Annotated in this window: 52 protein-coding genes, 4 tRNA genes and 1 other RNA gene (1 of these 57 only partly in view); 36 read left to right on the forward strand and 21 right to left on the reverse strand. The window is 62.2% G+C overall.

Annotated elements, in window-relative coordinates:
• The first annotated feature begins 441 nt into the window (after positions 1-441).
• The gene (locus RQP55_RS11140) at positions 442-1,017 is read left to right on the forward strand and encodes a DUF4402 domain-containing protein (RefSeq protein WP_315610273.1); all 576 of its coding nucleotides are present in this window, start codon (positions 442-444) and stop codon (positions 1,015-1,017) included.
• 57 nt (positions 1,018-1,074) lie between these two features.
• Here RQP55_RS11140 and RQP55_RS11145 read toward each other — a convergent pair.
• A tRNA-Pro gene (locus RQP55_RS11145) sits at positions 1,075-1,151 on the reverse strand.
• A gap of 287 nt (positions 1,152-1,438) precedes the next feature.
• Between RQP55_RS11145 and yajC the strand changes: the two genes are divergently transcribed.
• From yajC to secF, 3 genes are read left to right on the forward strand one after another with little or no spacing between them, the layout of a single operon-like run.
• Positions 1,439-1,774, forward strand: coding sequence for a preprotein translocase subunit YajC (yajC, locus tag RQP55_RS11150; protein ID WP_315610274.1), 336 nt, complete (start codon positions 1,439-1,441; stop codon positions 1,772-1,774).
• Between the two features lie 31 nt (positions 1,775-1,805).
• Positions 1,806-3,416 carry a protein translocase subunit SecD gene (gene secD, locus RQP55_RS11155; protein ID WP_315610275.1) on the forward strand — a complete coding sequence of 537 codons (1,611 nt, stop codon included), beginning with the start codon at positions 1,806-1,808 and terminating at the stop codon, positions 3,414-3,416.
• A gap of 12 nt (positions 3,417-3,428) precedes the next feature.
• Positions 3,429-4,406, forward strand: a complete 978-nt coding sequence (gene secF / locus RQP55_RS11160; RefSeq protein ID WP_315610276.1) for a protein translocase subunit SecF — start codon at positions 3,429-3,431, stop codon at positions 4,404-4,406.
• On the opposite strand, the gene RQP55_RS11165 is transcribed toward secF, so the two are convergent.
• Together RQP55_RS11165 and RQP55_RS11170 are read right to left on the reverse strand one after the other, a co-directional pair.
• Positions 4,403-5,584, reverse strand: a complete 1,182-nt coding sequence (locus RQP55_RS11165) for a glycosyltransferase (RefSeq protein WP_315610277.1) — start codon at positions 5,582-5,584, stop codon at positions 4,403-4,405. The two genes, secF and RQP55_RS11165, sit on opposite strands and share 4 nt — an antisense overlap.
• Entirely contained in the window at positions 5,581-6,153 is a 573-nt protein-coding gene (locus RQP55_RS11170) for a helix-turn-helix transcriptional regulator (RefSeq protein WP_315610278.1), read from the reverse strand. Before RQP55_RS11170 ends, RQP55_RS11165 begins: the two co-directional genes overlap by 4 nt.
• Positions 6,154-6,246: 93 nt before the next feature.
• Between RQP55_RS11170 and RQP55_RS11175 the strand changes: the two genes are divergently transcribed.
• Positions 6,247-6,720, forward strand: coding sequence for a DUF6456 domain-containing protein (locus tag RQP55_RS11175; protein WP_315610279.1), 474 nt, complete (start codon positions 6,247-6,249; stop codon positions 6,718-6,720).
• On the opposite strand, the gene RQP55_RS11180 is transcribed toward RQP55_RS11175, so the two are convergent.
• Positions 6,717-8,507, reverse strand: coding sequence for an ABC-F family ATP-binding cassette domain-containing protein (locus tag RQP55_RS11180; RefSeq protein ID WP_315610280.1), 1,791 nt, complete (start codon positions 8,505-8,507; stop codon positions 6,717-6,719). The two genes, RQP55_RS11175 and RQP55_RS11180, sit on opposite strands and share 4 nt — an antisense overlap.
• Before the next feature lie 66 nt (positions 8,508-8,573).
• Between RQP55_RS11180 and RQP55_RS11185 the strand changes: the two genes are divergently transcribed.
• The 4 genes from RQP55_RS11185 (at position 8,574) to RQP55_RS11200 (ending at position 11,878) form a co-directional block, all read left to right on the forward strand.
• Positions 8,574-9,416, forward strand: coding sequence for an aminotransferase class IV (locus RQP55_RS11185; protein ID WP_315610281.1), 843 nt, complete (start codon positions 8,574-8,576; stop codon positions 9,414-9,416).
• A 74-nt stretch (positions 9,417-9,490) separates the two neighbouring features.
• On the forward strand, positions 9,491-9,754 hold the full coding sequence (locus tag RQP55_RS11190) for a PepSY domain-containing protein (protein WP_315610282.1): 264 nt from the start codon (positions 9,491-9,493) through the stop codon (positions 9,752-9,754).
• 57 nt (positions 9,755-9,811) lie between these two features.
• Positions 9,812-10,489, forward strand: a complete 678-nt coding sequence (locus RQP55_RS11195; protein WP_147090937.1) for a response regulator transcription factor — start codon at positions 9,812-9,814, stop codon at positions 10,487-10,489.
• A 3-nt stretch (positions 10,490-10,492) separates the two neighbouring features.
• Positions 10,493-11,878: a HAMP domain-containing sensor histidine kinase gene (locus RQP55_RS11200; RefSeq protein ID WP_315610283.1), complete on the forward strand. Its 1,386-nt coding sequence runs from the start codon at positions 10,493-10,495 to the stop codon at positions 11,876-11,878.
• Position 11,879: 1 nt separating this feature from the next.
• Here the strand turns inward: RQP55_RS11200 and RQP55_RS11205 are convergent, their stop codons facing one another.
• The gene (locus RQP55_RS11205) at positions 11,880-12,167 is read right to left on the reverse strand and encodes a chorismate mutase (protein WP_315610284.1); all 288 of its coding nucleotides are present in this window, start codon (positions 12,165-12,167) and stop codon (positions 11,880-11,882) included.
• An 89-nt stretch (positions 12,168-12,256) separates the two neighbouring features.
• On the opposite strand from RQP55_RS11205, the gene RQP55_RS11210 reads away from it, so the two are divergent.
• The 6 genes from RQP55_RS11210 (at position 12,257) to RQP55_RS11235 (ending at position 18,354) form a co-directional block, all read left to right on the forward strand.
• A complete protein-coding gene (locus tag RQP55_RS11210; RefSeq protein ID WP_315610285.1) occupies positions 12,257-13,285 on the forward strand; it encodes a polyprenyl synthetase family protein in 1,029 nt (342 codons plus the stop codon).
• A 6-nt stretch (positions 13,286-13,291) separates the two neighbouring features.
• Positions 13,292-15,742, forward strand: coding sequence for an ATP-dependent helicase HrpB (hrpB, locus tag RQP55_RS11215; RefSeq protein ID WP_315610286.1), 2,451 nt, complete (start codon positions 13,292-13,294; stop codon positions 15,740-15,742).
• Positions 15,743-15,773: 31 nt separating this feature from the next.
• Positions 15,774-16,052 (forward strand): ETC complex I subunit, encoded by a 279-nt coding sequence (locus tag RQP55_RS11220; RefSeq protein WP_315610287.1) that lies wholly within the window; start codon positions 15,774-15,776, stop codon positions 16,050-16,052.
• Between the two features lie 68 nt (positions 16,053-16,120).
• Positions 16,121-16,215, forward strand: an RNA gene (gene ffs / locus RQP55_RS11225) — signal recognition particle sRNA small type.
• Positions 16,216-16,256: 41 nt separating this feature from the next.
• Positions 16,257-18,014, forward strand: a complete 1,758-nt coding sequence (locus tag RQP55_RS11230; RefSeq protein ID WP_315610288.1) for a DNA polymerase III subunit gamma/tau — start codon at positions 16,257-16,259, stop codon at positions 18,012-18,014.
• A 1-nt stretch (position 18,015) separates the two neighbouring features.
• Positions 18,016-18,354: a YbaB/EbfC family nucleoid-associated protein gene (locus RQP55_RS11235; RefSeq protein WP_315610289.1), complete on the forward strand. Its 339-nt coding sequence runs from the start codon at positions 18,016-18,018 to the stop codon at positions 18,352-18,354.
• Positions 18,355-18,372: 18 nt separating this feature from the next.
• On the opposite strand, the gene RQP55_RS11240 is transcribed toward RQP55_RS11235, so the two are convergent.
• Positions 18,373-19,665: a metal-dependent hydrolase family protein gene (locus RQP55_RS11240; RefSeq protein WP_315610290.1), complete on the reverse strand. Its 1,293-nt coding sequence runs from the start codon at positions 19,663-19,665 to the stop codon at positions 18,373-18,375.
• A 184-nt stretch (positions 19,666-19,849) separates the two neighbouring features.
• Here RQP55_RS11240 and lon point away from each other — a divergent pair, with 184 nt between their 5' ends.
• The 5 genes from lon to RQP55_RS11265 all read left to right on the forward strand — a co-directional run bounded on the left by lon (position 19,850) and on the right by RQP55_RS11265 (position 26,729).
• On the forward strand, positions 19,850-22,258 hold the full coding sequence (gene lon, locus RQP55_RS11245) for an endopeptidase La (protein ID WP_315610291.1): 2,409 nt from the start codon (positions 19,850-19,852) through the stop codon (positions 22,256-22,258).
• 222 nt (positions 22,259-22,480) lie between these two features.
• On the forward strand, positions 22,481-22,753 hold the full coding sequence (locus RQP55_RS11250) for an HU family DNA-binding protein (protein WP_315610292.1): 273 nt from the start codon (positions 22,481-22,483) through the stop codon (positions 22,751-22,753).
• Between the two features lie 147 nt (positions 22,754-22,900).
• Complete coding sequence (locus RQP55_RS11255) at positions 22,901-23,179, forward strand: hypothetical protein (RefSeq protein ID WP_315610293.1); 279 nt, start codon at positions 22,901-22,903, stop codon at positions 23,177-23,179.
• 88 nt (positions 23,180-23,267) lie between these two features.
• Entirely contained in the window at positions 23,268-25,973 is a 2,706-nt protein-coding gene (gene secA / locus RQP55_RS11260; protein ID WP_315610294.1) for a preprotein translocase subunit SecA, read from the forward strand.
• Between the two features lie 24 nt (positions 25,974-25,997).
• Complete coding sequence (locus RQP55_RS11265) at positions 25,998-26,729, forward strand: sulfite exporter TauE/SafE family protein (RefSeq protein ID WP_315610332.1); 732 nt, start codon at positions 25,998-26,000, stop codon at positions 26,727-26,729.
• Positions 26,730-26,772: 43 nt separating this feature from the next.
• On the opposite strand, the gene RQP55_RS11270 is transcribed toward RQP55_RS11265, so the two are convergent.
• Both RQP55_RS11270 and RQP55_RS11275 read right to left on the reverse strand, forming a co-directional pair.
• Positions 26,773-26,847 (reverse strand) — tRNA-Asn (locus RQP55_RS11270).
• 68 nt (positions 26,848-26,915) lie between these two features.
• Positions 26,916-27,695 carry an NAD kinase gene (locus RQP55_RS11275; RefSeq protein ID WP_315610295.1) on the reverse strand — a complete coding sequence of 260 codons (780 nt, stop codon included), beginning with the start codon at positions 27,693-27,695 and terminating at the stop codon, positions 26,916-26,918.
• An 88-nt stretch (positions 27,696-27,783) separates the two neighbouring features.
• Between RQP55_RS11275 and RQP55_RS11280 the strand changes: the two genes are divergently transcribed.
• Positions 27,784-29,103, forward strand: coding sequence for a GGDEF domain-containing phosphodiesterase (locus RQP55_RS11280; protein ID WP_315610296.1), 1,320 nt, complete (start codon positions 27,784-27,786; stop codon positions 29,101-29,103).
• Here the strand turns inward: RQP55_RS11280 and mfd are convergent.
• From mfd to RQP55_RS11295, 3 genes are all read right to left on the reverse strand, one after another.
• Complete coding sequence (mfd, locus tag RQP55_RS11285; protein ID WP_315610297.1) at positions 29,075-32,548, reverse strand: transcription-repair coupling factor; 3,474 nt, start codon at positions 32,546-32,548, stop codon at positions 29,075-29,077. The genes RQP55_RS11280 and mfd overlap by 29 nt on opposite strands.
• Before the next feature lie 91 nt (positions 32,549-32,639).
• Entirely contained in the window at positions 32,640-32,906 is a 267-nt protein-coding gene (locus tag RQP55_RS11290; protein WP_315610298.1) for a succinate dehydrogenase assembly factor 2, read from the reverse strand.
• Between the two features lie 39 nt (positions 32,907-32,945).
• The gene (locus RQP55_RS11295; protein WP_315610299.1) at positions 32,946-33,350 is read right to left on the reverse strand and encodes a host attachment protein; all 405 of its coding nucleotides are present in this window, start codon (positions 33,348-33,350) and stop codon (positions 32,946-32,948) included.
• A 124-nt stretch (positions 33,351-33,474) separates the two neighbouring features.
• Here RQP55_RS11295 and recG point away from each other — a divergent pair, with 124 nt between their 5' ends.
• Together recG and RQP55_RS11305 are read left to right on the forward strand one after the other, a co-directional pair.
• A complete protein-coding gene (gene recG, locus RQP55_RS11300; protein ID WP_315610300.1) occupies positions 33,475-35,532 on the forward strand; it encodes an ATP-dependent DNA helicase RecG in 2,058 nt (685 codons plus the stop codon).
• 76 nt (positions 35,533-35,608) lie between these two features.
• A complete protein-coding gene (locus RQP55_RS11305) occupies positions 35,609-36,052 on the forward strand; it encodes a DUF3429 domain-containing protein (protein ID WP_315610301.1) in 444 nt (147 codons plus the stop codon).
• Positions 36,053-36,073: 21 nt separating this feature from the next.
• Here RQP55_RS11305 and RQP55_RS11310 read toward each other — a convergent pair whose 3' ends face one another.
• Positions 36,074-37,579, reverse strand: coding sequence for a hypothetical protein (locus RQP55_RS11310; protein WP_315610302.1), 1,506 nt, complete (start codon positions 37,577-37,579; stop codon positions 36,074-36,076).
• A 315-nt stretch (positions 37,580-37,894) separates the two neighbouring features.
• On the opposite strand from RQP55_RS11310, the gene RQP55_RS11315 reads away from it, so the two are divergent.
• The gene (locus tag RQP55_RS11315) at positions 37,895-38,512 is read left to right on the forward strand and encodes a hypothetical protein (protein ID WP_315610303.1); all 618 of its coding nucleotides are present in this window, start codon (positions 37,895-37,897) and stop codon (positions 38,510-38,512) included.
• Between the two features lie 84 nt (positions 38,513-38,596).
• Here RQP55_RS11315 and RQP55_RS11320 read toward each other — a convergent pair whose 3' ends face one another.
• On the reverse strand, positions 38,597-39,769 hold the full coding sequence (locus tag RQP55_RS11320) for a hypothetical protein (protein WP_315610304.1): 1,173 nt from the start codon (positions 39,767-39,769) through the stop codon (positions 38,597-38,599).
• An 87-nt stretch (positions 39,770-39,856) separates the two neighbouring features.
• Positions 39,857-39,933, reverse strand: a tRNA-Pro gene (locus RQP55_RS11325).
• A 100-nt stretch (positions 39,934-40,033) separates the two neighbouring features.
• Here RQP55_RS11325 and thyA point away from each other — a divergent pair.
• From thyA to RQP55_RS11345, 4 genes are all read left to right on the forward strand, one after another.
• A complete protein-coding gene (gene thyA / locus RQP55_RS11330) occupies positions 40,034-40,990 on the forward strand; it encodes a thymidylate synthase (RefSeq protein ID WP_315610305.1) in 957 nt (318 codons plus the stop codon).
• A 92-nt stretch (positions 40,991-41,082) separates the two neighbouring features.
• Positions 41,083-42,384, forward strand: coding sequence for a 3-methyl-2-oxobutanoate dehydrogenase (2-methylpropanoyl-transferring) subunit alpha (locus RQP55_RS11335; protein ID WP_315610306.1), 1,302 nt, complete (start codon positions 41,083-41,085; stop codon positions 42,382-42,384).
• The gene (locus tag RQP55_RS11340; protein ID WP_315610307.1) at positions 42,381-43,415 is read left to right on the forward strand and encodes an alpha-ketoacid dehydrogenase subunit beta; all 1,035 of its coding nucleotides are present in this window, start codon (positions 42,381-42,383) and stop codon (positions 43,413-43,415) included. Before RQP55_RS11335 ends, RQP55_RS11340 begins: the two co-directional genes overlap by 4 nt.
• 3 nt (positions 43,416-43,418) lie before the next feature.
• Complete coding sequence (locus tag RQP55_RS11345) at positions 43,419-44,735, forward strand: dihydrolipoamide acetyltransferase family protein (RefSeq protein WP_315610308.1); 1,317 nt, start codon at positions 43,419-43,421, stop codon at positions 44,733-44,735.
• Between the two features lie 3 nt (positions 44,736-44,738).
• Here RQP55_RS11345 and RQP55_RS11350 read toward each other — a convergent pair whose 3' ends face one another.
• Positions 44,739-45,179 (reverse strand): hypothetical protein, encoded by a 441-nt coding sequence (locus RQP55_RS11350; protein WP_315610309.1) that lies wholly within the window; start codon positions 45,177-45,179, stop codon positions 44,739-44,741.
• Positions 45,180-45,370: 191 nt separating this feature from the next.
• Here RQP55_RS11350 and RQP55_RS11355 point away from each other — a divergent pair.
• A tRNA-Asp gene (locus tag RQP55_RS11355) sits at positions 45,371-45,447 on the forward strand.
• A 15-nt stretch (positions 45,448-45,462) separates the two neighbouring features.
• Here the strand turns inward: RQP55_RS11355 and RQP55_RS11360 are convergent.
• Positions 45,463-46,545: an MBL fold metallo-hydrolase gene (locus RQP55_RS11360; RefSeq protein WP_315610310.1), complete on the reverse strand. Its 1,083-nt coding sequence runs from the start codon at positions 46,543-46,545 to the stop codon at positions 45,463-45,465.
• 66 nt (positions 46,546-46,611) lie between these two features.
• Here RQP55_RS11360 and RQP55_RS11365 point away from each other — a divergent pair, with 66 nt between their 5' ends.
• A complete protein-coding gene (locus tag RQP55_RS11365) occupies positions 46,612-47,100 on the forward strand; it encodes a nucleotidyltransferase domain-containing protein (protein ID WP_315610311.1) in 489 nt (162 codons plus the stop codon).
• Here RQP55_RS11365 and RQP55_RS11370 read toward each other — a convergent pair.
• The 4 genes from RQP55_RS11370 to RQP55_RS11385 all read right to left on the reverse strand — a co-directional run bounded on the left by RQP55_RS11370 (position 47,057) and on the right by RQP55_RS11385 (position 48,555).
• Positions 47,057-47,272: a DUF2842 domain-containing protein gene (locus tag RQP55_RS11370; RefSeq protein WP_315610312.1), complete on the reverse strand. Its 216-nt coding sequence runs from the start codon at positions 47,270-47,272 to the stop codon at positions 47,057-47,059. The genes RQP55_RS11365 and RQP55_RS11370 overlap by 44 nt on opposite strands.
• Positions 47,272-47,844: a 5-formyltetrahydrofolate cyclo-ligase gene (locus RQP55_RS11375; RefSeq protein WP_315610313.1), complete on the reverse strand. Its 573-nt coding sequence runs from the start codon at positions 47,842-47,844 to the stop codon at positions 47,272-47,274. Before RQP55_RS11375 ends, RQP55_RS11370 begins: the two co-directional genes overlap by 1 nt.
• A 205-nt stretch (positions 47,845-48,049) precedes the next feature.
• A complete protein-coding gene (locus RQP55_RS11380; protein WP_315610314.1) occupies positions 48,050-48,355 on the reverse strand; it encodes a cell division protein ZapA in 306 nt (101 codons plus the stop codon).
• Entirely contained in the window at positions 48,352-48,555 is a 204-nt protein-coding gene (locus tag RQP55_RS11385) for a hypothetical protein (RefSeq protein WP_315610315.1), read from the reverse strand. Before RQP55_RS11385 ends, RQP55_RS11380 begins: the two co-directional genes overlap by 4 nt.
• A 170-nt stretch (positions 48,556-48,725) precedes the next feature.
• Between RQP55_RS11385 and tkt the strand changes: the two genes are divergently transcribed.
• The 6 genes from tkt to RQP55_RS11415 all read left to right on the forward strand — a co-directional run bounded on the left by tkt (position 48,726) and on the right by RQP55_RS11415 (position 56,314).
• The gene (gene tkt, locus RQP55_RS11390; protein ID WP_315610316.1) at positions 48,726-50,696 is read left to right on the forward strand and encodes a transketolase; all 1,971 of its coding nucleotides are present in this window, start codon (positions 48,726-48,728) and stop codon (positions 50,694-50,696) included.
• 14 nt (positions 50,697-50,710) lie between these two features.
• Complete coding sequence (gene gap, locus RQP55_RS11395) at positions 50,711-51,718, forward strand: type I glyceraldehyde-3-phosphate dehydrogenase (RefSeq protein ID WP_315610317.1); 1,008 nt, start codon at positions 50,711-50,713, stop codon at positions 51,716-51,718.
• Between the two features lie 12 nt (positions 51,719-51,730).
• Positions 51,731-52,933, forward strand: a complete 1,203-nt coding sequence (locus RQP55_RS11400; RefSeq protein WP_315610318.1) for a phosphoglycerate kinase — start codon at positions 51,731-51,733, stop codon at positions 52,931-52,933.
• A 100-nt stretch (positions 52,934-53,033) separates the two neighbouring features.
• Positions 53,034-53,921, forward strand: coding sequence for a fructose bisphosphate aldolase (locus RQP55_RS11405; protein WP_315610319.1), 888 nt, complete (start codon positions 53,034-53,036; stop codon positions 53,919-53,921).
• Positions 53,922-54,006: 85 nt separating this feature from the next.
• Entirely contained in the window at positions 54,007-55,494 is a 1,488-nt protein-coding gene (locus RQP55_RS11410) for an HAD-IB family hydrolase (protein ID WP_315610320.1), read from the forward strand.
• On the forward strand, positions 55,481-56,314 hold the full coding sequence (locus tag RQP55_RS11415) for a lysophospholipase (RefSeq protein WP_315610321.1): 834 nt from the start codon (positions 55,481-55,483) through the stop codon (positions 56,312-56,314). Before RQP55_RS11410 ends, RQP55_RS11415 begins: the two co-directional genes overlap by 14 nt.
• Here RQP55_RS11415 and RQP55_RS11420 read toward each other — a convergent pair.
• Positions 56,311-56,451: the 3' end of a glycerol-3-phosphate 1-O-acyltransferase gene (locus RQP55_RS11420; RefSeq protein WP_315610322.1), read on the reverse strand. The gene runs 2,163 nt beyond the window's last position; 141 of the gene's 2,304 nt are visible here — the last part of the coding sequence; the start codon falls outside the window, past its right edge — the gene reads right to left on this strand; it ends in the stop codon at positions 56,311-56,313. The two genes, RQP55_RS11415 and RQP55_RS11420, sit on opposite strands and share 4 nt — an antisense overlap.

The following is a 56,451-nucleotide window of genomic DNA, read 5'->3' on the forward strand; positions in this document are numbered from 1 at the left end:
TTGCGCTAGCACGATCTCCGCTTCACGCAGCTTGCCAATGATGTCTTCCGGCTTGTGCTTTCTTGCCATTCCATTCCTCCTTCGTGGCCATTCCTAAAATAGAAATTGGGCCACTCAGAAGGGCGCAGATCACTTGCCGCCGGTGCTGTCGGTGAGACGGTCTTGCGGGTCGATCCAGCCAGCGGGAGCGTTACGACCATATCGGGTTCAGGCGCTAGGCTGACAGCGCCAAGTGCTCGGTCGTTGGTCACAATCTCGTGCACGGTTGGCTCGAACTGCAACGTTGCCAAGTCACAGGTCACGATTTCCGCAACCGGCAGCCCAAGCGGTCGAGCGCTGGCCCTGCGGAACTTTACCGTTTCGACTTTGGGGGCAAGTGCCACGCTCGCTACACAACCGGGGACTGGTTCCAGCATCTCCTTTACTCTCCAACCAATCGGCTTGAACCAAAGCAAAACCTTCTGGGTTGGTTTTGATCTGCCAATCCGCGGAGATGATTCCGGGGTGCTGTCGAATTCCGCAACTAGTCAATTCATTGTCACAGTATCGAGACTGAACAACACTGGCTTCAATTCGAGGTCACAATCCGCTGTTGCCAATGTCGTTCGGGCCATTGCGATTTCTAAATCAACAGATTTAGGATTCGGTCGAATTGTCCCACCATCAGCAGGAAGTGGCATTGTCAGCCTTAGCCAGGCGACCGGGCAAGTTTCAGTTACCGGGACCGGCACTGCGGTATTGCCGGTGCCAACTCCGACTGTTGCGCAGTTTGCTGTTTCGGGTGAAGGCGGGCAGAGCGTCTCGGTATCCATACCCCCCAGTTTTACGATGGCTGGGCCAAGCGGAACGATCCAGGTTACGACTAGCTCGAATGTCAGTGGCGCGCAGGTTTTGAGCGGGTTGGCGGGAAGTGGCGGCACTTTGGCAATCCGCGTGGGCGGTAGCTATCTAATTGGTTCATCGACCCAGAAAGGGACCTATGCTGGTTCGTTCACGGTGATGGTGCAATACAATTGAGCACGGGCGCCGGGGCGCGAAGCTTGGCCCGTGGCAGTCAATTCTGATGCAAGAAAATGGTCGGGACGAGAGGATTCGAACCTCCGACCCCCACACCCCCAGTGTGATGCGCTACCAGGCTGCGCTACGTCCCGACCGGTTCCTGCCCGCGATGCGGGCTGGGGAGCCGCGCTATAGGCAGGGTGTGGCATGATGGCAAGCGTGCTGCGACAATCCGGCGCTTTACCGCTTCAAGCCCTTGAACCTGACCGGACAAGCGCCATTTGCGCCGGGTTCGACCGGTGGCTGCGTTGCTATGGCAGCGGCTTGCTGCTAGTCGCGCGCAATTGCGCCGGGGGCGCGAGCTGGGGTGGCGTCATGACGGCATCCGGCGCGCGTTGTTGGTGCGGGGCAAACCCTTGTCACGAAAGCTGTTAACGCGATGCATACACCGCTTCTTCCGATCCTCGCCGCCGCTGGCGGGGCTGCTGCCGAACCGCCGGTCTGGATCCAGTTCCTGCCACTGGTTGCCATGGTGGTCATCTTCTGGTTCCTGATCCTGCGTCCGCAGATGCGCCGGCAGAAGGAACAGCAAGTCAAGCTGGCTGGGATCAAGAAGGGCGATCAGGTGCTCACCGGTGGCGGCCTGATTGGCAAGGTCGTCAAGGTTGACGAACATTACGCCGAGATCGAACTGGGCCAGAACATCAAGGTCAAGGCGCTGAAGTCGACGATCGCGGACGTGATTCCGCCAAACGGCACGGCCGCAAACGACTGATCCGGTCCGTATTTTCCAAGGCAGGTTCTAGATGCTCGATTTCCCCCGCTGGAAGCAGCTTTGGCTGTGGTTCATCACGCTGGTGGCCTGCCTTGCGGCGCTGCCCTCGCTCCTTTCGGTCGGCGGGGTAAACCTGCCCGACAGCCTGCCGAGCCCCAAGATCAACCTGGGTCTCGACCTTGCTGGTGGCAGCCACATCCTGCTTGAAGCCAATCCCGATCAGGTGCGCCGCCAGCGGCTGGAAACAATGGAAGAAGACGTCCGGGGACGGATGCGCCAAGCCGATCCGGCGATCCGCATCGGCGACATTTCGACCAGGGACGGCACGGTCAGCTTCATCGTGGCCGATCCCGGTCAGGTTGATGCCGCGCGTGAACAGCTCCAGACCCTGACCAGCGGCGCGCAGCTGACCGGCCAGCGTGATTGGGACCTGCAGGTGCTTGATGGCAACCGCATTGTCCTGCGTCCGACCCAGGCCGGCATCGATCTGGCCATCAGCCAGGCGATGGATACGGCAACCGAAGTGGTCCGCAAACGTATCGACGCTCTCGGCACGCGTGAGCCGACGATCATTCGGCAGGGCGCCAACCGCATTGTCGTGCAGGTTCCGGGTCTGAAGGATCCGGCTGCGCTCAAGAACCTGCTGGGCCAGACGGCGAAGCTTGAGTTCAAACTGGTCGATTCGCTGGCCCTGCCGAGCGACGTGGCTCAGGGGATCGCGCCTCCGGGATCGGAAATCGTGCCGCTGGAAGCTGCGCCGGGTTCGACCCAGCCAGCCGGGGCCATTGCGGTCAAGCGCCTGGGCGGGATTAAGGGCGATCGCCTGACCAATGCCCAGCAGAGTTTTGACCAGCAGACCAATGAGCCGGTTGTCACCATTACCTTTGACCAACAGGGCGGCGCCAAGTTCGCCAAGCTGACCACCGACAATGTCGGCAAGCCGTTTGCGATCATCCTGGATGGCAAGGTGCTGTCATCACCTGTGATCAATGAACCAATCATCGGCGGTACCGCGCGCATTTCGGGAAGCTTCACGATCGAGAGTGCCAACCAGTTGGCAATCGCGCTGCGTTCGGGTGCGCTGCCGGTTGACCTGAAGGTTGTGGAAGAACGCTCGGTCGGTCCGGACCTGGGCGCCGACTCGATTGAGAAGGGAATGATTGCCTTCGGCGTTGGTACCGTGGCGCTGATGCTGTTCATGCTGATTACTTATGGTCGCTTCGGGGTCTACACCAATGCGGCGCTGATCCTGAATACGCTGATGATCCTGGGGATTATGGCGATTCTGAATACCACGCTGACCCTGCCGGGGATCGCGGGCTTCGTGCTGACGATCGGTGCGGCGGTTGACGCCAACGTGCTGATCAACGAGCGCATCCGCGAGGAACGGGCACGCGGGCGGCGCGTCGTCAATGCCGTGGAAATGGGTTATACCGAAGCCAGCCGGGCAATCTTTGATGCCAACATCACCAACGTGATCGCGGCAACGCTGATGTTCGTATTCGGCTCTGGCCCGGTCCGCGGCTTTGCCGTCGTGCTGATGATCGGGATCGCCACCTCGGTCTTTACCGCTGTTACCCTGACCCGCATGTGGGTTGCCGGCTGGCTGCGTCGCGCACGCCCCAGTGAACTGGTGCTCTGAGGGAGCAAATCGATGAAACTGCTCAAGCTTGTTCCCGACAACACCAACATCCGCTTCCTGCGGTGGCGGGTGCCGTTTTATGTCATCAGCCTGATCCTGATCGCTGCCTCCTGGGGCATGGTCCTGACCAAGGGCCTCAACCTGGGCGTCGATTTCGTTGGCGGGCAGATGATCCGTGTGACCTTCCAGAGCACGCCGGCGGCGCCAGTCGCCGAACTGCGTGAAACGGTTGGCAAGCTGGGTTATGGCGAACCGATCATCCAGCAATTCGGCAAGCCAAATGAAGTGTCTATCCGTATGAAGCTGCCCGAAGGTTCGGCGCAAAACGCCGACCTGGCGGACCAGATGGCACGCAAGATCACAGCCGCGATCAAGGCCGATCATGCCGATGCCCGCATCGATGGCGTGGATTCGGTTTCTGGCAAGGTCTCGGGTGAGCTGTTCAAGACCGGGATGCAGGCGCTGCTCGCGGCCATGGCTGCGATCTCGATCTACATTTGGGTGCGGTTCGAGTGGCAGTTCGGCGTGGGGGCGATGTTCAGCCTGATCCATGACGTGTCACTGACGCTGGGCTTGTTCGCGATCACGCAGATGGAATTCGATCTGAACATCGTTGCGGCCTTGCTGACGCTCATCGGCTATTCGCTCAACGATACCATCGTGGTCTACGACCGGATCCGCGAGAACATGAAGAAGTTCCGCAAGATGCCGATGCCGGAACTGCTCGACCTGTCGGTCAACGAAACGCTTAGCCGCACGATCGTAACCTCGCTGTCGGTGTTGATCACGCTGCTTGCCCTGCTGCTACTGGGCCCGAACGTGATCTTTGGCTTTACTGCCGCGATCACGCTGGGGATTTTCGTCGGGACGTACAGCTCGGTCTATATGGCCGCGCCAATCCTGATCTGGCTAAAGGTCAATCCCACCAGCTTCGTGCCGACTGAAACCGACGTGGAACGTCAGGAACGCCTGACGCGCGAAGGCGCCTAATCGCGGGCCAAACGCCGCCAGTGCTCAACGAGCGCGGCGGCGTTGGCCTGCCAGCTTATCCCGGCAGTGGCCTCTTGCACCCGTTCCGGTGCGGGAGGGGCGGCAAGGATCGCATTCACCGCCGCTGCGATTGCCGCGCCATCGCGCGGGACCAATCGGCCCCAGTCCGGATCAGTGATCAATTCCTGCGCGCCGGGGATGGGCGAGGTCACGACCGGGGTGCCGCAGGCCAAGGCCTCTACCCAGGCGTTGGCCAACCCTTCGCTGGCTGACGGCAATACAAAGACATCGGCCGCGTTAAGCAGCACGGGCAGCTCGTTATGCGGGGCGCTGCCCAGAAACCGGACCCGCTCTGACAGGCCCAGGCTTGCAGCCAGGGCACGCAATGCCGGCTCGTCCGGGCCCGTGCCGGCAAGTAGCAGGATCGCATTGGGCAGTCGGCCTAAGGCCTCGATCACGAAGCGTTGTCCCTTGCGGGGGATCAGCGCCCCCACTGTTGCGAGCACGGTTGTTTCGCGTGGCAGGCCAAGCTGATCGCGGCACATCCGCCGATCATAGGGGCGGAACAGGTCTGCATCGAGCCCGGTGCGGTGGAGGGTGATCTTCTCGCGCGGCAAGCCCAGCGCGGCCATGTCATCGATCAGGCCTTTGGATACGGCCAGCAGTCCCGCCGCGTGCCGGCCTGCCTTGCGGATTTGCGAGGCGGTGGCGCGTTGGTGGCCCCAATGCTGGATATCAGCGCCGCGCGCCTTGATCGACACGGGCAGGCCCAACACGGCACCAATCCTTGCGGCGGCAAAGCCATCCGGATGAAAGAACTGCGCGTCGACCAGATCGAACGGCTGCTCGGCATGGAGCCGACGCACAATTGGCAGGACTGCACGGACAATCGCTCCGGCATTAAATCGGCTGCCCACTTTGGGCAAAAGCATAAAACGCGGGCGCAGGACGGTAACGCCGCCACGAACCTCGCGCTCTGGCAGGCGGCGCAGGTGCCGATAGCGCGGATGGAGCGAGAGCGGGAAAGGCGGTAAGCCAATTGGGTTGATCAGCGTCAGGTCAACATCACCGCGCTTGGCCACGGCCTGCATCTGACGCTCAACGAAAATGCCGAAGCTGGGAACCTGACCGTTAGGGTAGAGCGTGCTGAGCGAGATTACGCGCAACGGCCGGGTCACAGCTTGCGCACCAACATTTCCGCAACCGCGATCCATGGCGGGCTGTCGATCACAACCTGCCGGCTGCCCGGGCCAGGTGCCAGAATAGCAACGCGTCTCTCATCGCGGTCAATCAGCCGCCCAAAAGCAAAGCGACCGCCGGGGCGAGGGGCCAGCACATCGCGGTTCAGCAGGCGGGCATATTGCTCCGGACCGTTCTGGCGCAGCCAGACCTGATCGCCAGAGCGATAATCACCCGCGCCTTGCTCGATCGCCAGCGCCACCAGCGGAGCATCGCCGCCCAGTTCGGTGGGCAGGATCGCGTCGCGCGGAGCGGGCAGGGCTTCGGCGCCGCTCTCAGTAAAACGGGCGATGTAGCGTGGCTGCTCGCTTTGTCCGCCGCGCACCAGCAGTTCTGGATCCACCTCCAGCGCGGCGGCAATCCTGTTCATCCAGCCGAGCGAAAGCTGGCGCATCCCGGTCTCCAGGCGGCCGATCGTCTGGGCCGTGGTCTGAGGGGAGCAGCGTTCGGCGACGTCGGCCAGGGTCAGGCCCTTTTGCTTGCGGATGTCACGGATGCGGTTGATCACGAATACACCTTGATTAACCAAATTGGTTTTTCACTTTCCTACAGTTTGCCATTTTTGGCAAGGCATGAATCGGCTAACTCGAGGGGAATGCGCATGAAACAGGTCCTTGTTGAACGAGAGCTCGATCCCAGCGGGCCGCTGGCATCTCCGCCACGGGTGGGGCGGCGGCGGGTGACGGTGAACCTGGCGGAGAGCCCGCTGTCTTGGCTGCACGCGCGCGGGCATCTGACCGATGCGCAGCGCGCCGCGGGTGAGTGCCTGCGCCGCGACTTTGAAAGGGCGCAATTGGCGCCGGGCGTAACGATGCGCTGGGATGCTGTGCGGATTGCCGGGAGCGGCGGCGAACGCGGGCTTAATCCAACCGAACGGCAAATCGCGGCGCGCAGCCGCTTTGATGGCGCCATTGCCACGGCGGGCAAGGACCTGTCAGATATCCTTTGGCGCGTGGTCTGCGCGGGCGAAGGCCTGCCAACGGCGGAGCGTGCCCTGGGCTGGCCGGTCCGCAGCGGGAAGCTGGTGCTGCGGATCGCGCTCGACCGCGTCGCCGGATATTATCGGATCGCCTAGCCTTCGACCTGTTCGGCCAGTTCGAGCCAGCGTTCCTCGGCCGCATCCTTTTCGGCCCTGGCAGCGTCGATTGCCTTGGTCAGGGCGGCAAACTTTGCTGGATCGCGGGTGTAGAGTGCGGGATCGGCAAGGGCTGCTTCGTCGCGGGCGATCTGGGAAAGCAGTTCCTCGATCCTGCCCGGCAGCAGATCGTAATCACGTTGGTCCTTGTAGGACAACTTGGCCTTCTTCGGGGGTGGGGGCGGGGCAGGAACTGGGTTCTCAACCGGGACCTTGGCCGCCGTCTTGACCGGCGCAATCCGCTTGGTGCGCTGCTTCTCCCAATCGGCATAGCCACCCGCGACGATATCGACCTTACCGCTGCCATCGAGGCCAAGCGTGACCGTCACGGTCCGGTCAAGAAAGTCGCGGTCGTGGCTGACGATCAGCACGGTGCCGTCGTAATCGGCGATCACTTCCTGCAGCAGGTCAAGCGTTTCGAGATCGAGGTCGTTGGTTGGCTCGTCGAGCACCAACAGGTTGGACTTGCGGGCGAATTCCCGCGCCAGCAGCAGCCGCGACCGTTCGCCGCCCGAGAGCGTGCCGACGCGGGCGTCGACCAGACCGGGATCGAACAGGAAGTCCTTGAGGTAGCCCTGGATATGCTTGCGTACCCCGCGCACGTCGATCCAGTCGCCGCCTTCGGCCAGCACGTCGCGCACGCGCTTTTCAGGTGAAAGCAAGCTGCGCTGCTGGTCGATCATCACGCCGTGAAGGGTCTTGGCGAGGGAGACCGTGCCTTCGTCTGTCGGCAGCTCGCCGGTCAGCAGCTTCAGGAGCGTGGTCTTGCCCGAACCATTGGCACCGACCAGGCCGATCCGGTCACCGCGCTGGATGCGGAGCGAGAAGTCCTTGATGATCGTCCGATCACCAAACCGCTTGGTGACCTTTTCGGCGACGATGACCGACTTCGTCTTCACATCATCAACCGCCAGCTTCATCTTGGCTGCGCCTTGTGGGCTGAGCATCGCGGCGCGTTGGGCGCGCATTTCCCACAGTTTTTCCAGCCGGCCCTGGTTGCGCTTGCGCCGCGCGGTGACGCCGCGCTCCAGCCAGTGCGCCTCAATCTTCAGCTTCGCGTCCATCTTTTCGGCGGCGCGGGCTTCTTCGGCATAGACCTGTTCCATCCAGGCCTCGTAGCCGCCAAAGCCGATGTCCTTGCGGCGCAGACTGCCCCGATCCAGCCAGATCGTCGCCTTGGTCAGGCGTTCAAGGAAGGTCCGGTCGTGGCTGATCACCACGAAGGCCCCGGTATAGCGGCCCAGCCAGCCTTCCAGCCAGTCGATGGCCGCAAGATCGAGGTGGTTGGTCGGTTCGTCCAGCAGCAGCAGGTCAGGATCGCTAGCCAATGCCCGCGCGAGCGCGGCGCGGCGCCGTTCACCGCCGCTGGCGCTGTCCGCTTTGCGATCCAGGTCAATACCCAGCTGTCCGGCGATGGCTTCCACCTCATGGCGCGGCGGGGCGTCCTTGCCGTGCAGGGCAAAGTCCATCAGCGTGTCATGGCCGGTGAAGAACGGATCCTGTTCCAGCGTCACGATTTTTGTGCCGGGCTGGATCGATCGCTTGCCCTTGTCGGCTTCGATCTCTCCCGAGATTAAGCGCAACAAGGTGGTCTTGCCGGCGCCGTTACGACCGATCAGGGCCAGGCGGTCGCGCGGGCCGATATGCAGGTCAAGTTCGCGGAACAGCCAGCCAGAGCCTTGTTGCAGGCTAAGGGCTTCCCAGGAAAGGATCGGTGCGGCGGCCATGGTCGGGGCGCCCTAGCGGGTGAGACAGAGCGTTGACAAGCACCGATGGGGTGCGGATGAGGGGGCATGCGTACAGTCTGGCTCAACGGGGAGTACTTGCCCGAAACCGAAGCAAAGGTACCGATCTTCGATCGCGGCCTTCTTTTCGCCCAAGGCGTTTATGAAGTGACCCCGGTTATTGACGGGCATTTCTGCAACTGGCCCTATCACGCCGAGCGGATCGGCCGATCGATGGCGCTGGCGCGGATTACCGATAATACCGATTGGCCGCCGATCCTCGACGAGCTGATCCGACGCAATGGGCTGACCGAGGGTCGCATCTATTTGCAGGTAACCGGAGGTGCGCCGGCGGATCGCGATTTTCTCTCACCCGCCGATCCTGTCACGGCAACGCGCTTTGCCTTTACCCAGGCGGCACCGGTAGTCGATCAGCCCAAGGTGGGTGAAGGCATGCGGATTATCCTGCATCCCGAAGGCCGTTGGGCGCTTCGCGCCGCCAAGACCACGCAGCTGCTTTATGCCGTGCTGGCCAAGGAAGCCGCGCGCGATGCCGGGGCGGATGATGCCTGGCTGGTCGATAACGGCATGGTCACCGAAGGGACCAGCGCCAACGCCCATATCATTGACAGCCGCGGGGTGCTGGTTTCGCATCCGGTTGATCACGGCGTTCTGCCCGGGATCACGCGCCTTTCTGCCCTGCCGCTTGCCCGCGAAATGGGGCTTGCGGTGGAAGAGCGGGCCTTTTCGGTGGATGAGCTGTTCGCAGCGCGCGAAGCCTTCATCACCAGTGCCACGACAGTGGTCATGCCGGTGGTAGAGGCTGATGGCCGCAAGATTGGCGATGGCAGGCCTGGTGCCCTGACGCTGGAACTGCGGCGGCGCTATGTGGAGCGGCTGCGTCAAGCATGAGCCATTCACAGTCTGTTCAATCCCGGCAGGTTAGGTGCCGCGGCATGATCCGAAGTGCACTTGCCATTGCTCTGATGATCGGCACGCCCGCCGTTCCAGCCTTTGCCGGTCAAGGTGACGAAGCCGGCATGGCCCGCAAGGACCTGCGCGCCGGCAATGTCCGTCCGCTGCGCGAGATTGAACGGCGTGTTTTGCCGATGATGCCCAATGCACAGTATTTGGGCCCTGAATACGATCCGGCGGCTTATACCTATCGCCTGAAGTTCATTCGTAACGGGCGGGTCATGTTCATCGATGTCGATGCCCGTTCCGGCGAAGTTTTGCGGCAGTCCCGCTAGCTTGACGGCATTGGTGGCGCCAAGCAGAACAGCATCTTACCACAGGGGAATTTTCCGATGCGCATCCTGATCGTCGAGGACGAACCGACCCTTGGCAAGCAGCTCAAGTCGACACTTGAGGCGACCGGCTATGCGGTGGACCTTTCGACCGACGGAGAGGACGGGCACTTCATGGGCTCGACCGAAGAATACGATGCTGTGATCCTCGACCTTGGCCTGCCAGAGATCGATGGGCTGACCGTGCTTGGCATGTGGCGCAAGGAAGGCCGCAAGTTTCCGGTCCTGGTGCTGACCGCGCGTGACAGCTGGTCAGACAAGGTGGCCGGGCTTGATGCCGGGGCCGATGATTACCTGGCCAAGCCGTTCCAGACCGAGGAACTGATTGCCCGCCTGCGCGCGCTGATCCGCCGTGCCTCGGGCAATACCTCCAGCGAACTGACGGCCGGTGATGTGCGGCTTGATACCCGCTCGGGCCGGGTCACGCTCAACGGAGAGCCGGTCAAGCTGACGGCGCAGGAATACAAGCTGCTGTCCTATCTCCTGCATCACAAGGGCAAGGTCGTCAGCCGCACAGAATTGATCGAGCATATCTACGACCAGGACTTTGACCGGGATTCGAACACGATTGAGGTTTTCGTGACGCGCATCCGCAAGAAGCTGGGGGCCGATGTGATCACCACGATCCGCGGCCTGGGTTACAGCCTGGACGATCCGGCCGAAGGCAGCCGCGGGTAAAGTGTGACGGAAAAGGGCGAAGCTTCAGCCCGGGCCGCTTTGCAGACGGGCTCGCTATCCCGCCGGATCATCCTGATCGCGGCGGGTTGGATCGTGGTCCTGCTCTCGCTAGGTGGTTTTGCGCTGGATCGCACGCTGACCGGACTGGTCAGCCGTAATTTCGACGAGCAGCTTGAGTATGTCATGAACGCGATGATCGCCTCGGCCGAGATCGGGCCGGATGGTGAGGTGTTCTTCAATCGGCCGCTGGGCGACCAGCGCTTTCTTGAACCCAGCAGTGGCCGCTATTGGCTGGTGACGGGGGCGGGGCATGAGAACTTCCCGTCGCGCTCGCTGTGGGACCGCAGCCTTGAGCTGAAGCACGACCATTTCGACAAGGCGCCGCATCTTTACGACAACTTCCAATACCCGGACGAGCCGCTGCGGGTGATTGAGCGTTCGGTGATCCTGCCAGACAGCGAAACCCGCTGGAAGTTCGCCGTGGCGGCGAGCCGCGAAGATCTGGACCTGCAGATCAGCCGAATTCGCTCAATTCTGATCTGGAGCTTTCTGGTCCTCGGCCTCGGGCTGTTCCTGATGGCGGCGCTGCAATCGTGGTATGGCCTAGGCCCGTTGCGCCGTGTGCGGCTGGCGATCCAGCACCTGCGTGCCACAGGGCAGAACCGCTTGACCGAGCCGCTGCCGCTGGAAGTGCAGCCGCTGGTGCAGGAACTCAATGCGCTGCTGGCCCATTCCGAAAAGCAGGCCGAAGAAGCGCGGACCCATGCCGGCAATCTGGCTCACGCGCTTAAGACCCCGCTAACCGTGGTGATGAATGCCGCCACCGCCAAGGCACTGGATCTGTCCGACACCGTGATCCGTGAGGCTGCAGTCATGCGCCGTCAGGTCGATCACCACCTCGCTCGGGCTCGGGCGGTTGGCCGGCGAGCCGCTGGCATGAGCCGCGCCGCGGTTGCCGATAGTGTTGAGGCCGTACTGCGTGCGGTAACCCGCTTGTACGACAGGACGCGCTTCGATCTGGATGGTGACCGTGCTGCCGAAGTGGCGATCGAGCGGCAGGACCTTGATGAGATCCTTGGCAACCTGATTGAGAATGCGGCCAAGTACGGCGGCGGCTCTGTCTTCGTGACGATCGACCCCACGGGTGATCCCGACTGGTGTGAAGTCTGGGTGGAGGATGACGGCCCCGGCATTCCGCAGGCAGCGCGCAGCCGGATCTTCGATCGCGGGGCGCGGCTGGATACCGGCAAGCCAGGGACCGGGCTTGGCCTGGCTATCGTGCGTGACGTGGCGGAGATCTATGGCGGCAGCGTAAGGCTTGAAGCGAGCGAGGACCTTGGGGGCCTGTTGGTAAAGCTGCGACTGCCGCGGGCTGCCAAGTTGGCCTGAACTACTTGCCTGCAGCCTGCTCGTGGTGACGGATAACTTCCTGGATGATGAAGCGCAGGAACTTTTCCGAGAACTCCGGGTCCAGGTTCGCCTCAGACGCAAGGTGCCGCAGCCGGGCAATCTGTCGTTCCTCGCGTCCCGGATCCGATGCCGGCAAGTTCTTCTCAGCCTTATAGGTACCTACAGCCTTGGTGATGCGAAATCGCTCAGCCAGAATGTGGATGAGGGCCGCGTCGATATTATCAATCGAAGAGCGGAAGCCGGCAAGGACGGGATCGGGATTGGACATATAAGGTTCGCTAGCATGTGGTTTTGCGAAAGGCTATTGCTGCAATAGCACTTGCCGACTGGCAACCACCCTCGCTAGGGGCGCAAGCGATGAGCGCCGACGTTATTCCGCTGCGCAAGCGTGCGCCAGAGCCAACCGGTTCACCTTCGCTGGCACCGATGCTGGAGTTGACGGCTGATGGCATGAACGCCGTGAATGCCGTGATCCTTGACAAGATGCAGAGCCGGATCCCGTTGATCCCGACACTGGCAGGCCATTTGATCGCCGGTGGCGGCAAGCGGATGCGGCCGATGCTGACCCTCGCCGGGGCCGCGCTGTGTGATTATCACGGTACCCGCCACCACAAGCTGGCGGCGGCGGTTGAATTTATCCACACGGCCACGCTGCTTCACGACGACGTTGTCGACGGCTCTGAACTGCGTCGCGGCAAGTCGACCGCCAATATCGTGTTCGGCAACCCGGCGACGGTGCTGGTGGGCGACTTCCTCTTCACGCGATCGTTTGAACTGATGGTTGAGGACGGCAGCCTGAAGGTGCTGAAGATCCTGTCCAACGCCAGCTCGGTCATTTCCGAGGGCGAGGTCGATCAGTTGACCGCGCAGCGCCAGATCGAAACGAGCGAAGAGCGCTATCTCTCGATCATCGGTTCGAAGACGGCCGCCCTGTTCGCCGCCGCCACCCGGATCGCCGCCGTGGTCGCAGAACGCAGCGAAGCAGATGAGCGCGCGCTGGAAGATTACGGCCGCAACCTTGGTATCGCCTTCCAGCTGGTTGACGATGCGATGGATTATGATTCCGAAGCCGGCGAAATGGGCAAGGGCAAGGGCGACGATTTCCGCGAAGGCAAGATGACCCTGCCGGTGATCTTGGCCTATGCCCGCGGATCGGAAGAAGAACGCCATTTCTGGCAACAGGCGATCCAGGGGCACCTTAGCTCGGATACGGATCTGGCCCATGCGATCTCGCTGATTGAACGGCACGATACCGTGAATGCCACGCGCGAGCGGGCGCGGCACTATGCCCAGCGGGCGATCGATGCGATCGCTGGCTTCCCCGCCAATCCCGCCCATGCAGCCATGGTCGAGGCGGTTGAATTTGCCGTCACCCGCCGGTTCTAGGCCAGATTGAGCAACCAGCTTCCCATCCATATCGTATTGCCGGATTTGCTGGCTGCGCTGCGGGCGCGGCCGTCAGCCGTTTTGATTGCGCCCCCGGGGGCGGGCAAGACCACGGCGGTTGCCCCGGCATTGCTTGCCGAACCCTGGTGCACTGGTTCGGTCATCGTCTTGTCGCCGCGCCGGGTTGCGGCACGGGCGGCGGCAGAACGGATGGCGGAACTGCTCGGTGAGCCGGTTGGCCAGACGGTTGGCTACCTGACCCGGTTGGACAGCAAGCGCTCGGCCAAGACCCGCGTGCTGGTGATGACCGAGGCGATCTTTGTTTCGACCTTGCTTGATGATCCCGAGCTGGCCGGGGTTTCCGCAGTCCTGTTCGATGAAGCACACGAACGGCACCTGGACAGCGATCTGGGCCTGGCGCTGGCGATCGAAAGCCAGGCGGTACTGCGCGAAGACCTGCGGCTGGTGGTCATGTCCGCCACGCTGGATGGTGCCCGCTTTGCCGGCCTACTGGGTTCGGCTCCGGTCATTGAGAGCGAGGGGAAGGCCTGGCCGCTCGACATCCGCTGGCTTGGCGCGCGTCTCGAAGTGCGGCTGGACGAAGCCATGGCGAGCGCAATCCTGACGGCGTGGCGCGATGAGAGCGGCGACATTCTGGCCTTCCTGCCGGGTGTCGGGGAGATCGAACGAACCCGCGAACGGTTGGTGCAGCGCTTGCCTGACGTGCCGATCCTGCCGCTGCACGGCCAGTGCGAACCTGCCGCGCAGCGCGCCGCGATCAGGCGCGATCCCGATGGGCGGCGACGGATCGTGCTGGCAACGGCCATTGCGGAAACCTCGCTGACGCTCGATGGCGTGACGGTGGTGGTTGATGCCGGGCTTTCGCGCCGGGCCGAGTTTGACAAGGCCGCAGGGGTTACGCGGTTGGTAACGCACCGGGCCTCGCAAGCTGCGGCTGCCCAGCGAGCGGGACGCGCTGCGCGGCAAGGGCCAGGCGTTGCCTATCGGTTATGGGAAGAAGCAGCCCATTCCGGCCGCCCGGCGTTTGAACCGCCCGAAATCCTGACCAGCGATCTTGCCCCGCTTTTGCTGACGCTTGCCCAATGGGGCGCTGCGAATATTCCGCAAATGGCCTGGCTCGATCCGCCACCTGCCGCGGCATTGGTCGCAGCAAAGGCATCACTGCAAGCCTTGGACGCGCTGGATGCGGATGGCGCGATAACCGACCATGGACGGCGCATGGCGAGCCTGCCGATGGCCCCAGGCTTGGCGCATATGCTGCTGTTCGCGGCAAAGCGGGGCGCAGCGCGGGAGGCAGCGCGGCTGGCCTTGCTGCTGCAGGAGCGCGGACTGGGCGGGCGCGGGGAGGACCTGGCGCTGCGGCTGGACCGTTGGAATGGGGATCGCTCCGGCCGGGCCGAATCCTCGCGCCAACTTGCGCGGCGCTGGGAGGAGCGGGCCAATCAGTTGGTCAAGCGCCAGCACGAAGATCCGCCGCCGTTGGCCGTGCTGCTGGCAGAGGCTTTCCCCGAGAACATCGCCAAGCGGCGCGACGTTGCTGGCGAGGATTGGCTGACGGCTGGCGGACGCGGTTTGCGGCTTGATCCGGCCTCCACTTTGGCACGGGCGCAGTGGCTGGCAATCGGCGATGCGCAGGGAGAGGCCAAGGGCGCACGGATTACCGGGGCGATTGAATTGACCGAGGCTGAAGTCCAGCGCTGGCTTGCCCATCGGATTGAGCGGCGCAGCGTCTTGCGCTGGATTGCTGACGACCGGCGGGTCGAGGCGCTGGTCGAAGGACGGCTGGGGGCCATTGCCATGGCCCGCGGCTCAGACCCTGCGCCTGACCCGGCCGCGATCCGCACATTCCTGGTTGAACGAATTCGCGCGGATGGGCTTGATCTTGTTCCCTTTGGCAAGGCCAGCCTGGCCCTGATCAAGCTCGCCCGTTTTGCCGGGATCGCGCCATTGGCAGAGCAGGCTCTGGTTGAGGACCTGGATGAGTGGTTGGGGCCGCTGCTGGGGCGGCGGCTTGATGCCGTGGATGCCGGCAGGCTGCACGAGGCGCTGCGCGCGCGGCTGGACTATGCCGGGCAGCAGGCGCTTGAACGGCTGGCGCCGGCGCAGTTCACATCGCCGGCCGGCACGAGCCATCCGATCGATTACGATGATCCGGGTGGGCCATCGGTGGAAGTCCGGGTCCAGGCGTTGTTCGGGCTTGATCGGCACCCCGGCTTTGGGCAGCCGCCGCAGCCCCTGTTGCTCAAGCTGACGGATCCGGGCGGCAAGCCTTTGCAGACCACGCGCGACCTGCCGGGTTTCTGGCGCGGTTCCTGGAAAGATGTGCAGCGCGACATGAAGGGACGCTACCCCAAGCATCGCTGGCCTGATGCGCCGTGGGCCGAGGACCCGAGCCTGAAGACGAAAAACGCCTTCGAGGCTTCGCGCCGCTCTTGATTCCCGAAGCGATTCGCCCGAAAGCGCCATTATGTCAGCACGCATTTATCAACGCCCCAAGAACGCCATGCAGTCGGGTAAGGCCCTGCTGGACCAGTGGATCCTCGATTTTGCACCGGCTGAGGCGCGCAAGCCCGATCCGCTGATGGGCTGGGCAGGGTCAGGCGATACCCAGGCGCAGGTGCAGCTGAAGTTCGCCAGCCTGGCTGAGGCGCAGGCCTATGCCAGCAAGCACGGGATTGCGGTGAGCGTCCATGCAACACCGCCGCGCCGGTTGAAGCTGCAGAGCTACGCCGACAACTTCCGCTAAGCGTGTTCAAGGCGGCGATTCGCCGTCCTAAGGCTTGCGCAAACGCACCAAGGCCGCCATATGCCCGCCCGGGAGTCGGTCGGACGCTTGCGTCCGCCAACCTGGTCAGGTCCGGAAGGAAGCAGCCACAACGGGTTGCGGCGGGTCGGCCGGCTCCTTTTCCTCCATTCGACAATTGGGGCGCCAGCGCCTACCAAGGATGTGATGGACGATTCACCAGATATCTTTGGCGACGAACCCGAGGACGACGCCCCGAGCGCGGCTGACCTGGAGGCTGCCGGGCAGGAATCGATGTTCGGCGCACCGGAACCCGCTCCTGCGCCCAAGCCAGTCGTGGCGGCGCCGGTTGCGCAGGCCCAGCCTTACCGCGTGCTCGCCCGCAAGTACCGTTCGCAGACCTTTGCCGAGCTGATCGGCCAGGATGCCATGGTTCAGACGCTGGCCAACGCGATCAAGCGTGACCGGCTGGCCCATGCCTTTCTGATGACCGGGATTCGCGGGGTGGGGAAAACCTCAACCGCGCGCCTGATTGCCAAGGCGCTCAACTGCGTCGGGCCGGATGGGCAGGGCGGGCCGACGATCGATCCCTGCGGGCAGTGCGAACCCTGCCTGGCGATTGCCGAAGGGCGCCACATCGACGTGATCGAAATGGACGCCGCCAGCCATACCGGCGTCGATGACGTGCGCGAGATTATCGAGGCGGTCCGCTATGCCGCCGTTTCGGCGCGCTACAAGATCTACATCATCGACGAAGTGCACATGCTCAGCCGCAATGCGTTCAACGCGCTGCTCAAGACGCTGGAAGAGCCGCCGCCGCATGTGAAGTTCCTGTTTGCCACGACCGAGGTCGACAAGCTGCCGGTTACGGTATTGTCGCGTTGCCAGCGGTTCGACCTGAAGCGGATCCCGACCGAACTGCTCGCGAGCCATTTCGCGATGATCTGCGGCAAGGAAGGCGTTGAGGCCGAGGCTGAGGCCCTCGCGATGATCGCTGCTGCCGCAGACGGTTCGGTCCGCGATGGCCTTTCGATCCTCGATCAGGCGATTGCCCACGCTGACCTTGGCGGGGATGGCAAGGTTATCGCGGCCCAGGTGCAGGATATGCTCGGCCTGGCCGACAAGAGCGTGCAGCGCCGCTTGTTTGCCGCGCTGATCGGTGGAGACGGTTCAGGTCTGCTGGATATCGTGGACCAGCAATTCGCCCTGGGGGTTGAGCCGCCGGCCCTGCTGCGCGGCGCGCTGGAGCTGACGCACCGGGTAACGCTGGCCCAGCTGGGCCGCGATGAATCCTCGTTCTCCGAAGAAGAGCGGGCAGCGATCAGTGAATGGTCGCAGCGCCTTTCGGCCGGGCAATTGCATCGCCTTTGGCAGTTGCTGCTGAAGGGGCACGAAGAGGTGAAGACCGCGCCGGATCCGCTGGTTGCGGCGCGAATGGCCTTGCTGCGGGTGCTGCATGCGGCGGACCTGCCTGATCCGGGAACGCTGGCCAAGCATCTGGAAAGCGCCTTCGCCAATGCACCGCGCGGTGAAAGCAATGCTGCCTCAACTTCTGTTGCGGCCCCGGTTGCCGCCTTAGGTTGGGAGCAGCTGATTGAGACTGTCGATCAGTCCGGCCAGCTGCGCGTTGCGCAGGTGATGCGGGACTGGGTGCGGGTGATCGCGCTGGCCCCGGGCGAGCTGACCTATGCGGTGGCGCCGGGTTATCCTGGTGACCTTGGGCCCGAACTGCGCGATGCCCTGCTTCGCGCCACAGGTGAACGCTGGACCGTCCAACGCGGTGAAGGGGAGGGAACCCCAACCCTGCGTGAACAGGCTGAGGCGCAAAAGGCGGCAGAGACAGAATTGCTGCGGCGCCATCCGCTGGTCGAGGCGGCTTTCGCTGCCTTCCCGCAGGCCGAGATTATCGAAGAAAAGCCCGAAGCGCGGATCGCCAGTGCCGGTGGCAGCAAGTGGAGGAACTGACGTGAAGTCGATGGAAGAGATGCTCAAGGCCGCCCAGCAGGCAGCCGAGACCATCCAGAAGCAGATGACCGAAAGCCAGACCAAGCTTGACGGGATCGAAGTGGAAGGGCGCGCTGGTGGCGGGCTCGTTTCCATCCGCGCCTCGGCCAAGGGTCGGATCATCGGCGTCAACATCGATGACAGCCTGCTGAAGGCTGAGGAAAAGGGAATCCTCGAAGACCTGATCGCCGCCGCGTTCAACGATGCGCGGGCCAAGGCCGATGAAGTGGCCGGCCAGGAAATGGCCCGGATGCAGTCCGGGATGGGACTGCCGCCGGGCTTCAAGCTTCCGGGAATGTAACCGAAGCCGGCGTGCTGATCAGCGCGCCGGTTCGATCCGCCTGCCGCCCTTGATCACCGCAGCCGGTTGTTCCAGCAGGCGGACATTGCTTAGCGGGTCGCCTTCCACGGCAACTATGTCAGCAAAGCGACCGTTCGCGATCAGGCCGACATCCGCTTCCTGACCAAGCGCCTGCGCGGCGTTGAGCGTTGCCGCGCGGATCGCGTCAAGCGGGGTCATTCCGTATTGGACCATGACGGCAAACTGCTGGCCGACCTGGCCATGGGGCATGACCCCGGCGTCTGAGGCGAAGACCATGCGGACACCGGCCTTGTAGGCTTTGCGGAAATTGTCGCGCTGAATCTGGGCGACTTCGCGGTCCTTGCGCAGATTGTCTTCCAGCACGCCGTTCTTTTTGCCTTCGGCCTGGGTGTAGTCGGTGTTCTTGATGTCCATCGAGAAATAGGTTGGTTTGGCCCGAGCTGCGGCCAGCTTGATCCCTTCATCATCGACCAGGCTGACGTGTTCGATCGTATCGATCCCGGCCTTGATCGCGGCCTTGATTCCGGCCGCGCCATGGGCATGGGCGGCAACCCGCAGGCCCCACATCTGCGCTTCGTCAACGATCGCCCGCAATTCGGCTTCGCTAAGCTGCTGCTGGCCAGGTTCGGTGTTGCGGCTGAATACCCCGCCGGTGGCGCAGACCTTGATCACTTCGGCCCCGAATTTGCGCTGGCGCCGGACCTGATAGCGCAGCTCCTCCTCACCATCGCCGACGCCTTCCTCCTTCTTCGCCTTTTCCAGGGATGGCGGCAGGAAGGTGGAATCGCAGTGTCCGCCGGTCGCGCCCAGCGCATAGCCCGCAGGGACAATGCGCGGGCCAATGGCATAGCCGTTGGCAATGGCCTGTTTCAGGCCAATGTCGTTGCGGCCCGCCGATCCGACATTGCGGACCGTGGTGAAGCCGGCATCAAGCATGGCCCGGGCGTTGCCAACCGCGGTCATGGCAAAGAAGCTGTCGGTGAACTCCAGCCCACGATAGCCACCGATGTCTGCTGGACCATCAAGATGGACGTGCATGTCGATCAGGCCGGGGACCAGGGTCTTGCCCGGCAGCTCGATCCGTTCGACCTCGGCCGAAAGCTTGATGGTCCGCGCATCGGCGATGCTGGTGATCCGGCCGGCCTCATCGACGAAGATCGCCGGGTGCTCGACATAGCTGCCCTTGGTCACGTCCAGATAGCGATCCGCGGTGATCACCACCGGCTTGGCCAGGGCGGGGGCAGCCAAGACGGCCGCGGCAATCGAAAGCGAAAGGGCAAGGGGCTTCATCGGTAACAATCTCCCAGGGATGTCGCGTTCTGATGCTTGCTTCGTACGCGAATAGCAATCCTGCGCCGTCCACAGGCCTGAAAGCACCGCCCATTGCGCCGTCCAATAGGCATCCCCATATCTCGGTCCAAGCCGGGATTCACCCGGGCGGCGCCCCCAGCGCCAGGTCAAAATGGATAGCCCCATGCAATTGCTCCCCCTGCTACCCCTTCGCGATATTGTCGTGTTCCCCGGGATGGTCGTTCCCCTGTTTGTTGGGCGCGAAAAGTCAGTGGCGGCCTTGGAAGCGGCCATGGCGGGGGACAAGGATATCTTCCTGCTCGCCCAGCTTGATCCGGGTTGTGATGACCCGGATGGTGACGATCTTTATGACGTGGGCGTGATCGCCACGGTGCTGCAGCTGTTGAAGCTGCCCGATGGTACGGTCCGCGTGCTGGTCGAAGCGCGCCAACGCGCCCGGCTTGAAGACCTGCGGCTGGAAACCAGCGGTCAGGGCGAAATGGTGGTCGCCGCGGTGGAAGCCATTGACCAGGCCGAAGCGAGCGGCAGCGAGGTTGAGGCAATGATGCGCTCGGTCGTTGAGACCTTCGCTGAATACGCCAAGCTCAACAAGAAGCTGCCACAGGATGCCGGTGAGAACCTGGGCGAGATTACCGAACCGTCGCAGCTGGCCGATGCCGTGGCCGCCCATATCCAGACCAAGGTGGGCGACAAGCAGGCCATGCTGAGCGAGAGCGATCCGCTCAAGCGGCTGGAGATGGCGCACTCCTTCATGGAAGGTGAATTGGGCGTGCTGCAGGTTGAGCGGCGCATCCGCGGGCGCGTGAAGCGCCAGATGGAGAAGACCCAGCGCGAATATTACCTCAACGAACAGCTCAAGGCGATCCAGCAGGAGCTGGGCGGCGATGACTCGGGTGAGGGCAACGAACTGCAGGAGCTGCAGGAAAAGATCGACCGCCTGAAGCTGTCGAAGGAAGCGCGGGCCAAGGCCAATGCGGAACTCAAGAAGCTGCGCACCATGCAGCCGATGAGCGCCGAGGCAACCGTGATCCGCAATTACCTCGACGTGTTGCTGGGCCTGCCCTGGGGCAAGCGGTCGAAGCTTAAGCGCGATATCCCGGCAGCCCAGGCTATTCTGGATGCCGATCACTATGCGCTGGAAAAGGTCAAGGACCGGATCGTCGAATATCTGGCGGTCCAGGCGCGCACCAACAAGCTGAAGGGGCCGATCCTGTGCCTGGTTGGCCCCCCGGGCGTGGGCAAGACCAGCCTTGGCAAGTCAATCGCCAAGGCAACCGGGCGGCAGTTCATCCGTCAGTCGCTCGGCGGCGTGCGCGATGAGGCCGAAATCCGTGGCCACCGCCGCACCTATATTGGCTCGTTGCCGGGCAAGATCGTCAGCAACCTGCGCAAGGCTGGCACCAGCAATCCGTTGTTCCTGCTCGATGAGATCGACAAGCTGGGTCAGGACTTCCGCGGCGATCCCGCGTCTGCCCTGCTGGAAGTGCTTGATCCGGAACAGAACGCCAAGTTCCAGGATCACTACCTGGAACTCGATTACGACCTGTCGGACGTGATGTTCGTCTGCACGGCGAACAGCCTGAACCTGCCGCAGCCGCTGCTGGATCGCATGGAGATCATCCGGCTTGAGGGCTATACCGAGGACGAGAAGGTTGAGATTGCGGAACGGCACCTGGTGGCCAAACAAGTCGAGGCCCACGGGCTGAAGGCCGGCGAGTTCACGCTGGAGTCCGCCGCGCTGCGAGACCTGATCCGGTATTACACCCGCGAGGCTGGTGTCCGCACGCTGGAGCGCGAGATTGCACGGCTTGCGCGCAAGAGCCTGCGCAAAATCCTTGAAGGCAAGGCAACCTCGATCACCATCACGCCGGAGAACCTGGGCGAATATGCCGGGGTTCGGAAGTATCGCTTTGGCGAGGCAGAGGAAGAGCATCAGGTTGGTGCCGTGACCGGCCTGGCCTGGACCGAGGTGGGCGGCGAACTGCTGACGATCGAAAGCGTTACCGTGCCCGGCAAGGGCGGGGTCAAGACCACTGGCAAGCTGGGTGAGGTCATGAACGAATCCGTCCAGGCGGCCTTCAGCTTCGTTCGGGCGCGTTCGCCGGCCTATGGGATTAAGCCCAGCCTGATTGCCCGCAAGGACATCCATATCCACTTGCCCGAAGGGGCCGTGCCCAAGGACGGCCCCAGCGCGGGTATCGGTATGGTGACCTCGATCGTTTCAACGCTGACCGGTATTCCGGTGCGCAAGGACATTGCCATGACTGGCGAAGTGACCTTGCGCGGCCGGGTCCTGGCGATTGGCGGGCTTAAGGAAAAGCTGCTGGCGGCGCTGCGTGGCGGCATCACCACCGTGCTGATCCCGGAAGAAAACGTGAAGGATCTGGCCGAACTGCCTGCGAACATCACCGCCGGGTTGGAAATCGTGCCCGTGGGCCATGTTGATCAGGTGCTTGAACGCGCGCTTGTTGCGGTTCCCGAACCGATTGAATGGACCGAGGCGGACGATCTGGCCAGCCAGCCAAGCGCTGCTGCAGCGCCGGGCAGCGGTGATGTGCGCACTGCGCACTGATCGGCAGATAAGGCTTCCGGGTCGATTCGCTGCGGTGCAGCATCGACCCGGAAAGTGAATTTACTACGCATAGACCGTGAGGAATGGCTGGAATCGGTGGATAATCGCCCGTTTCCCCGCTGCTTTCGCTTTGACACCTTCCGGAAAAACGGCTCAATTCCGTCAGCTTTTCGAGGCGAATCAAACTAGTCATCAATTCCAAAAAGGTAGGGGGTTATCTCCATGAACAAGAACGATCTGATCGGCGCAGTCGCAGAAGCCAGCGGCCTGACCAAGAGCGATGCCACCAAGGCTGTTGAAGGCGTTTTCGACGCGATCACCGGCGCACTGAAGAGCGGCGATGAAGTCCGTCTCGTTGGCTTCGGCACCTTCTCGGTTGCCAAGCGTAAGGCTTCGACCGGCCGCAACCCGCGCACCGGCGAACCGATGGCGATCAAGGCTTCGGCTCAGCCGAAGTTCAAGGCCGGCAAGGGCCTGAAGGACGCTGTCAACTAAGCAGCTCTTCTGACGACCGCACCGCCTCGCGGTCGGCCAGCCAATTTACGCCGCGTCTGCCATAAGCAGGCGCGGCGTTTGGTTTTTTGGGGGCAGCGGCTTGCCGTGGCTGGACGCCTTCTGCTTGCTGGCTTATAACTGCTCGTAATGAAGCGTATTCTCCTCGCCTTTTTGGCCCTGATGACGGGGCTTGTTGCGCAGGCTGGCCCGGTCCAGGCGCGCATGAATGGCGGTGCGGAAACGGAAATTGGCGTGCCCGATGGCTCGCGCGGTACTGCCCGGCCCAGCCAGTCGCAGGTTCAGGCAATTGATGCCCCCGCAGCCCAGAAAGAACGGCGCGAGCGGCAAGCTACGCGAGTTCGCCCCAGCCGCGGACGAATCTATATTCCGTCGGTTCTGTTCGGTCCTGATCGCGCGCTGGAATAAGCGGCCCGTTCGGTCCGAAGCTTGATTGCGCGCGCCTTTTTGTGGCTGCGCGTCTACCCCTATATCTCTGAATACACAGGAATTGCCCATGATCGGCGCCATCGCCAAGGCTATTTTCGGCTCGTCCAACGACCGTTATGTAAAGTCACTCGATAAAATCGTTCGGCAGATCAATGCGTTCGAGCCAACAATCGAAGCTCTGACCGATGATGAACTGTCAGCCCAGACTGCCAAGTTTCGGCGCCAGCTCGACGAGGGCAAGACGCTAGACGAGATCCTGCCTGAGGCATTCGCGACCGTTCGAGAAGCTGGCAAGCGCCGGATGGGAATGCGCCATTTCGATGTGCAGATGATCGGCGGGATCGTTCTGCACCGCGGCGAAATCGCCGAAATGCGCACGGGTGAGGGCAAGACCCTGGTTGCGACGCTGGCTGTTTACCTCAACGCCCTTGAAGGCAAAGGCGTGCACGTTGTTACGGTCAATGATTACCTGGCCAAGCGCGATGCGGAGTGGATGAGCCAGATTTACAAGTTCCTGGAGCTGAGTGTGGGCGTCATCGTGCCCAACATGCCTGAGGATGAGCGCCGCGCAGCCTATGCTTGCGACATCACCTATGCCACGAACAACGAACTCGGGTTTGATTACCTGCGCGACAATATGAAGCAGGAGCGGGGCCAGATGGTCCATCGCCCGTTCAATTTCGCGATTGTTGACGAAGTTGACTCGATCCTGATCGACGAAGCGCGCACCCCACTGATTATCTCTGGCCCGACAGATGATAAGAGCGAACTCTATGTGGCCGTTGATGCGATCGTGAAGCAGGTCACGGAAGAGCATTACGAGAAAGACGAGAAAACCAAGAACATAACTCTCACTGAAGAGGGTGTGGAATGGGCCGAGCGGCAGTTGGAGGCTGCTGGCCTGCTTGTGGGATCGAACCTCTATGACGTCGAGAACACGCAGGTCGTTCATCATCTTGACCAGAGCCTGAAGGCCAATGTCATGTTCAAGCGTGACATCGACTACATCGTGAAAGACGAGAAGGTCGTCATCATCGACGAATTCACCGGCCGCATGATGGATGGCAGGCGCTGGTCGAACGGCTTGCATCAGGCCGTGGAAGCCAAGGAAGGCGTTCGGATCGAGCCTGAAAACCAGACTATGGCCTCGATCACCTTCCAGAATTACTTCCGTATGTATCCGAAGCTGGCCGGCATGACCGGCACGGCCGCCACCGAAGCGGCCGAATTCTATGACATTTACCGCATGAATGTGGTGACGATCCCGACCAACCTGACGGTGCAGCGGATCGACGAGGAAGATGAATTTTACAAGAATACCGTCGACAAGTTCCAGGCGATCGCCAAGCTGATCCGCGAGAAGAATGAGATTGGCCAGCCTGTACTGGTCGGGACGGTTTCGATTGAGAAGTCCGAAATGCTGTCGGACTTTCTCAAGCAGGAAGGGGTGCAGCACGCCGTGCTCAACGCCCGTTTCCACGAGATGGAAGCCCACATCGTGGCCCAGGCGGGCCGTCTGGGCGCAGTGACCATTGCCACAAACATGGCCGGCCGTGGGACCGACATCAAGCTGGGCGGCAATGCCGAGTTCCGGATCGAGGATGAACTTAGGGACACACCCGAAGGGCCTGAGCGGGATGCCGCAATCGCCAAGATCGAGGCGGAAATCGAGGCTGAAAAGCAAAAGGTTCTTGCCGCAGGCGGCCTGTGCGTAATTGGTACCGAGCGCCATGAAAGCCGGCGCATTGACAACCAGTTGCGCGGCCGTTCGGGGCGCCAGGGCGACCCGGGCCTGAGCAAGTTTTATCTGTGCCTTGAAGACGATCTGCTGCGAATCTTCGGGCCCGATACCCTGTTCGCCAAGATGATGAATTCGAACCTTGCCGATGGTGAGGCGATCGGATCGAAGTGGCTGTCCAAGGCGATCGAGACCGCGCAGAAGAAGGTGGAAGCGCGCAATTACGATATCCGCAAGCAGGTCGTCGAATACGACAACGTCATGAATGACCAGCGCAAGGTGATCTACGAGCAGCGCGCCGACATCATGGATGCAGAAGCGATCGACGATGTTGTCGTCGATATGCGCCATGACACGATCAACGCGCTGGTTGGGACCGCCTGCCCGGCGGGATCCTATCCTGAGCAGTGGGACATCGAAGGCCTGCGCCAGAAGCTGGCCGAAGTTCTGGGGATCGACGTGCCGGTGCAGGACTGGCTACAGGAAGATGGGCTGGAACCTGATACGATCGAAGAACGCGTTGTTGCCTTGGCCGATGCCAAGGAAGAGGCGAAGATTGGTCAGGACGCTTCGCTTTGGCGTCAGGTTGAAAAGCAGGTGCTGCTGGATCGACTGGACCACTATTGGAAGGAGCACCTCGCCACGCTCGATGCGTTGCGCCAGGTTGTCTTCCTGCGTGCCTATGCCCAGAAGCAACCGATCAACGAATACAAGCAGGAAGCCTTCGGCCTGTTCGAGCGGATGCTGGAAGTGATCCGGGAGGACGTGACCCGGATCCTGATGAACAGCAGCTTGCGCATGCCGGATCCTGTTGAACTGCCGGACCTGCCGGATTTCCTGACCAGCCACATCGATCCCTTTACGGGCGAGAACGATGCGACTGCCACGCCGGGTGCAATGGCCGTCTTGGGCGCGCTTGGCAGCGGTGCTGCGGCGGCCGAGGATCCCTATGCCGCGATGGGCCTGTCGCGGAACGCGCCGTGCCCGTGTGGCTCGGGCGAGAAGTACAAGCATTGCCACGGGGCCGCGGTCTAAGACCCTAAGGCGCGAGGGGTGACGATGTTGGCTCTGGGCTTCTTCGTCACCGCCGTGCTTTACGCCTCGGTCGGGTTTGGCGGAGGCTCGACCTACAGCGCGCTGCTGGCCCTCGCCGGGTTCGATTACCGGCTTCTGCCGATAGTCAGCCTGTGCTGTAACGTTGTGGTCGTCACTGGCAGCACTGTTCGCTTTGCCCGCGCCGGGCTGGTGCCGTGGCGCGGGGCGCTGACGCTGGCCCTCGTTGCCGCCCCGCTGGCCTTCCTGGGCGGCCTGACACCGGTCAAGCAGGCGACCTTCATCGTCTTGCTTGGGGCGAGCCTGATCCTGGCCGGATTGGCGCTGTTGGCGCCCCGGCCGGCCGATATCGAAGGCCAGCCTGCGGCTGCCGCGAAATGGATGGGCCTTGCTGCTGCGCCGCTGGGCTATCTGGCCGGACTGGTGGGGATTGGCGGTGGTATCTTCCTGGCCCCGCTGCTGCATCTGACCCGATGGAGCCGGGCGCGGCAGATCGCGGCCACCGCCAGCCTGTTCATCCTGGTCAACTCGATTGCCGGCCTGATCGGCCAGTTCGCGAAGAATGGCCCGCAACGCTTTGCCGAGGCACTGGGTGGTGGCTTGCCGCTGTTGCTGGCGGTGCTTGTTGGCGGGCAGATCGGCAGCTTGCTGGCCCAACGGCTCTTGCCGGAAAAAGTGATCCGCTGGCTGACCGCGGCGCTGACGATCTGGGCCGGTTCGCAACTTCTGCTGCGCTGAAACCATAAAGGCCCCGCCGGATGGCGAGGCCTTTAGGAAATAGTGGCTCCTCGAGTTGGATTCGAACCAACGGCCGCTCGATTAACAGTCGAGTGCTCTACCGCTGAGCTATCGAGGAGCAGTCCCGTTTCCGGGACAGGTGGGCGCCTATACCATCGCAAATTGGTTTGGCAAGCGGGTCCGGCATTAGAATTGGAATTGTTCTGCGAAGATCCGCTCTTCCAGGCTCTTGCCCGGATCAAACAGCAGGGTCAGCGCCTGATCTGGCGCGGTGCGGACCTTGACGGCGTGAATATCGCGCAGCTCCTTCTGGTCTGCCACGGCGGCGACCGGACGCTTGATCGGGTCGAGCGCCCGAAATTCGATTTCGTAATGATCGGGCAAAATTGCACCGCGCCAGCGCCGTGGGCGGAACGGACTGATCGGGGTAAGGGCCAGCATGTTCGAACCCAAAGGCAGGATCGGCCCGTTGGCGGAGAGGTTATAAGCCGTTGAGCCGGCCGGAGTGGCCACGAGGATACCGTCACAGGCCAGGTCCGGAACGCGCACCTTGCCGTTAACCGATACTTCAAGCCGCGCCGTCTGGCGCGTTTCGCGTAGCAGCGAGACTTCATTGATTGCGTAGAAGCTTTCCTGCTTGCCGCTGCCGGTGGTGGCGGTCATCTCCAGCGGCGCAACCGCAATCCGCCGGGCCCGGGCGACGCGTTCGACCAGGGTTCGGGTGCCGCGGGGATGGTTCATCAGGAAGCCGATGGTGCCCTGATTAATGCCATAGGCGGGCAAGACCCGCCCACTGTCCAGCATGTGGTGCAGGGTTTGCAGCATGAACCCGTCACCACCAAGGACGACCACTGCTTCAGCTTCGGCTTCGCTGACGAAACTCTCCCGCGTGCGATAGGCCTCCGCGGCCTCCTGGGCGCGGGGCGTATCGGATGCGAGCAGGGCGAGGCGTGGCGTTTGGCTCATATGCGCAGGTGCATATGGTCCGCGGGCCAATTTGGCAACGCAAAGCCCGGAAAGGGTTTGGTAGGCTGGCCCTGCTATGGCTGCGCGAATGACGGAAGCAGCCATCCAGGGCGCAACGCGCGATGCATTGACCGGTCTGCCGGGTCGGGATGCGGCGCGGCGCCGATTGGAGGATTGGTCCGCTCAGAATGCGCAGCTTCATGTCATGCTGATCGGGCTCCGCCGGTTCGATGCGGCAAACCTGGCCTATGGCGCTGCCGCCGGAGACATGGCGTTGGGTGAAATCGCGGCACGGCTTAAGCACTTTGCGGCCAATGAACTGGATGGAAGCTGGCTTGCCGCGCGTATTGGCGGTGGCCAATTCCTGCTGGTCACCGCGGAACCGTGCAGCCGTGAGCGTTGGCAACTGGCGGCGAGCCAGTTGCTCGATGCCCTAGCCAGGCCAATTGCGGCAGCAAGCGGCACGCTGCGGCTGAGCCCACGGGCTTCCGTGTTGCGCGGTCTTGCAGGCGAGACTGCGGATTCGATCCTCGACCGACTGGCCCACGCGCTTGAGCGACTGATGGTTCAGCCCGGCCGGCGCCTTGCCTGGGCGGATGGGGAGGGCACTCGGGAGGGGCGGAGTGCCGCGCAGCTTGAGGCAGACCTGCTGCGTGCGATCGATCGAAATGAAATCGAGGTGCTGTTCCAGCCCCAGTACGATTGCGCTGGCGACAGGATCATCGGCGCGGAGGCGCTGACCCGGTGGAACCATCCGCTGATCGGTCGTATTGGCGCGGGTGGCCTGTTTGCCGTTGCCGACCGCACCGATCATGTGGCGCAGCTATCGCGGCATATTGCCCAGCTTGCCTTGCGCGCCGCATCGCAATGGCCGGGTGACCTGCGGCTTTCGTTGAACATCACGCCAAACGATTTGGCCGCCGAAGATTTTGCCGAAAGCTTTGGTGCGCTGCTCGGTGCGTGCGGATTTCCGGGCTGGCGTTTGACCCTTGAAGTGACCGAGCAGGTCCTGCTCGCCGATGTCGCCGCCGCAGCACGCGCATTTGATGCCCTGACGGCAAGGGGGGTCAAATTCGCCCTTGATGATTTCGGTGCCGGGTTTTGCAACTTCCGCTACCTTAAGCTGCTGCCCCTTCAGTACCTGAAGCTCGATCGCTCGATGATCGATGGCGTAGTTTCCGATCAGCGTGACCTGGCGGTGCTGCGGGCAATTGTTGCCATGGCGCAGGCGCTTGGCCTTGGGGTAGTGGCCGAAGGGGTAGAGAGTGAAGCCCAGCGCCTGCTGATTGCAGCCGAAGGGTGCCTGTCATACCAAGGCTTTCTCCGCTCCCGCCCACTGACTGCGCAGGCGTTCCTGACCGAGGCGAACCGGCTGAAACCTAGCGGACCTTGCGGGCGATCGCGCTGAGGCCCCTGGTGAGCTGGAACAGGCCATTAAGCCGCGTCGCCGGATCACCCCAGGCCCGATTGACCACCAGTTTGCTGTCAGGACGCAGCTTCACCGCGCCGTTCAATCTTTCCGTATAGGCGATCAACCCAGCCGGATCGGGGAATTCGTCGTTGTGGAAGCTGACCAGTGTGCCCTTCGCGCCGACATCGATCTTGGCGATGTTGGCGATGATGGCCTGCTGCTTGATCTGGATCAGCTTGACCAGGTTGGCGGTCGGCGCCGGCAGCGGGCCGAAGCGATCGATCATCTCGGCAGAGATTGCTTCGATTTCGTGGCTATCTTCGGCATCGTTGAGGCGGCGATAGAGCGCCATGCGTACGGCCAGATCGGGTACATAGTCTTCCGGGATCATGATTGGCGCATCGACCGTGATCTGCGGCGACAGGGCGTGGCGTTCCTTGGCAATGCCCATGTCACCGGCCTTGGCTGCCAGGATCGCGTCTTCCAGCATCGACTGATAGAGTTCGAACCCGACTTCGCGGATATGCCCGGATTGCTCATCGCCCAGCAGGTTACCGGCGCCGCGAATATCCAGATCGTGGCTGGCCAGCTGGAAGCCGGCGCCAAGGCTGTCGAGATCGCCGAGCACCTTGAGCCGTTTTTCGGCGACCACGCTCAGCTGTATGTCGGCAGGCGTGGTCAGATAGGCATAGGCCCGCAGCTTTGAGCGGCCGACCCGCCCACGCAGCTGATAAAGCTGGGCCAGGCCAAACCGGTCAGCGCGGTGGATGATGATCGTGTTGGCGCTGGGGATATCGAGCCCGCTTTCGACAATGGTGGTCGATAGCAGCACTTCGTACTTCTTTTCGTAGAAGGCGCTCATCCGCTCTTCCACCTCGGTCGCGCCCATCTGGCCGTGGGCGGTGACAAAGCGGATCTCCGGCACGGTATCGCGCAGCCACTTTTCGATCTCTTCCATGTCGGCGATGCGCGGCACAACGATGAAGCTCTGCCCGCCGCGGTGATGTTCGCGCAGCAGCGCCTCGCGCATCACCATATGGTCCCATTCCATCACGTAGGTTCGCACGGCGAGGCGATCGACCGGCGGCGTCTGGATGGTTGAAAGCTCGCGAAGGCCAGACATGGCCATTTGCAGTGTGCGTGGGATCGGGGTGGCAGTCAGCGTCAGCACGTGGACGTTGTTGCGCAGCTGTTTCAGCGCTTCCTTGTGATTGACGCCAAAGCGCTGCTCCTCGTCGACCACGACCAGGCCAAGCCGCTTGAACTTGACCGATTTGGACAGGATCGCGTGGGTCCCGATTACGACATCGACCGTGCCATCGGCCAGGCCGTCACGCGTGGCTGTCGCTTCCTTCGCCGGGACAAGGCGCGATAGCCGACCGATGTTGAGCGGGAAGCCGCCGAAGCGCTCCACAAAATTGCTGTAGTGCTGGCGGGCAAGCAGGGTGGTGGGGGCAACCACGGCGACCTGTTGCCCGGCCATTGCGGCAACGAAGGCCGCGCGCAGGGCGACTTCGGTCTTCCCGAAGCCCACATCGCCGCAGACCAGGCGGTCCATTGGCCGCCCGGCCGAGAGGTCTTCCAGTACGTCTTCGATCGCGCGTTCCTGGTCTTCGGTCTCGGCCCAGGGGAAACGGTCTGTAAACTGGCCATAGCTGGCCTGATCCGGCGCCAGCGCAGGGGCCTGGCGCAGTGCGCGCTGGGCGGCGGTGCGCAGCAGTTCGTGCGCGATCTCGCGGATGCGTTCCTTGAGCCGGGCCTTGCGCCGCTGCCAGCCTTCGCCGCCGAGCCGGTCCAGCGCGACCAGTTCGCTGTCGCTGCCATAGCGGCTGAGAACGTCGATATTCTCGACCGGGATGTAAAGTTTGTCACCGCCGGCATAGGTCAGCATCACGCAATCGTGCGGTGATTGGCCGACCGGGATCGACTGTAGCCCTTCATAGCGACCAATCCCGTGGTCCATGTGGACCACCAGATCGCCGGGGGCGAGGGCGGCCAGTTCGGCCAGGAAGGCATCGGCGGTTTTCTTGCGCTTTTTGCGGCGGACCAGGCGGTCACCCAGCAGGTCCTGTTCGGTGATCAGTTCCAGCCCGGCATTGGAAAAGCCATTGTCCAGCGGCAGGACGAGCGCCACCGGCACGCCCTTGGCAGCAAGGCCTAATGCCTCTTGCCATGTCTCGGCCTCCACCGGGGCGGGCTTGACCGCTTCGCCCAGGATCGCGGCAATGCGGGCCCGGCTGCCAGCGGTGTAGCAGGCGATGATCGCCTTGCGGCCCTGTGCGGCCTGGCCATTGAGGTAACGCGCGGCTGCCTCGTAAACATTGTCGCCGCGCGCACGTTCCGGTGCAAAGTCCCGGCCAGAGGCAAAGCCAAAATCAATCACCGTCGCGCTGTCGGGCTGAGCGAATATGTCGGCACGGTGGACTGGCCAGCCCGATTGCTGCACGGCCAGTTCCTCGCGCGCCAAGTAGAGCGCGTCGGGTTTGAGCGGGCGATAGGAGCCCGCGGCCTTGCCTGCCGTGTCGGTCCGCGCGGCGAAATAGTCGGCAATGTCCCCCAGCCGTTCATCCGCCGCGCCCTGAGCGGAACTGTCGATCACGATCAGATCATCCGCGCTCAGGTGATCGAACAGGGTGACCATGCGGTCTTCGAACAGGGGCAGCCAATGCTCCATGCCGGCAAGGCGGCGACCATCGCTGACGGCCTGGTAGAGCGGATCGCTGGTGGCATTGGCGCCGAACATCTCGCGATAGCGGCTGCGGAAGCGTTTGACGCTGTCTTCATCCAGCAGGGCTTCGCTGGCCGGGAGCAGCAGGTGCTGCTCGCGCGTGCCGATGGAGCGCTGGGTGTTGGGATCGAACAGTCGCAAAGTTTCCAGCTCGTCACCGAAGAAATCGAGCCGGAGCCCGACCTCCAGGCCCGAGGGGAAGATATCGAAGATCGAACCGCGCACGGCATATTCACCGGCGTCCACCACGGTATCGGTGCGGCTATAGCCCTGTCGCTGGAGCAGGCCGATCAGGCTTTCCCGCCCGATCTCCATCCCCGGCTTGAGCAGCCTGACCGATTCGCGGATGCGGAACGGGGTAAGGACCCGCTGGAGCACGGCATTGATCGTCGTGACCAGCAGCTGCGGTGCCTCGCGCTTGGCTTGCAGCCGGTACAACGCGGCCAGCCGCCGGGCGCTGACCGATAGGGCGGGGCTGGCGCGGTCATAAGGCAGGCAGTCCCAGCTGGGGAAAGTGATGACATCCAGCTCTGGCGCGAAAAACGCGGCGGTGTCGGCCACGGCCTGCATCGCTGCCTCATCCGGCGCGATGAACACGGCGCGGCCCTTGGTGGCGCGGGCAAGATCAGCCAGCACCAAGGGCTGGGCACCGCGCGCCAATCCGGCAAGGGTAAGGGCACTGTTCGCCGAAAGGATTTTGTTCAGGTCAGCCATGGTTCGCGCAACAACAATTGCCCCGCGGGCCATTTTGCGGCCAGCGGGGTGGGAATCGATCCGGCGTCCTTAGCGCGGGCTTGGCGCCGTGTCAGTGCGGGATTTCGACGTAGTCCAGCTTGCGGAACGCATCCATCAGCGCGCCGCGATATTCCTCGGGGACATCCAGCGTGCCCAGCGCCCAGCCCAGGATGTCCACGTCCTCTTCCTCAAGCAGGGCTTCGAACCAAGCGCATTCGGCCTCGCCCCATTGCGCGTGGTAGCGATCGAAGAAGCCCCCGATCATGTAATCGGCTTCGCGGGTGCCGCGATGCCAGGCGCGGAATTGCAGGCGCTTGAGGCGATTGGGATCGATCATGCCCGGGCGCTAATCCCCAGCGCGCGCCATGGCAAGCGATCAAGGCTGTTCACGCAGCGCTGCGATGATATCGCGCGGCGCGAAGCCCGCCAGATCCTTAGCCAGATCACAGCGCAGGACTTCCCGGGTCTTGGGGTGATAGTGCTTGCGCAGTTCACCCAAGGTTCGGGGTGGGGCAAGGATCACGAGGTCATCGATCCGGTGGCCCAGCACCTCGGCATTAAGCCAGCCCGCCGCCGCCTTGGCGTGGGCATCTTCGTTGACCAGGCTGTCGGCATGGTTGCCATGGCTTGAATGGTGCCCGACATCGGAATGATTGGAACTGTCCAGCTCCGGCACATCCACGGTCTGCAGCCTGGGCTCGGCCTCGGATCCGGCATTGCGATAGACGGTGAAGTTCTCGCCATCGACCAGTGCGATGATACATCCATGCGGCAACAGCATTTTCGCCTCCGTTTGCGTGAGCGTCTGTTGCGACCCAAACCTTTTTGGTGGCGGCGCGGGTCCCGCGTCCATGCGCTGCATCAAAATCTGGCAAAATGATCGGTCGCAGGTCTATTGAGGGACGATGCGTCCCGATCGGCTCAATCCCCTGTTCACGATGGCAGACAGCCTGAAAGGCGTCGGTCCCGGACTGGCGCGCCCGCTGGAGAAGCTGGGGCTGACCCGGGTGAAGGACTTTGCCTATCACCTGCCGGATCGCTTCGTGCAGCGCCGTGCGGTCGCCAATCTGGATGAGGCCAGCATTGGCGAACAAATCGTCGTGGCGCTGACGCCGATCGAGCATCGCAGTTCTTCCGGTCGCGGTCCGTTCCGGGTGCTGGCCCAGGATGCCATCGGCAATGTCTGCGCGATCAGTTACTTTGGCCGGGCATCCTATTCAGCCAAGAAGCTGTTGCCAGTGGGAGAGCCGCGCTGGGTGGCCGGCCGGCTCGAGCAGTATGGCCAGATGCTGCAGATGGTTCACCCCGATCATGTCGAGGCGGACAGTGCCGTGCTGCTGGGTCAGCTGACAGAGCCGGTCTATCCGCTGTCGGAAGGCCTGACCCAGGGGCGCATTGCCAGCTTGATCGAACAGGCGCTGAGCCTCGTCACTGACCTGCCTGAATGGATCGAGCCCAGCCTCATCGGCAAGATGCAATGGCCCAGTTGGCGCGATGCCGTGGCGCTGGCGCATAAGGACAGCCACGCAGCGGCGCGCGATCGGCTGGCCTATGATGAATTGCTGGCCAACAGCCTGGCGCTGATGCTGGTCCGGCAATCGAACCGCAAGCAGAGCGGAACGCCCTTGCACGGTGATGGCTCGCGCCGCGCCCAGCTGAAATTGCCGTTCCCGCTGACCGGCGCGCAGCAACGCTCCATCGCCGAGATTGAGGGCGACATGGCGCAGACAGCACCGATGCTGCGGCTGCTGCAGGGCGATGTCGGTTCGGGCAAGACTGTGGTTGCGCTGTCAGCCATGCTGATCGCGGTGGAGGCGGGCGCTCAGGCCGCCTTGCTGGCGCCGACGGAAATCCTGGCCCGCCAGCATCATGCGACGCTGACCCGGCTGGCTGCCGGCACCGGAGTGGAGATCGCCCTGCTGACCGGCCGTGACAAGGGCCGGGCCCGTGAATCAATCCTGATGGGCTTGCTGGATGGCTCCATCGACATGGTGGTTGGCACCCATGCGATCTTCCAGGATGCCGTGTCCTACAGGAACCTGGCGCTGGTGGTGATTGATGAGCAGCACCGATTTGGCGTGGGCCAACGCCTGATGCTGGCTCAGAAGGGCCGCCGCACGCCGCATTGCCTGGCCATGACCGCCACGCCGATCCCGCGCACGCTGACCCTCGCGCAGTATGGCGAAATGGATGTCAGCAAGCTTGATGAGATGCCGCCGGGGCGTCAGCCTATCGATACCAGGGTTGTCGCGGTCGAGCGGCAGGACGACGTTATTGCTGCCATTGGCCGCCACATTGAAACCGGCCAACAGGTCTATTGGGTCTGCCCGATGGTACGCGAGCAGGAAAACGAGGATCTTGCCGCGGCCGAAGCCCGTCATGCCGCGTTGCAGGCGCGGTTCGGGGATGCGGTCGTGCTTGTTCACGGGCAGCTCCGCCCCGAGATCAAGGATGCAGCGATGGACCGCTTCGCCCGGGGTGAGGCGAAGATCCTGGTCGCGACCACGGTGATCGAGGTTGGGGTTGATGTTCCCAATGCCACCCTGATGGTGATCGAGCAGGCCGAACGCTTTGGCCTGGCCCAGCTGCATCAGCTGCGCGGGCGCGTGGGGCGGGGGAGTGGCAAAAGCACCTGCTTGCTGCTGCGCGGCGCAGCTCTCTCCGAAACAGCGCGAGAGCGGCTGGCACTGATGCGCGAGACGCAGGACGGTTTCCGGCTTGCCGAGGAAGACCTGCGGTTGCGGGGCGGCGGTGAATTGCTGGGAACGCGGCAATCGGGCGATACGCCGTTCCGGGTCGCCAGCCTTGAGCAGATCACCAAGCTGCTGCCCATGGCCCATGATGATGCGCGGCTGTTGATGGAGCGCGACGGCGGGCTGACCGGTGAGCGGGGCGAGGCCGCGCGCCTGCTGCTCTACCTGTTCGAGCGCGATTGGGGCGTGCAATTGCTCCGAGGTGGCTAGGCAGCCCTAGGTCTATCTTTCCGTTGCCGTTGGACAGAGCGACACTCTGGGGAGTTTGGCAGATAGGATCCTTGCGATGAAAGCGTTGCCCCGTGCCGCCCGCCAGTTGGGCTACGCCGGTTTGTTGCCGCAGGCTGTTTGCGCCCTGTACGTTTTCGATGGCGGCAAGTGGCAGTGGACCGCGCAGGCGATGGCCTTTGGCTATGCGGCTTTGATTTTCAGTTTCCTGGGCGGGCTCTGGTGGGGCATCGGCCTGATGCGCGAGCGGGTGCCGGGTTGGCTGTTTGGTTGCGCGGTCATGCCAAGCCTGCTGGCGCTTGCGGCTTACGCGCCGTGGATCCTGGGGTGGGAATGGCCCGGGCCGTCGCTGATTGCCATTGGCGCGATGCTGATCGCGTCACCATACATCGACGTTCTGATCGGCGATCTGGATCGGGCCTGGCTTTCGTTGCGGCTACAGCTCTCGTTAGGCCTTGGCGGCCTAACGATGCTGATCGGCATATTCTCCGTGCTGGCCTGATCGGCGCGCGGAGCGGGCGTCTTAGAAGCCGCCCGATACCCCCGCGCGCTGGAGATAGGCCTTGTCGCCTGCGCGAGCCGGGTTTTCCAGTGTATAGGAAAGGTTGCCCTGTTCAGGGTGGAACAGGTGCTGGGCGGGGTCTTCGCCCCCGGTATCGAGCTGGTCGAGCAGGCGCTTGCGCATGTTTTCGAACAGTTTGCGGTCCGCCAGATTGGCATGGGGCAAGGTCTGACTACCCCGCGGGCGCAGCGTAAGCAGCACGATGACGCTCACGTCGCTAGTGGTTTTGCCCCGCGAGCTGAACAGCTTGCTCAAGATCGGCACGCTTCCAAGCAATGGGGTCTTGTCCTCTGCGCGGCTGTTGGTAGACTGTTCGCCGCTTGAGATCAGGATGGTTTCGCCAAACTTCAAGGTGGCAGTGACACTTGTCACTGTGCGTTCTTTTTGGACCGATTCCTTGAAGGAGCCGGGTCCAGCGCCCGGAATAAAGTCTTCGAGGCTGGCGTCGATCGCCAACTTCACGCGATCCTGATCGATGAACTTCGAGCCGATGTTGAGAGTAAGACCATCTTGCATCGTTTCGACACTGCTCGAAAGATTGCCGTTGGCCGCAAAGGTCAGGGTGCTGCCGATTTGGACGTTGCTCTTCTCGCCATCATAAATCAGCACAGCTTGCTGCGCCTGAATGGTGGATTTACCGCCGGTAGAATTGGCGACATTGAGTGAATAAGTAACGGATGGCACCGTTACAGACAATTGGCGCTCAGCATCGAGCGTGCTGCTCGTGACAGTGTCGGAAAGCCTGTCGCGCGAACTACGCCAAGTCGAGTTCACCAGATTGGAGCCGAATTGCAGAGTAAGTGCGTCGAGCAAGTTAATCCCAGACGAAGTTGACTGGATCTCATCCCGGCGCAGGATAATCAGATCAACCATCCCCATTTTATCGTCTGATTGCGCGTCTTGAGCGCTGCCGTCACCGTTGGGATCTGCAGTGATCGGAGTGCCGGCGGTTTGGAGCGCCATGCGCGGCACAGTCCGCCCCATTTGCTTGATCTTGGTCACATACATGTTTGCGGCGTCGACCTGGCCTTTTTGGCGTTCAATCGCCGCGCCTGTGGTTAGTTCGTCAAAGCTTTGCGGCTCGCGCAGATCCAAAGCGCGTTGCCACGACTTTTGCGCGAGCAAAAGGTCTCCAGCGCAGAACGCCGCACGGGCGAGGGCATAGAGAATGAGGGGATCGTCAGCCTTGATGGCTGCTGCTGCCGAGAAATGTTCCTGTGCAGTGACCGCGTCGCGATCATCCATCGCCATGAAGCCAAGTTGCACGTGCGCGGGCCAGAACGAGGGGTCACCCTTCAGTGCCATCAGGTAGCCGACCTTGGCCATTTCGCGCTTGTCAGTGCCCATCACCGATGAGGATTCATAGGCAAGGCCAGCCAGATAGTTCAGGCGGGGGTCCAGCGGGGCCCGCTTGAGTGCTTCATTGATTTTCGTAATATCATTAGCCGCAACGGGTTTCGCTGCCAACGGCACTGGAGTTACAAGTAGTTGTACGATTACCAGAGCGCTAACGCCAGTATTAACACGTGAAAACACCAGTATACCCCCGAAATGCCCGAATCCTGTCTATCGAGAAGGGCCTTTATGAGGTTTATGGTGGATCGGCAAATCGAGATTTGCATCACTTTATTACGTGGTACCCAATATTGACTAGGCTTTTGGCCAAGTTAGACAAACCATGCCGTGACCTATTCTAAGCCTCTGCAGGCAGCGGAGTTTGCTTGGGGTAAGATGCGTTCGTGCGTGTGGTGGGTCGTGCGGCAGCATTGAAGGAACATTATAATGACGAACTTTTTTAAACGTGCGCTGGCGATCATCGCCGTCGCTGGTGGGGCACTCTTCGCCACCGCCACTCCGGCCATGGCCAACGCCAACACTTCGGTGATTTGCGGCTGGCAGAAGCAGACTGCTGATGGCAAGCGGATCGCAATCTTCTATCGCAATGACCTGACCGCCAAGAGCCAGAGCGCGCTTCTTACTGACGACCAGTGGCAGCGCGCCCAGTGCGACGGCTACGACGGCAAGAAGGGTGCGATCGATCAGATCGCCGACAAGATCAAGGCCCAGTACGGCAACATGGATGGCTGGGCTAAGCAGCGTTATGAGACAACTTGGGCAGACCGCTGCACCAACTCGGATCCGGTGGCCCTCTGGTTCGGCATCATCTGGGATACCAAGGGCTGCGTTAACTATGTTAAGGGCCAAGTGAATTATGCGACGTCGGGTCAGGCTACGCCCCATGACCTTCTGAGCTGCATGTACAATGGCCGCACCTATCAGATCTCTTACGACTGGAACGCGATCACGTTCCAGGACGTAGACAATAAAAAAGTGCTTAAGATCCCGAACAACCAGCTGAACTGCGTCGGCAGCCCGGCCTACGTTGATCCGCCGAAGTAATTCGACATCACCGTAAACCGAATCCGGCGTCGAACGTGCATAACGTTCGGCGCCGGATTTGTTTTGACGGAAGCGAGCAGCGGATCAGGCAGCCTGCTGCTTGATCGCTTCCATCAGGGTCTTCAGCTTGTCGATTGTGTAAAGCATGCTTTGCACCTGGGTCTTGTTGCCCAGCAGGTTGCTGACCCGCGCGTCGATCTTGGCCTGCACCTTGCTGGACGCGTTATCCTTGGCCTTGTCCCGCATCGCTTCCAGCTGGCCGAGGTAGCCAAATGGCGCCGTGAACGAAATCGTGCCGAGCCCGACTGTCTTGTCATCGCCGCTGTAATGGAAAACGGCACATGCCTTCAGCTTAATCTGGTTGCCGGAAATGCTGTCCACGCCGAGATACAGTGTGGCGGTTACGTGGCCGCCATAAATGATCTTGATTGGAATGAATTTACCGCAGGATCCGGTGTCTGATCCCTTCATCTCCCTCAGCCTCTTTACAACGTCGAGAGGTGTCCGGTCGCTGTCTGACCATTGCAGCCAGGAACTGTAGACAAACCGTTCCTCCAGTTTGGTCAGGTCGATGCCTTTGGTGGTCACACCCGAAGCGGCCTGCTTGATGTGGGATGCGCAGTATTCGAAGTCGATCGTTGTCGTCTGATCTCCATCCGGAGAGCCGCAGACGTTATTGATGAACGGAAAGAACTTCATCTGCACGCCCATCTGGATGGTCCGGTCATGCCCGTCATAGCTGGGGGTGGCCCGAGCGTAGCGCTGGAACAGGGTGATGCCGTTGTCCTTGATCGCTTCGAATTGCTCAATCCGCTGCTGGAGCTTTGCGGCGCGCTTGACCAGCAGACAAAGCTTGTCGCGGACGCGCTCATACCGCGCTTCCTGATCGGGGGAGAGGGCAACGCCCTTGGCCTTCAGCTGGGTGTAGGCGACCTGCGTGGAGCAAAGATTGCTGGCATAGCCAATCTTCTGGGCAGCCGTCGTGTCCGTGAAGTTGACTGCGTTCGACTGCATGTTGACGTTGTCGCGATAAAGGTTGCCGCCATTGTCGAACGACATATCGTAGACCACGTCATCGGCGCCTGCCGGGTCTGATACTCCGAAATAGCCCTGGTATGTCGCACTTATGCTGTCGATCGCTGACTCGTAATCCGCATAGGAACTGGCGTTCGCCTCCAGGCTCTGGGCGGCGGCGATCCCCGAGTCGAGCAGGAGCAGGGCACCGGCGACAATCTGATATTGTTTAAAAAATGTCATGATACCCCAACCAGGCGCAGCAAGATTGCTGATGAACGCAGCTTTGCTGCACCCCGAAGGCGAGGATGTCACGCTTTTGAGAAGAAATGGTCGGGGAAAGAGGATTCGAACCTCCGGCCCCTGCCTCCCGAAGACAGTGCTCTACCAGGCTGAGCTATTCCCCGACCGATCATCGCCCTTCCGAGGAGGGGCAAGGCAGGAGGGCGCCTATAGATAGCGAAGTGCGGGGTGGCAAGCGGGCATTCGCATGTTTATCGTCTCAGCATGGCTACTGCCCCGATTCCCTCCGCTTCACCCCGCCAACCACACTGGGAATGGCAGTATCTCGACCTGATGCGCCAGATTTGGGAGCATGGGGACGAACGGGTTGATCGCACCGGGGTCGGCACCCGTTCGGTTTTCGGTACGCAGATTCGGTTTGATCTCGCGGGTGGGGTCATGCCGCTGGTCACCACCAAGCGTGTTTACTGGAAAACGGCGGCGCGCGAATTCCTGTGGTTCTTGACCGGCGAGACCAATATCCGTCCGTTGGTTTTGCAGGGCGTGAAGATCTGGAACGAATGGCCTCACGCCAATTACGTGAAAGCCACGGGCGATGCGATTTCGGTTGAGGCCTTCGCCGAGCGCATCGCCGCCGATGCCGGATTCGCTGCGCAGTGGGGCGATCTGGGCCCGGTCTATGGCAAGCAATGGGTCGATTGGCCGGTCTATGTTCCGGCGGGTGAGGGGCTGTTCAGGCGCGGCGAGGGCGTGAACCAGGTTGCCCAGGTAGTGGAAAGCCTGCGCAACAACCCCGGCAGCCGCCGCCATATCGTGGAAGGCTGGAACGTGGCCGAGCTGGACCAGATGTCGCTGCCGCCCTGTCACAAGACCTATCAGTTCCATGTCGGCAATGGCCGCCTGAACTGCGCGCTCTATCAGCGCAGCTGCGATGTAGCACTGGGCTTGCCGTTCAATCTGTTCGGGGCGGCGCTGTTCACGCGGTTGCTCGCCCAGCAGTGCGATCTGGAACCGGGTGAGCTGGTCTGGATGGGTGGGGACACGCACCTCTATTTGAACCATGCGGACCTGGTTGAGGCTCAGCTGGAGCGGACCCCGGCGGGCAATCCGACGATGACCATCGCGCGGCGGCCCGATTCGATTTTCGGCTATGCGATTGAGGATTTTGATGTGCGCGATTACGCGCCGCAGGCCCACATTTCCGCGCCTGTGGCCGTTTGAGCGGATAGTTGACGCTGTAACCACTTTGAAATAAAATAACGCTCAATTGGAATATTGCTTCCAAACCCTGTGGAAGCGGGAGAGCGCGAAGGATGGCCACCGGACCTGATCCTGCGAAGGTTGCACGCGGCAATCTGCCGCCGCTGCAATTGCACGTGCCCGAACCGAATTTCCGGCCGGGTGACCCGGTTGACTATTCGTACCTCGACATTCCGCCTGCCGGCCTGTTGCCGCGTCCGGATGAGACCTGCGCAGCCACTGAAACGACACCGCTATGCAGCGGGATGGTGCGCGTACTGGGTGACGATCACGCGGCCATGGGACCGTGGGATCCCAAGCTCGATCCGGAAACGCTGCGGCGAATGCTGCGGGCGATGGCGCTGACGCGCGCCTTTGATGATCGGATGTATCGCGGCCAGCGCCAGGGGAAGACCAGCTTCTACATGAAGTGCACCGGGGAAGAGGCCACTTCGGTCGCGTCGACCTTTGCCCTCGCAGCCGACGACATGGTGTTTCCGTCCTATCGCCAGCAGGGCATCCTGATCGCGCGGGGCTATCCGCTGACCGAGATGATCAACCAGATCTACTCGAACAAGGCTGACAAGCTGAAGGGCCGACAGCTGCCGATCATGTATTCCTGCCGTGATCACAACTTCTTCACGATCAGCGGCAACCTGGCGACACAATATCCCCAGGCCGTAGGCTGGGCGATGGCCAGTGCGATCAAGGGGGACAGCCGGATTGCCACGGCCTGGGTGGGTGAAGGCTCCAGCGCCGAGGGCGATTTCCACGCGGCGATGACCTTTGCCGCGGTCTACAACGCCCCGGTCGTGCTCAACGTGGTCAACAACCAGTGGGCGATCTCTAGCTTCTCGGGCTTTGCCGGTGCCGAGCGCAGCACCTTCGCCAATCGCGCGGTCGGATACGGCATCGCCGGTATCCGGGTGGACGGCAACGATGCCCTTGCGGTTTATGCCGCCACCCGCTGGGCCGCCAACCGCGCCCGTGCCAATGGTGGACCGACGCTGATTGAGCATTTCACCTATCGCGCCGAAGGCCATTCCACATCGGATGATCCAAGCGCCTATCGATCCGCCCAGGAGCGTGAGGAATGGCCGCTGGGCGATCCCATCACCCGGCTGAAGCGCCACCTGATCGCGCTGGGCGAATGGTCGATCGAGCAGCAGGAGGCGATGGACGCAGAACTGGTCGAACAGGTGAAGGCTGCGACCAAAGAGGCTGAGAAGAACGGCATCCTGGGCCACGGCCTGCACCACCCGTTCCACACCATGTTCGAGGACGTCTACAAGGAATTGCCGTGGCACCTTGAGGAGCAGGCCGAACAGGCGATCCGCGAACGGCAGATCAAGTGGCCCGAATGGAAGCCGGAATGACCAAGGCAGCCACCACCACGCGCCGCCTCAACATGATCGAGGCGATCAACGATGCGCTCCACGTGATGATGGAGCGCGATAGCAATGTTGTCGTCTTTGGCGAGGACGTTGGTTATTTTGGCGGCGTTTTCCGGGCGACGGCAGGTTTGCAGAAGAAGTTCGGCAAGCACCGCGTCTTCGATACCCCGATCAACGAATGCGGGATCATTGGCGCAGCGGTGGGGATGGGGGCCTATGGATTGCGTCCGGTGCCGGAAATCCAGTTTGCCGACTATATCTATCCCGGCCTCGATCAGCTGATCTCGGAAGCAGCGCGGCTGCGTTATCGCTCGGCGGGCGAGTTCATTGCCCCGATGACCGTACGTTCGCCCTTCGGCGGGGGTATCTTTGGCGGGCAGACGCACAGCCAGTCTCCCGAGGCGCTGTTTACCCATGTCGCCGGTTTGAAGACGGTAATCCCTTGCACGCCTTATGACGCCAAGGGCCTGTTGATCAGCGCGATCGAAGATGACGATCCGGTGATCTTCTTCGAGCCGAAGCGGATCTACAATGGCCCGTTCGACGGCTATTACGACAAGCCGGTTGAGCCCTGGGCCCGCCATCCCGACAGCGAAGTGCCGGAAGGCTATTACAAGATCCCACTGGGCAAGGCGCGGATCGTGCAAGAGGGCGAAGCGATGACCGTCCTGGCCTATGGCACCATGATCCACGTGGCCGAGGCGGTCTGCCGGGAAAAGCGCATCGACGCTGAGATTATCGACCTGCGCACGCTGGTTCCGCTCGACATAGCGACTGTGGAAAAGTCTGTGCAGAAGACCGGCAAATGCCTCATCATCCACGAGGCGACCCGCACCGGCGGGTTCGGGGGAGAGCTATCGGCGCTGGTTCAGGAGCGCTGCTTCTACCACCTCGAAGCTCCAATCGAGCGTGTCACGGGCTTTGACACACCTTATCCGCACAGCCTTGAGTGGGCCTATTTCCCCGGACCCGTTCGCATTGGCGAAGCGGTCGACCGGCTGATGAAAGCGTAAACGATGGGCAAATTTACCTTCAGGCTTCCCGACATTGGCGAAGGCATCGCTGAGGCCGAAATCGTCGCCTGGCATGTCAAGGTGGGTGACCGGGTCGAGGAAGACGGCAAGCTGGCCGATGTCATGACCGACAAGGCCACGGTCGAGATGGAAAGCCCGGTTTCGGGCGTTGTGCTCGAAGTGGCCGGGGCCGAGGGCGAGATGATCGCCATCGGTTCACCGCTGGTGGTGATCGAAACCGATGGAGCTGGGGAGGCTGAGGAAGCCGCGCCTGCTCCGAATGTTGAAGCTGCGCCAGTTATTGAACACGAACCCACTCCCGCTCGGGCTGAGCCTGTCGAAGCCCCGTCCTTACGTTTGGAAGAAGCGCCAACCGCCCAAGTGAAGAGCGGCCCTTCACCCAAGGATGACTTCTTTCCGACAAGCTCAGGGCGAGCGGATCATGGGGCAAAGGTCCTGGCTAGCCCCGCCGTCCGTGCCCGGGCTGACGATCTCGGGATCGATCTTGCGCAGGTAAAGCCGGCCGAAGATGGCCGTGTCCGCCATGCCGATCTGGATGCTTTCCTGGCCTATAACGCCGCTGGCGGCTTTCGTGCTCCCGGTGGCAAGCGCGCCGACAGCCAAGTCAAGGTTATCGGCCTTCGCCGCCGCATTTCCGAGAACATGGCCGCGTCAAAGCGCAACATCCCGCATTTCTCATATGTGGAGGAATGCGATGCGACCGCGCTGGAGGAAGTGCGCGCCCAGCTGAACGCGGCGCGTGGCAACCGCCCGAAGCTTACCCTCCTGCCGCTGCTAATCACCGCACTGTGCCGGGCGCTGCCGGACTTCCCGATGCTGAATGCCCGGTTTGACGATGAGGCGGGCGTTGTGACGCGCTTTGGCTCCGTTCACCTTGGCATGGCGACCCAAACTGATGCCGGGCTGATGGTTCCGGTGATCCGCGATGCACAGGACAAGAACCTGTGGCAGCTGGCGGCGGAAATTGCGCGCCTGGCCGAAGCCGCGCGCAATGGCACTGCGAAGAGTGAGGAACTGTCCGGTTCGACCATTACGCTGACCTCGCTTGGTCCACTTGGCGGGGTGGCCCACACGCCGGTCATCAATCGTCCCGAAGTCGCGATCATCGGTCCCAACCGCATTATCGAGCGGCCGATGTTTGTTCCCGATGGAATGGGCGGTGAGCGCATTGCGAAGCGCAAGCTGATGAACCTATCGATCAGTTGCGATCACCGCGTGGTCGATGGATGGGACGCGGCAAGCTTTGTCCAGGCGATCAAGCGCCTGATCGAAACGCCGGTCCTGCTGCTGGCTGACTGATTCTCAGCGGACGATCGCGCTATAGGCGATTCGGCCCTGGCCGCGCGAGGCGGTGCGGGGATCGACGCGCCAGCGAACGTGGGTAACGTCCTCGGGCGTGGCCACGCGGCTTCCCACGCGCAGTGCATTTAGCTTGCCCCAGGTGCGGCCGCCATCGATTGAGACTTCCTCATCGCCGTTGGCGCTGCCCTGATAATAGACGGAACGTGGCAGGGGATTGGTGACAACGAAGCCGCCATCGCCGCCCATCTTGTACCAGCGCACCACATAGACCACCCGGTCACCGCGATTGAGATCGCTTGCAGGCTGCAAGCTCCGCCCGGCGGGGGCAGCGCGCTCGACAAAGACTGCGCTATCCAGCGAGACGGCCGGCGCTGCCTGCGCTGCGGTGCCGAAAGTAGCCAGAGCAGCAGCGATTGCGATCAGCTTTGCGATGCGGTTCACGAGATAGTCCCCCTTCAGGCGACCGCAATTTGCGGGTCGCTGAGGGGGTTCTCGCAACAAGGAGCAAACGAAAGGTTAACGACCTGTTTCGGGGCTTGGTAAAAGTGTTTTTAAACTTCTGCACTGGTCGTCGCGAAGGCTGTTGACAGCCCTCGCAACAGACCGTAGTGGCGCGGCTCCCAAGTGGCTGCGCGGGTGTAGCTCAGTTGGTTAGAGTGCCGGCCTGTCACGCCGGAGGTCGCGGGTTCGAGCCCCGTCACTCGCGCCACTTGGGTTGATTTTCCTAGAAAGCGTTGGAATAGTTAACGGCCTGGCTGCCAGCTGGCAGGCTGATGATCATGCCGTCATGCGCCAGCTTGAGGTCGCCACCAAACTGCTTGGGTGCATCGCCCACGAACAGGCGCTCAATGAGTTTGGCGGGCGGTGCCGGCACCATGTGGTACAGCACCAGAGCCCTGGCGCCCGCTTCCTTGGCGGACCGCGCCGCGTCTTCAGGGCTGGCGTGATAGCCCGGAATGTCTCCCATGATCTTGGCCTGGTCAGCACGGCCGCGCTTGGCAAGCTGTGCCTGCATTGCGCCAATCATCTTGGGGTTGAGGGCTTCGTGGAACATCAGGTCCACGCCCTTGGCTGCGGTGACGAAATCCGGGGCGTAGACGGTATCGCCGCTGATCGCGAGCGAACGCCCCTTGTAATCAAGCCGGTAACCAAACGCCGGCTTGATCGGATCATGGATCACCCGGATTGCCGTGATCTTTACGCCATTCTGATCGAAGACAACCTTCGACGGTTGCCCTTCGGCAAGATCGACGATTTGCGCCGCGCCGCCAAACCCACCCGGTCGGGCAACGGCGGCGCCATGGTGGGCAATGCGGTATCCGCTATCGAGCTCGTAAGCCTGCCGCAGGCCAGCAATGACCTTGTCCGTGCCTGCTGGGCCACTGACGGGTAATGGTGTGCCGCGCGAGCCGGCAATCCATGCCTGGAGCAGAAGCTCGCCAAGGCCATCGATATGGTCGGAATGGAGGTGGGTGAGATAGGCACCCTGAAGCCGATCCATCGGGAAGCCCATCCGGCCGAGCTTGCGGATCGAACCCGAACCGGAATCAAAGATAAATCCATCGCGGCCAGCCAGAACGGCAAGGCAAGGTCCGGCGCGGTCGGCATCCGGCATCGGTGATCCGGAGCCGCAAACGTACACGTGAATGCCATCGGGAAGGGCGGCCGAACGGTCTAAACCAACGTTATTCTCGATCGCTGCATCAAAGGCACGCTGCGCCAACTGGTCGCGTGCAGCCAACAGTCCCAGGCCGGTAACCAGCACGACCCCGGCAAACCCCAGGCCGATCTTGCGTTTGATGTTCACGATGTACTCTCCCAGTCGACCCGGTGAAAGGTTGCCGAAGGCAACCCGTTCCGGCAAGCAAGTTTTGTGCACGTGAGGCGAGACCTTGTTGAAACACTGCGCGCCGTGGCGCCTGCGCTGGCCCTAGCCCGCCACCCTTGGTGGATCCTTGGCGGTGCGGCAGTGGCGTTGCATGGCGCCGACCCGGGCGATGTCCGAGATGTCGATATCCTGCTGGATGCACGGGACTGTCCGGCCGTTTTTGCCAGCCTTGGTATCGCAATCGCCGCAGGGCAGGCTGACAGTCGGTTTCGCTCTGCGCTGTTTCAACAATGGCTTGGCGGCTGCCTTCCGGTTGAATTGTTCGCCGGATTTGCCGTGCTGGAGCAAAAGGCGTGGCAGCAGGTGGTGCTGCGCTCACGGCAGGCTATACCCGTCGCCGATTTCACGGTCTTTGTTCCGGAGAAGGCCGAACTGATTACGATAATGCACAGATTTGGCCGGCCCAAGGATCTGGGACGGATCGCTGCCCTCAGCCCCAGCGGCCCGTCTCCATCCAGATCAGAAAGCGCCTGAGCGGCAAAAGCCAGACTATCCCCAGCAGGATATAGACCGGGGTCTGGATCAGCGCGTGCCAGCCGCCGATCAGCGGCGCGACATAGCGCGCGATCAACACGCCGTAGATCATCAGGACAGCCAGCAGGGCAAGCAGGCCGATGGGAATTCGCCAGGTGGGCTGGGTGCGCATCAGAAAGGTCCGTAAAGGCGGGTGGGGGTAATCACCGCGTCGAGCGGGCGGTCGTGCGGTTCGGTCGGCAAATGATCAACCAGCTGGCAGTCCCAGGCAAGGCCGATGGCAAGTTGTGGCGGGTGCTCCGCCAGCCAGCGATCATAATGGCCTGCGCCCATACCCAGCCGGTCACCGCGGACGGTAAACCCCACCAGCGGACAGAACAGCAAGTCGGGGATCAAGGCCGGGCATTCGGCTGCGGGCTGCCGTGATTTGAAAGGATCGGGCCCAAGCAAATCATCAACAAACGGGTTGCTCCATTCGCGGAACAGCATTGAAGCATTGCGGTCGGCAAACCAGGGCAGGGCGACCCTGTGCCCCCGTTCAAACAGCCACCGGGCATAATGGCCTGCCGGCGCTTCACCTGAAATCTCATGGTAAAGGCCGATGATGGCCCCCTCGGGGATCAGGCGGGCGACGGCCTCTGGCGGACGGCGGAACAGCAGGCCACGCTGCATGGCCGGGATTGCGGCAACATGATCGCGGCGGCGTTGTCTCAGTTCGGTGCGGAGCACCTGCTTGTCGATCACGCTTGGCTCCGCGCAGGGGTGGGTGACGGGACCACCGTGGGCCGTTGCCGGGAAATCCTCTGACGCCTCGACGTCAGGTGGGGACCATATGTGCCAGACCAGGGTCCGACCAGGGACAGCCCCCATGGATTGCTTATAGCCTCAGGGATTTTCGAAGGCTCGCACCGGGCAGTACCCGTCGCCGCTCTAGATAGGCTAGGTCGGCTCAACCCTCAAGGGCCAGCGCGCAGGCTTCCAGCTTTGCGGCGATTGCTTCCAGGCGCTCGGCCTGGTCATCATCGATCGCGGGGGCTACCGGGGCCGCGCGCGATGCCGATTTCACTTCGTGAACCTCGTCAGCCAAAAGCAGTGCGGCGAACAGCAATTGGCGGGATTCGGTGGTTCCGGCGGCGCCCATCGATTGGATCTTCGCGTCGATCGCCCGCCCCAGGCTGGTGACGTGTTCTTCCTCGCCAGATGCGCAGGCGACTGTGTAATTTCGACCGCCGATACTGAGGGTAACGTTGCTCATGCCTGTGCGCCCTCGATCAATTGGTCGAGTTCAGCCAGCGAATCTGTAACGGCGGCGCGCAGGCGTTCGTGGCGCATTTGCAGCGCAGCCAGTTCGGCTGAACTGTCTGTCGCAGTTTTTCCGTCACGCGTCGCGGCTTCGATCCGCTCCAGCGCTGCTTCGATCCGCGCGAGCGCGCGGCTGCTGCGTTCCCCGCTCATGAGTGTCGGCTAGCGCAAATGGGGTGCTGCGGAAAGACCGGCGACCCGGCTTTCCCACGATTTGCAACGGGGAAGGAGTGTGCTGCGCTTGACGGGGCGGGGTGCCTCCGCAAAGGAGACCGAACATCGAATCGGTGGCCCATTCCTGCCCTTTTCGGGAGCCCACAAGCATGACCCTCGACCCGTCCCGCCTTGCGCCTATGGCCAATGCCATCCGCGCACTATCGATGGATGCGGTCCAGGCCGCCAATTCCGGGCACCCCGGCATGCCTATGGGCATGGCTGACGTGGCTACCGTGCTCTACGCGCGGTTCCTCAAATTTGATCCTGCAGCGCCGAAGTGGCCAGACCGTGACCGGTTTGTACTGTCGGCTGGCCACGGTTCGATGCTGATCTACTCGCTGCTGCACCTTACCGGCTATGCCGCGCCGACGATCGATGACATCCGCAATTTTCGTCAGTTGCACAGCCCATGCGCCGGGCACCCTGAAAACATCGAACTGGACGGGGTCGAATGCACCACCGGTCCGCTGGGACAGGGCCTGGCGATGGCGGTTGGCATGGCGATTGCCGAACGTCACCTGAATGCCACCTTCGGCGATGGCCTGGTCGATCATCGCACCTGGGTGATTGCGGGTGACGGTTGTCTGATGGAAGGCGTCAACCACGAAGCGATTGGTCTGGCCGGCCATCTCAAGCTTGGTCACCTTAATGTGCTGTGGGACGATAACCGCATCACGATCGATGGCGACACTGACCTGTCGACCAGCGAAGACATTGCCGCCCGTTATGCCGCAACCGCTTGGCATGTTACGGCCTGCGACGGCCACGATCATGCCGCTATCGCCCGCGCCCTGGCCGAAGCTGCAGCTGATCCGCGACCGTCGCTGGTCGCCTGCCGCACGGTTATCGGCAAGGGCTCGCCGAACAAGCAGGGCACACATAACGTGCACGGTAGCCCACTTGGTGCTGACGAGATTGCCGCGACCCGCGCTGCGCTCGGCTGGACAGCCGGGCCATTCGAAGTGCCGGCTGATATCCTGGCCGACTGGCGTTCGCTGGGAGCAAGGGGCGCTGCGGACCGTGCGGAATGGGAAAAGCGGATCGCTGCTGACCCGCAGGGCAAGGAATTTGCCCGCCGGATGGCTGGCAAGTTGCCAGCAATGGACGAAGCGGACGCTGCGTTCCGCGCCTGGCTTGGCCAGCCCCAAAAGGTGGCAACCCGCAAAGCATCTGAGTTGGCCCTAGAAGTTCTGACTGCCGCCGTGCCGGAGATGGTTGGTGGCTCGGCTGACTTGACCGGCTCGAACAACACCAAGACCAAATCGACCGGCCCGTTATCCGCAGCGGATTATGCAGGGCGTTATGTCTATTACGGCATCCGTGAATTCGGCATGGCCACCGCCATGAACGGAATGGCACTGCACGGTGGTGTCATTCCTTATGGCGGTACCTTCCTCGTCTTCTCGGACTACTGTCGTAATGCGATCCGCCTCTCCGCCTTGCAGCAGCAGCGGGTTGTCTATGTGCTGACCCATGACAGCATTGGCCTGGGTGAGGATGGGCCCACCCATCAGCCGGTCGAGCACGTGATGAGCATGCGCCTCATCCCCAATTTGAACGTGTTCCGTCCTGCTGACATCATTGAGACAGCGGAATGCTGGAACATTGCTCTGCAGAGCGAAGGAACTCCCTCGGTTCTTGCACTGACCCGCCAAAACCTGCCGCAGTTGCGCACCGAAGGCGAAATGCTGAGCGCCAAGGGCGCTTATCGGCTTCGCGCCGCTGGTGCCGCCCGCAAGGTGGTGCTGGTAGCAACCGGCTCTGAGGTTGAGCTTGCTTGCAACGTCCGCGATGCACTGGAAGCGAAGGGCATCGGCGCCGATGTCGTCTCGATGCCCTGCATGGAACTGTTCGATGTTCAGTCGGATGCTTACAAGGCCGATCTGCTGCCGGCCGACGCGCTGCTTGTCTCGATCGAGGCCGGGGTGACCTGGGGCTGGCAGAAATATGTCCGCGATGGGCTGACCATCGGCATAGACAGCTTTGGCGCTTCGGCCCCCGCCGAAGTCCTGTTCCCGCATTTTGGCTTCTCGGTTGAAGCCATTGTTCCGAAAATCGAAGCCCGGCTGGCGGGCTAAAAGGAGTTCCTCACATGGCGATCAAGGTTGCGATCAACGGTTTCGGGCGCATCGGGCGCAATGTGGCGCGCGCTATTATTGAGCGGACCGATCATGACCTCGAGCTGGTCTCGATCAATGATCTGGCCTCTGCCAAGGCCAACGCCATGCTGTTCCAGCGTGACTCCGTTCACGGACCTTTCGCGGGTACGGTCGAGGTAGATGGCAATGATCTGGTGATCAATGGCAAGCGCATCCGCGTTACGGCCGAGCGCGACCCCGCCAATCTGCCGCATGCGGCGAATGGGGTAGACATCGCGCTTGAATGCACTGGCTTCTTCACCGACCGAGCCTCGTGCGAAAAGCATCTGGCCGCTGGCGCCAAGAAGGTGCTGATTTCGGCCCCTGGCAAGAACGTTGATCTGACCGTCGTCTACGGCGTCAACCATCAACAGTTGGAAGCCGGACACACAATTGTCTCGAACGCTTCGTGCACGACCAACTGTCTGGCGCCTTTTGCCAAGGTGCTGAACGATGCGATCGGGATCGAGCGTGGCCTGATGACCACGGTCCACGCCTATACCAACGACCAGAAGATCCTCGACCAGATCCACGAAGATCCGCGTCGCGCGCGTGCCGCCGGCATGTCGATGATCCCGACGACCACGGGTGCTGCCCGCGCAGTGGCTGAAGTTCTGCCGGAATTGAAAGGCCGGCTCGATGGTTCGGCCATTCGCGTGCCGACCCCGAATGTCTCGGTGGTTGACCTGACCTTCCAGCCCAAGCGCGACACCACCAAGGAAGAGGTCAATGCCCTGCTCAAGGCAGCCGCGGAAGGCCCGCTCAAGGGTGTGCTGGGTTACTCGGACGAGCCGCTGGTCTCGATCGATTACAACCACTGCCCGAACAGCAGCACCATCGACAGCCTGGAAACTGCGGTGATCGATGGCAAGCTGGTCCGCGTGCTCAGCTGGTATGACAACGAATGGGGCTTCTCCAATCGCATGGTCGATACGGCCGGCGCGATGGGCAAGCTGCTCTAAGGATTGGATAGAATGGCCAGGTTCCGCACGCTTGACGATCTGGGTGATCTGACCGGGAAGGTCGCGCTGGTGCGCGTTGACCTGAACCTGCCGATGCAGGACGGTTCGGTAACTGATGATACGCGCGTGCGGGCCTCGGCACCGACAATCCTGGAACTGGCAAGCAAGGGCGCCAAGGTCCTATTGTTAGCCCACTTTGGCCGCCCCAAGGGAGAGCGGGTGTCGACCTTGTCGGTCTCGATGACGCTCGATGCGGTGCAGGCCGTGTTGGGCAAAGAAGTCATGTTCGTGCCGGAAATTGCGGGTGACGTGGTCAAACAGGCCATCGGTATCCTGGGGCCTGGCGATATCGCGATGCTCGAGAATACCCGGTTCTGGAAGGGTGAGGAAAAGAACGATCCCGAACTGGCCAAGGCGATTGCCGCCAATGGCGATATCTATGTCAACGATGCCTTCTCGGCCGCACACCGTGCCCATGCGAGCACTGAAGGTCTGACGCATCTGCTGCCGGCCTATGCGGGCCGGTCGATGGAAGCCGAGCTGAAGGCATTGGATGCCGCGCTTGGCACGCCAGAGCGCCCGGTGGCGGCCGTGGTAGGAGGGGCCAAGGTCTCTTCCAAGCTGGATGTGCTGACGCACCTCGTCACCCAGGTTGATCACCTGATCATTGGTGGGGGGATGGCCAACACGTTCCTCGCTGCCCGCGGGGTTAATGTTGGCAAATCGCTGTGCGAGCATGATCTGGCAGCGACGGCCGAGGGCATTCTTGATGCGGCCGATAAGTCGGGTTGCACCGTACACCTGCCCTACGATGTCGTCGTGGCAAAGGAATTCGCAGCGAACCCTGCGTCTTTGCGTACCTGCAACGTCCACGAGGTCGCGGCTGACGAGATGATCCTCGACGTCGGCCCGCAAGCGGTTGAGGCCTTGGCCGATGTCCTCAAGACCTGCCGCACCTTGGTTTGGAACGGCCCGTTGGGTGCCTTTGAGATTGAGCCGTTCGACGCGGCGACCGTGGCCCTGGCCCGCAGCGCTGCGGCGCTGAGCAAGGAAGGCGTGCTCGTCTCGGTGGCGGGCGGGGGCGACACGGTTGCGGCGCTGAACCACGCCGGGGTCGCCAGCGACTTTACCTACATTTCGACCGCGGGCGGTGCCTTCCTGGAATGGATGGAGGGCAAGGAGCTGCCGGGCGTCAAGGCGCTCGAAATAGCCTGACAACAAGTTAGTCAGCGCGCTTGCGGGGGCACCGCAGGCTCGCTATGGGCCCGCATAGCATACGTATGCAGAGACCACCGACAGGACAGGGACCCCACGCATGAACTTCGCCGACATGACCGCCAAAATGGCCGCCGGTAACGGCTTTATTGCCGCGCTCGACCAGTCGGGCGGTTCAACCCCGAAGGCGCTGGCGGGCTATGGTGTGGGCGAAGATGCCTGGTCGTCAGAGGCCGAGATGTTCGATCTTATCCACTCGATGCGCGAGCGGATCATCACTTCGCCGGTCTTCACGGGTGACAAGGTGATCGGCGCGATCCTGTTCGAGCGTACGATGGACGGTACCGCGGGCGGCAAGCCGGTTCCGGCTGCGCTGATCGAAAAGGGGGTGGTCCCCTTCATCAAGATCGACAAGGGTCTTGAGGCTGAGGAAAATGGCGTCCAGCTGATGAAGCCGATGCCGGAACTGGATGCCTTGCTTGCCCGGTCAAAGGCCATGGGCGTTTACGGGACCAAAGAACGCTCGGTTATCAACTCGGCCGACGCGGCCGGCATCGCTGCGGCCGTGGGCCAGCAGTTTGAGATCGGTCGTCAGGTCCTGGCCCACGGCATGATGCCGATCCTTGAGCCAGAGGTGAACATCAAGAGCGAAACCCGCGCGGACTGCGATGCCATCCTGCTTGAGGAAATGCTCAAGAACCTGGAAGGCATGGACCAGCAGGTCATGCTTAAGCTCTCGCTGCCGGTTAAGTCGGGCACGTTTGATGCACTGGTCGATCATCCCAAGGTGCTGCGCGTCGTCGCGCTATCGGGCGGCTACAAGCGCCCCGAAGCCTGCGTGGAACTTTCGAAAAACCGCGGGATCATTGCCAGCTTCAGCCGCGCGCTGCTGGAAGATCTGCGTCACCAGATGAGCCAGGCAGAGTTCGATGCCTCGCTTGGCGAGGCGATTGATCAGATCCATCGTGGGTCTACGCAAAAGATCTGACGCTACCAGCTTGAATTGTCGGGGCGGCTAGGCTTACCCTCTAGCCGAACCGGTTCATGATATCGTGCCGGTCGGGGGAGGGTCCATGGCCGGCACACTGCTTTCGCTTACCAGGCATGGACCGGTTTCGGTAGCAAGCCTGGTAAAGCGGATTGAGTCCGGGCCGCAAGGTCCTAAAAATATTGTTGTTTTCGATTTTGATGGAACGCTGATCGCTGGCTATTCTGCCAGCGCGTTCTTTCAGGCCCATCTGCGCAAGGGTGATTACAACCCTTTTGACCTGGCTGAGGCCGGGGTCGCGATTTGGCAGTCGGTCGCCAAGGCGATCGAGATGCAGGACTTGCTGAACAAGGCGATCGCCAAGTGGAAAGGCAAGAAGGAGGCCGAGCTGGTCGCGCTGGGGGAGAAGATCTTCGACAAGACCCTGTCGGACAAGGTCTATCCCGAGATGGTCACGCTGCTGCTGGCCCACCGCCGTGCGGGGCACACCATCGCCATCGCCAGTTCCGCCACCCGCTTTCAGGTTGAGCCAACGGCGCGGTTTCTGGGCATTGAGCATGTCATGACCTCGACCGTGGAGGTCAAGCGCGGGGTGCTGACCGGCAAGATGCTGGAGCCGCAGATGTGGGGCAAGGGCAAGGCCGATGCGGTCAAGACCTTCGTCAAGGCGCACAAGGCCAAACTTGCCGACACCTGGTTCTATGCCGATGGCGACGAGGAGATCGGCCTGATGAAGGCCGTGGGCCATCCGGTGCCGACCAATCCGGGCAAGGAGCTGGAAGCAACGGCACGGGCCGAAGGTTGGGACATTTTGCGCCATTCCAGTCGCGGGTCGACCACGCCCGAACTGCTGACCCGCACCGCGACCGGGCTAATGAGCCTGTTTCCGTTGCTCTACACCGGGATCGGGTTTGGCCTGCTGACCCGCAACAAGCGCAACGCCGCCAATCTGACGCTGCCGCTGTGGGCGGATAGCGTGATGCTGGCCTCGGGCGTCAAGTTGCGGGTTTCGGGGCGTCAACACCTTGCATCGCAGCGGCCTGCGGTATTCCTGTTCAATCACCGCAACAATTTCGACGCCTTCTTCGTCGGCGCGCTGGTGCGGACGGACCTGGCCTGGGTCGGCAAGGCGGAACTCAAGAAGAATCCGATCAGCGCCATGCTTAGCCGCCTTGTGCCGGTTGCTTTCGTTGAACGCAGCGGCGGCACCCCCGAAGAAGCCGCAAGGGCGCTGGAGCCGGTAGCCAAGATGGTGCGCGAAGGCTGCTCGATCATGATCGCGCCAGAAGGTACCCGCGTGCGCGACATGACGGTGGACATCGGGCCATTCAAGAAAGGCGCGTTTCACATGGCGCGCACGCTGGGTGTTCCGGTGATCCCGATCGTGATCCGCAATGCGCTAGATGTTGCCGGGCGGGACGCGGTGATGCTGCGATCGGGCACGGTTGACATTGCGGTCCTGCCGCCGGTTCACACCGCGGACTGGACCGAAAAGAATACGGGTCAGAAAGCCGAACAAGTGCGGCAAATGTTTATCGATACCTTGAAGGACTGGCCTGATGCAGACGACTGAGTTCACGTTTACCGGCGCCGGGGGCGTGTCGATCTTTGCGACGTCATGGTTGCCCGATGGTGTGCCGCGAGATCATCTGGTGCTGGCCCATGGTTATGCCGAACATCTCGGCCGGTACCGGGCTGTGGCTGAATTCTTCACCGCGTCGGGCTATGCGGTGCATGCGCTTGATCATCGCGGCCACGGCAAGTCCGGCGGCGTCCGAGCGGTGATTGACAGCTTCGCCAACGCCGATGCCGATATCGATCAACTGGTCGACAGGGTTCGTGCCGAAAGCGGCCTGAATCAGATCAAGCTGATCGGCCATTCGATGGGCGGATCGCTGGCGCTGAACTATGCCTTGAACCATCCAGAGAAGCTTTCGGGTCTGGTGCTCAGCGGTCCCGCGATCGGTGGCGGTTTGCCAAAGGTGCAAGCCCTGCTGCTGGGGATTATTTCAAAGATTGCCCCGGCGTTGGGGATGATCCAGCTGGACGCCGATGCTGTAAGCCGCGATCCGCAGATCGTTGCTGATTACAAGGCGGATCCGCTGGTGTTCCTCGGCAAGGTTCCGGCGCGAACCGCGCGCGAGATGATGCACGCGATCACGACCTATCCGTCGCGCGTCGGCGCCATGCAGATGCCGTGCCTGCTGATGCATGGCGGCGCGGATAGCCTGGTGCGTGCCGAGGATGCCCGGCCGGTATTCGCTGCCATAGCCAGCCGCGACAAGACCGTGCGGATCTTCGACGGCCTTTATCATGAGATTTTCAACGAGCCTGAGCGGCTTGAGGTGCTTGGGATCGTCAAGGCCTGGCTGGACGCCCGCTTGCCGGGCTAACCGCCCAGCGCCTCGCGGCACTGATCCTCGATCGCATCCAGCGCGGCGAGGGTGGCGCGCAGCACCTTTGAACGGTTTTCGCGGCGAGCGAACAGGTCTGGCCCGGGTTCAATCAGCCGGACATTCCCCGCCAGTTG

It is taken from the genome of Novosphingobium sp. APW14, from assembly GCF_032337075.1.
GTDB lineage: Bacteria > Pseudomonadota > Alphaproteobacteria > Sphingomonadales > Sphingomonadaceae > Novosphingobium.

Excerpts from the sequence above, each read along its gene's own strand:
- yajC (WP_315610274.1), top strand. The coding sequence starts at position 1,439 with ATGCATACACCGCTTCTTCCGATCCTCGCCGCCGCTGGCGGGGCTGCT.
- secD (WP_315610275.1), top strand. The coding sequence starts at position 1,806 with ATGCTCGATTTCCCCCGCTGGAAGCAGCTTTGGCTGTGGTTCATCACG.
- secF (WP_315610276.1), top strand. The coding sequence starts at position 3,429 with ATGAAACTGCTCAAGCTTGTTCCCGACAACACCAACATCCGCTTCCTG.
- RQP55_RS11175 (WP_315610279.1), top strand. The coding sequence starts at position 6,247 with ATGAAACAGGTCCTTGTTGAACGAGAGCTCGATCCCAGCGGGCCGCTG.
- RQP55_RS11180 (WP_315610280.1), bottom strand. The coding sequence starts at position 8,507 with ATGGCCGCCGCACCGATCCTTTCCTGGGAAGCCCTTAGCCTGCAACAA.
- RQP55_RS11185 (WP_315610281.1), top strand. The coding sequence starts at position 8,574 with ATGCGTACAGTCTGGCTCAACGGGGAGTACTTGCCCGAAACCGAAGCA.
- RQP55_RS11190 (WP_315610282.1), top strand. The coding sequence starts at position 9,491 with ATGATCGGCACGCCCGCCGTTCCAGCCTTTGCCGGTCAAGGTGACGAA.
- RQP55_RS11195 (WP_147090937.1), top strand. The coding sequence starts at position 9,812 with ATGCGCATCCTGATCGTCGAGGACGAACCGACCCTTGGCAAGCAGCTC.
- RQP55_RS11205 (WP_315610284.1), bottom strand. The coding sequence starts at position 12,167 with ATGTCCAATCCCGATCCCGTCCTTGCCGGCTTCCGCTCTTCGATTGAT.
- RQP55_RS11210 (WP_315610285.1), top strand. The coding sequence starts at position 12,257 with ATGAGCGCCGACGTTATTCCGCTGCGCAAGCGTGCGCCAGAGCCAACC.
- RQP55_RS11220 (WP_315610287.1), top strand. The coding sequence starts at position 15,774 with ATGTCAGCACGCATTTATCAACGCCCCAAGAACGCCATGCAGTCGGGT.
- RQP55_RS11230 (WP_315610288.1), top strand. The coding sequence starts at position 16,257 with ATGGACGATTCACCAGATATCTTTGGCGACGAACCCGAGGACGACGCC.
- RQP55_RS11240 (WP_315610290.1), bottom strand. The coding sequence starts at position 19,665 with ATGAAGCCCCTTGCCCTTTCGCTTTCGATTGCCGCGGCCGTCTTGGCT.
- lon (WP_315610291.1), top strand. The coding sequence starts at position 19,850 with ATGCAATTGCTCCCCCTGCTACCCCTTCGCGATATTGTCGTGTTCCCC.
- RQP55_RS11250 (WP_315610292.1), top strand. The coding sequence starts at position 22,481 with ATGAACAAGAACGATCTGATCGGCGCAGTCGCAGAAGCCAGCGGCCTG.
- RQP55_RS11255 (WP_315610293.1), top strand. The coding sequence starts at position 22,901 with ATGAAGCGTATTCTCCTCGCCTTTTTGGCCCTGATGACGGGGCTTGTT.
- secA (WP_315610294.1), top strand. The coding sequence starts at position 23,268 with ATGATCGGCGCCATCGCCAAGGCTATTTTCGGCTCGTCCAACGACCGT.
- RQP55_RS11265 (WP_315610332.1), top strand. The coding sequence starts at position 25,998 with ATGTTGGCTCTGGGCTTCTTCGTCACCGCCGTGCTTTACGCCTCGGTC.
- RQP55_RS11275 (WP_315610295.1), bottom strand. The coding sequence starts at position 27,695 with ATGAGCCAAACGCCACGCCTCGCCCTGCTCGCATCCGATACGCCCCGC.
- RQP55_RS11280 (WP_315610296.1), top strand. The coding sequence starts at position 27,784 with ATGACGGAAGCAGCCATCCAGGGCGCAACGCGCGATGCATTGACCGGT.
- mfd (WP_315610297.1), bottom strand. The coding sequence starts at position 32,548 with ATGGCTGACCTGAACAAAATCCTTTCGGCGAACAGTGCCCTTACCCTT.
- RQP55_RS11290 (WP_315610298.1), bottom strand. The coding sequence starts at position 32,906 with ATGATCGATCCCAATCGCCTCAAGCGCCTGCAATTCCGCGCCTGGCAT.
- RQP55_RS11295 (WP_315610299.1), bottom strand. The coding sequence starts at position 33,350 with ATGCTGTTGCCGCATGGATGTATCATCGCACTGGTCGATGGCGAGAAC.
- recG (WP_315610300.1), top strand. The coding sequence starts at position 33,475 with ATGCGTCCCGATCGGCTCAATCCCCTGTTCACGATGGCAGACAGCCTG.
- RQP55_RS11305 (WP_315610301.1), top strand. The coding sequence starts at position 35,609 with ATGAAAGCGTTGCCCCGTGCCGCCCGCCAGTTGGGCTACGCCGGTTTG.
- RQP55_RS11315 (WP_315610303.1), top strand. The coding sequence starts at position 37,895 with ATGACGAACTTTTTTAAACGTGCGCTGGCGATCATCGCCGTCGCTGGT.
- RQP55_RS11320 (WP_315610304.1), bottom strand. The coding sequence starts at position 39,769 with ATGACATTTTTTAAACAATATCAGATTGTCGCCGGTGCCCTGCTCCTG.
- thyA (WP_315610305.1), top strand. The coding sequence starts at position 40,034 with ATGGCTACTGCCCCGATTCCCTCCGCTTCACCCCGCCAACCACACTGG.
- RQP55_RS11335 (WP_315610306.1), top strand. The coding sequence starts at position 41,083 with ATGGCCACCGGACCTGATCCTGCGAAGGTTGCACGCGGCAATCTGCCG.
- RQP55_RS11340 (WP_315610307.1), top strand. The coding sequence starts at position 42,381 with ATGACCAAGGCAGCCACCACCACGCGCCGCCTCAACATGATCGAGGCG.
- RQP55_RS11345 (WP_315610308.1), top strand. The coding sequence starts at position 43,419 with ATGGGCAAATTTACCTTCAGGCTTCCCGACATTGGCGAAGGCATCGCT.
- RQP55_RS11370 (WP_315610312.1), bottom strand. The coding sequence starts at position 47,272 with ATGCGCACCCAGCCCACCTGGCGAATTCCCATCGGCCTGCTTGCCCTG.
- RQP55_RS11380 (WP_315610314.1), bottom strand. The coding sequence starts at position 48,355 with ATGAGCAACGTTACCCTCAGTATCGGCGGTCGAAATTACACAGTCGCC.
- RQP55_RS11385 (WP_315610315.1), bottom strand. The coding sequence starts at position 48,555 with ATGAGCGGGGAACGCAGCAGCCGCGCGCTCGCGCGGATCGAAGCAGCG.
- tkt (WP_315610316.1), top strand. The coding sequence starts at position 48,726 with ATGACCCTCGACCCGTCCCGCCTTGCGCCTATGGCCAATGCCATCCGC.
- gap (WP_315610317.1), top strand. The coding sequence starts at position 50,711 with ATGGCGATCAAGGTTGCGATCAACGGTTTCGGGCGCATCGGGCGCAAT.
- RQP55_RS11400 (WP_315610318.1), top strand. The coding sequence starts at position 51,731 with ATGGCCAGGTTCCGCACGCTTGACGATCTGGGTGATCTGACCGGGAAG.
- RQP55_RS11405 (WP_315610319.1), top strand. The coding sequence starts at position 53,034 with ATGAACTTCGCCGACATGACCGCCAAAATGGCCGCCGGTAACGGCTTT.
- RQP55_RS11410 (WP_315610320.1), top strand. The coding sequence starts at position 54,007 with ATGGCCGGCACACTGCTTTCGCTTACCAGGCATGGACCGGTTTCGGTA.
- RQP55_RS11415 (WP_315610321.1), top strand. The coding sequence starts at position 55,481 with ATGCAGACGACTGAGTTCACGTTTACCGGCGCCGGGGGCGTGTCGATC.